At 58.9% G+C, this 55,381-nt stretch carries 59 protein-coding genes and 1 pseudogene (2 of these 60 only partly in view); 31 read left to right on the forward strand and 29 right to left on the reverse strand.

What is annotated here, in order from left to right:
* Together AABM55_RS13665 and AABM55_RS13670 are read right to left on the reverse strand one after the other, a co-directional pair.
* Window positions 1-861: the 5' portion of a chromate resistance protein ChrB domain-containing protein gene (locus AABM55_RS13665; protein WP_347929869.1), read on the reverse strand. It extends 81 nt beyond the left edge of the window; 861 of the gene's 942 nt are visible here — the first part of the coding sequence; the start codon lies at window positions 859-861; its stop codon lies off the left edge, out of view.
* A 297-nt stretch (window positions 862-1,158) separates the two neighbouring features.
* The gene (locus tag AABM55_RS13670; protein WP_054597086.1) at window positions 1,159-2,199 is read right to left on the reverse strand and encodes a DMT family transporter; all 1,041 of its coding nucleotides are present in this window, start codon (window positions 2,197-2,199) and stop codon (window positions 1,159-1,161) included.
* 17 nt (window positions 2,200-2,216) lie between these two features.
* Here AABM55_RS13670 and AABM55_RS13675 point away from each other — a divergent pair, with 17 nt between their 5' ends.
* On the forward strand, window positions 2,217-2,441 hold the full coding sequence (locus tag AABM55_RS13675; RefSeq protein WP_347929870.1) for a hypothetical protein: 225 nt from the start codon (window positions 2,217-2,219) through the stop codon (window positions 2,439-2,441).
* Between the two features lie 18 nt (window positions 2,442-2,459).
* Window positions 2,460-2,942, forward strand: coding sequence for an ATP-binding protein (locus AABM55_RS13680; RefSeq protein ID WP_347929871.1), 483 nt, complete (start codon window positions 2,460-2,462; stop codon window positions 2,940-2,942).
* Here AABM55_RS13680 and AABM55_RS13685 read toward each other — a convergent pair.
* A complete protein-coding gene (locus AABM55_RS13685) occupies window positions 2,939-3,364 on the reverse strand; it encodes a DUF3592 domain-containing protein (RefSeq protein WP_347930026.1) in 426 nt (141 codons plus the stop codon). The genes AABM55_RS13680 and AABM55_RS13685 overlap by 4 nt on opposite strands.
* Window positions 3,365-3,657: 293 nt before the next feature.
* Here AABM55_RS13685 and AABM55_RS13690 point away from each other — a divergent pair, with 293 nt between their 5' ends.
* Window positions 3,658-3,993, forward strand: coding sequence for a hypothetical protein (locus AABM55_RS13690; protein ID WP_054597088.1), 336 nt, complete (start codon window positions 3,658-3,660; stop codon window positions 3,991-3,993).
* Between the two features lie 366 nt (window positions 3,994-4,359).
* Here AABM55_RS13690 and AABM55_RS13695 read toward each other — a convergent pair whose 3' ends face one another.
* Entirely contained in the window at window positions 4,360-4,719 is a 360-nt protein-coding gene (locus AABM55_RS13695; RefSeq protein ID WP_347929872.1) for a YciI family protein, read from the reverse strand.
* A gap of 298 nt (window positions 4,720-5,017) precedes the next feature.
* On the opposite strand from AABM55_RS13695, the gene AABM55_RS13700 reads away from it, so the two are divergent.
* The 4 genes from AABM55_RS13700 (at window position 5,018) to AABM55_RS13715 (ending at window position 8,856) form a co-directional block, all read left to right on the forward strand.
* A complete protein-coding gene (locus AABM55_RS13700) occupies window positions 5,018-6,394 on the forward strand; it encodes a cystathionine beta-synthase (protein WP_054597090.1) in 1,377 nt (458 codons plus the stop codon).
* A complete protein-coding gene (locus AABM55_RS13705) occupies window positions 6,391-7,569 on the forward strand; it encodes a cystathionine gamma-synthase (RefSeq protein ID WP_103314423.1) in 1,179 nt (392 codons plus the stop codon). The genes AABM55_RS13700 and AABM55_RS13705 overlap by 4 nt, the downstream gene beginning before the upstream one ends.
* Before the next feature lie 183 nt (window positions 7,570-7,752).
* Window positions 7,753-8,415 (forward strand): dihydrofolate reductase family protein, encoded by a 663-nt coding sequence (locus AABM55_RS13710; protein WP_347929873.1) that lies wholly within the window; start codon window positions 7,753-7,755, stop codon window positions 8,413-8,415.
* 150 nt (window positions 8,416-8,565) lie between these two features.
* Window positions 8,566-8,856: a hypothetical protein gene (locus tag AABM55_RS13715; protein ID WP_103314425.1), complete on the forward strand. Its 291-nt coding sequence runs from the start codon at window positions 8,566-8,568 to the stop codon at window positions 8,854-8,856.
* Between the two features lie 457 nt (window positions 8,857-9,313).
* On the opposite strand, the gene AABM55_RS13720 is transcribed toward AABM55_RS13715, so the two are convergent.
* Window positions 9,314-10,321 carry an acyltransferase gene (locus AABM55_RS13720; protein ID WP_347929874.1) on the reverse strand — a complete coding sequence of 336 codons (1,008 nt, stop codon included), beginning with the start codon at window positions 10,319-10,321 and terminating at the stop codon, window positions 9,314-9,316.
* A gap of 569 nt (window positions 10,322-10,890) precedes the next feature.
* Entirely contained in the window at window positions 10,891-11,253 is a 363-nt protein-coding gene (locus tag AABM55_RS13725) for a helix-turn-helix domain-containing protein (RefSeq protein WP_347929875.1), read from the reverse strand.
* Between the two features lie 112 nt (window positions 11,254-11,365).
* On the opposite strand from AABM55_RS13725, the gene AABM55_RS13730 reads away from it, so the two are divergent.
* From AABM55_RS13730 to AABM55_RS13745, 4 genes are all read left to right on the forward strand, one after another.
* A complete protein-coding gene (locus AABM55_RS13730; protein WP_347929876.1) occupies window positions 11,366-12,100 on the forward strand; it encodes an SDR family oxidoreductase in 735 nt (244 codons plus the stop codon).
* 71 nt (window positions 12,101-12,171) lie between these two features.
* Complete coding sequence (locus AABM55_RS13735) at window positions 12,172-12,771, forward strand: NADPH-dependent F420 reductase (protein WP_347929877.1); 600 nt, start codon at window positions 12,172-12,174, stop codon at window positions 12,769-12,771.
* 153 nt (window positions 12,772-12,924) lie between these two features.
* Entirely contained in the window at window positions 12,925-13,302 is a 378-nt protein-coding gene (locus AABM55_RS13740; RefSeq protein WP_347929878.1) for an ester cyclase, read from the forward strand.
* Between the two features lie 98 nt (window positions 13,303-13,400).
* A complete protein-coding gene (locus tag AABM55_RS13745; protein ID WP_347929879.1) occupies window positions 13,401-13,817 on the forward strand; it encodes a nuclear transport factor 2 family protein in 417 nt (138 codons plus the stop codon).
* Here AABM55_RS13745 and AABM55_RS13750 read toward each other — a convergent pair.
* Window positions 13,769-15,019 carry an IS256 family transposase gene (locus AABM55_RS13750; RefSeq protein ID WP_347927428.1) on the reverse strand — a complete coding sequence of 417 codons (1,251 nt, stop codon included), beginning with the start codon at window positions 15,017-15,019 and terminating at the stop codon, window positions 13,769-13,771. The two genes, AABM55_RS13745 and AABM55_RS13750, sit on opposite strands and share 49 nt — an antisense overlap.
* A gap of 439 nt (window positions 15,020-15,458) precedes the next feature.
* Here AABM55_RS13750 and AABM55_RS13755 point away from each other — a divergent pair, with 439 nt between their 5' ends.
* Entirely contained in the window at window positions 15,459-16,817 is a 1,359-nt protein-coding gene (locus AABM55_RS13755; RefSeq protein WP_347929880.1) for an MATE family efflux transporter, read from the forward strand.
* Between the two features lie 74 nt (window positions 16,818-16,891).
* Here AABM55_RS13755 and AABM55_RS13760 read toward each other — a convergent pair whose 3' ends face one another.
* Both AABM55_RS13760 and AABM55_RS13765 read right to left on the reverse strand, forming a co-directional pair.
* A complete protein-coding gene (locus AABM55_RS13760) occupies window positions 16,892-18,655 on the reverse strand; it encodes an L-lactate permease (RefSeq protein ID WP_054597098.1) in 1,764 nt (587 codons plus the stop codon).
* A gap of 142 nt (window positions 18,656-18,797) precedes the next feature.
* Window positions 18,798-19,715, reverse strand: a complete 918-nt coding sequence (locus AABM55_RS13765; protein ID WP_347930027.1) for a LysR substrate-binding domain-containing protein — start codon at window positions 19,713-19,715, stop codon at window positions 18,798-18,800.
* 229 nt (window positions 19,716-19,944) lie between these two features.
* Here AABM55_RS13765 and AABM55_RS13770 point away from each other — a divergent pair, with 229 nt between their 5' ends.
* Entirely contained in the window at window positions 19,945-21,240 is a 1,296-nt protein-coding gene (locus tag AABM55_RS13770; protein ID WP_347929881.1) for a dicarboxylate/amino acid:cation symporter, read from the forward strand.
* 8 nt (window positions 21,241-21,248) lie between these two features.
* Window positions 21,249-22,715 (forward strand): amino acid racemase, encoded by a 1,467-nt coding sequence (locus tag AABM55_RS13775; protein WP_347930028.1) that lies wholly within the window; start codon window positions 21,249-21,251, stop codon window positions 22,713-22,715.
* Window positions 22,716-22,872: 157 nt separating this feature from the next.
* Here the strand turns inward: AABM55_RS13775 and AABM55_RS13780 are convergent, their stop codons facing one another.
* A complete protein-coding gene (locus tag AABM55_RS13780) occupies window positions 22,873-23,208 on the reverse strand; it encodes a DUF2388 domain-containing protein (RefSeq protein ID WP_347929882.1) in 336 nt (111 codons plus the stop codon).
* 178 nt (window positions 23,209-23,386) lie between these two features.
* A complete protein-coding gene (locus AABM55_RS13785; protein WP_054597100.1) occupies window positions 23,387-23,704 on the reverse strand; it encodes a DUF2388 domain-containing protein in 318 nt (105 codons plus the stop codon).
* A 238-nt stretch (window positions 23,705-23,942) separates the two neighbouring features.
* Between AABM55_RS13785 and AABM55_RS13790 the strand changes: the two genes are divergently transcribed.
* The 6 genes and pseudogenes from AABM55_RS13790 (at window position 23,943) to AABM55_RS13815 (ending at window position 27,683) form a co-directional block, all read left to right on the forward strand.
* Window positions 23,943-24,563: a cell wall hydrolase gene (locus tag AABM55_RS13790; RefSeq protein ID WP_347929883.1), complete on the forward strand. Its 621-nt coding sequence runs from the start codon at window positions 23,943-23,945 to the stop codon at window positions 24,561-24,563.
* 99 nt (window positions 24,564-24,662) lie between these two features.
* Entirely contained in the window at window positions 24,663-25,433 is a 771-nt protein-coding gene (locus AABM55_RS13795; protein ID WP_347929884.1) for a phytanoyl-CoA dioxygenase family protein, read from the forward strand.
* Between the two features lie 22 nt (window positions 25,434-25,455).
* Window positions 25,456-25,611, forward strand: a pseudogene (locus tag AABM55_RS13800) (acyl-CoA thioesterase); the annotation flags it as partial.
* A 172-nt stretch (window positions 25,612-25,783) separates the two neighbouring features.
* A complete protein-coding gene (locus AABM55_RS13805) occupies window positions 25,784-26,782 on the forward strand; it encodes a LacI family DNA-binding transcriptional regulator (RefSeq protein WP_054597103.1) in 999 nt (332 codons plus the stop codon).
* A gap of 64 nt (window positions 26,783-26,846) precedes the next feature.
* Window positions 26,847-27,236, forward strand: a complete 390-nt coding sequence (locus AABM55_RS13810; RefSeq protein WP_347929885.1) for a cytochrome c family protein — start codon at window positions 26,847-26,849, stop codon at window positions 27,234-27,236.
* 111 nt (window positions 27,237-27,347) lie between these two features.
* Entirely contained in the window at window positions 27,348-27,683 is a 336-nt protein-coding gene (locus AABM55_RS13815; RefSeq protein ID WP_102667264.1) for a hypothetical protein, read from the forward strand.
* Between the two features lie 14 nt (window positions 27,684-27,697).
* Here AABM55_RS13815 and AABM55_RS13820 read toward each other — a convergent pair whose 3' ends face one another.
* Window positions 27,698-29,065, reverse strand: a complete 1,368-nt coding sequence (locus AABM55_RS13820) for a hypothetical protein (RefSeq protein WP_347929886.1) — start codon at window positions 29,063-29,065, stop codon at window positions 27,698-27,700.
* Window positions 29,066-29,346: 281 nt separating this feature from the next.
* Between AABM55_RS13820 and fabV the strand changes: the two genes are divergently transcribed.
* A complete protein-coding gene (gene fabV, locus AABM55_RS13825; protein ID WP_054597105.1) occupies window positions 29,347-30,543 on the forward strand; it encodes an enoyl-ACP reductase FabV in 1,197 nt (398 codons plus the stop codon).
* Window positions 30,544-30,602: 59 nt separating this feature from the next.
* Here the strand turns inward: fabV and AABM55_RS13830 are convergent, their stop codons facing one another.
* The 3 genes from AABM55_RS13830 to AABM55_RS13840 form a co-directional block, all read right to left on the reverse strand.
* A complete protein-coding gene (locus AABM55_RS13830) occupies window positions 30,603-31,268 on the reverse strand; it encodes an HTH domain-containing protein (RefSeq protein WP_347929887.1) in 666 nt (221 codons plus the stop codon).
* Between the two features lie 19 nt (window positions 31,269-31,287).
* Complete coding sequence (locus AABM55_RS13835) at window positions 31,288-31,917, reverse strand: hypothetical protein (RefSeq protein WP_054597107.1); 630 nt, start codon at window positions 31,915-31,917, stop codon at window positions 31,288-31,290.
* A 143-nt stretch (window positions 31,918-32,060) separates the two neighbouring features.
* Entirely contained in the window at window positions 32,061-32,390 is a 330-nt protein-coding gene (locus tag AABM55_RS13840; protein WP_103314450.1) for a DHCW motif cupin fold protein, read from the reverse strand.
* A 194-nt stretch (window positions 32,391-32,584) separates the two neighbouring features.
* Here AABM55_RS13840 and AABM55_RS13845 point away from each other — a divergent pair, with 194 nt between their 5' ends.
* Window positions 32,585-32,785, forward strand: a complete 201-nt coding sequence (locus tag AABM55_RS13845; protein WP_347929888.1) for a hypothetical protein — start codon at window positions 32,585-32,587, stop codon at window positions 32,783-32,785.
* 69 nt (window positions 32,786-32,854) lie between these two features.
* On the opposite strand, the gene AABM55_RS13850 is transcribed toward AABM55_RS13845, so the two are convergent.
* The gene (locus tag AABM55_RS13850; protein WP_054597110.1) at window positions 32,855-33,139 is read right to left on the reverse strand and encodes a hypothetical protein; all 285 of its coding nucleotides are present in this window, start codon (window positions 33,137-33,139) and stop codon (window positions 32,855-32,857) included.
* A 276-nt stretch (window positions 33,140-33,415) separates the two neighbouring features.
* On the opposite strand from AABM55_RS13850, the gene AABM55_RS13855 reads away from it, so the two are divergent.
* Window positions 33,416-34,003 carry a LysE family translocator gene (locus AABM55_RS13855; protein WP_054597111.1) on the forward strand — a complete coding sequence of 196 codons (588 nt, stop codon included), beginning with the start codon at window positions 33,416-33,418 and terminating at the stop codon, window positions 34,001-34,003.
* A 10-nt stretch (window positions 34,004-34,013) separates the two neighbouring features.
* On the opposite strand, the gene AABM55_RS13860 is transcribed toward AABM55_RS13855, so the two are convergent.
* The gene (locus AABM55_RS13860; RefSeq protein WP_347929889.1) at window positions 34,014-34,847 is read right to left on the reverse strand and encodes an AraC family transcriptional regulator; all 834 of its coding nucleotides are present in this window, start codon (window positions 34,845-34,847) and stop codon (window positions 34,014-34,016) included.
* Between the two features lie 37 nt (window positions 34,848-34,884).
* Window positions 34,885-35,388: a VOC family protein gene (locus AABM55_RS13865; RefSeq protein WP_347929890.1), complete on the reverse strand. Its 504-nt coding sequence runs from the start codon at window positions 35,386-35,388 to the stop codon at window positions 34,885-34,887.
* Window positions 35,389-35,669: 281 nt separating this feature from the next.
* On the opposite strand from AABM55_RS13865, the gene AABM55_RS13870 reads away from it, so the two are divergent.
* Genes AABM55_RS13870 through AABM55_RS13880 form a run of 3 tightly spaced genes read left to right on the forward strand, consistent with a single transcriptional unit; the run spans window position 35,670 to window position 38,882 of the window.
* The gene (locus AABM55_RS13870) at window positions 35,670-36,131 is read left to right on the forward strand and encodes a (2Fe-2S)-binding protein (protein ID WP_054598315.1); all 462 of its coding nucleotides are present in this window, start codon (window positions 35,670-35,672) and stop codon (window positions 36,129-36,131) included.
* A 2-nt stretch (window positions 36,132-36,133) separates the two neighbouring features.
* Complete coding sequence (locus AABM55_RS13875) at window positions 36,134-38,302, forward strand: xanthine dehydrogenase family protein molybdopterin-binding subunit (RefSeq protein ID WP_347929891.1); 2,169 nt, start codon at window positions 36,134-36,136, stop codon at window positions 38,300-38,302.
* Window position 38,303: 1 nt separating this feature from the next.
* Window positions 38,304-38,882 (forward strand): hypothetical protein, encoded by a 579-nt coding sequence (locus AABM55_RS13880; protein ID WP_347929892.1) that lies wholly within the window; start codon window positions 38,304-38,306, stop codon window positions 38,880-38,882.
* Window positions 38,883-38,918: 36 nt separating this feature from the next.
* Here AABM55_RS13880 and AABM55_RS13885 read toward each other — a convergent pair whose 3' ends face one another.
* Window positions 38,919-39,344, reverse strand: a complete 426-nt coding sequence (locus AABM55_RS13885) for a VOC family protein (protein WP_103314458.1) — start codon at window positions 39,342-39,344, stop codon at window positions 38,919-38,921.
* A 114-nt stretch (window positions 39,345-39,458) separates the two neighbouring features.
* Between AABM55_RS13885 and AABM55_RS13890 the strand changes: the two genes are divergently transcribed.
* Window positions 39,459-40,325 (forward strand): LysR family transcriptional regulator, encoded by an 867-nt coding sequence (locus AABM55_RS13890; RefSeq protein ID WP_347929893.1) that lies wholly within the window; start codon window positions 39,459-39,461, stop codon window positions 40,323-40,325.
* A 259-nt stretch (window positions 40,326-40,584) separates the two neighbouring features.
* Here the strand turns inward: AABM55_RS13890 and fabI are convergent, their stop codons facing one another.
* The 8 genes from fabI to gloB form a co-directional block, all read right to left on the reverse strand.
* The gene (gene fabI, locus AABM55_RS13895; RefSeq protein ID WP_054597118.1) at window positions 40,585-41,379 is read right to left on the reverse strand and encodes an enoyl-ACP reductase FabI; all 795 of its coding nucleotides are present in this window, start codon (window positions 41,377-41,379) and stop codon (window positions 40,585-40,587) included.
* A gap of 19 nt (window positions 41,380-41,398) precedes the next feature.
* Entirely contained in the window at window positions 41,399-43,009 is a 1,611-nt protein-coding gene (locus tag AABM55_RS13900; RefSeq protein ID WP_054597119.1) for an ABC transporter ATP-binding protein, read from the reverse strand.
* A 1-nt stretch (window position 43,010) separates the two neighbouring features.
* On the reverse strand, window positions 43,011-44,030 hold the full coding sequence (locus tag AABM55_RS13905) for an ABC transporter permease (protein ID WP_054597120.1): 1,020 nt from the start codon (window positions 44,028-44,030) through the stop codon (window positions 43,011-43,013).
* 1 nt (window position 44,031) lies between these two features.
* Window positions 44,032-45,105 (reverse strand): microcin C ABC transporter permease YejB, encoded by a 1,074-nt coding sequence (locus AABM55_RS13910; RefSeq protein WP_347929894.1) that lies wholly within the window; start codon window positions 45,103-45,105, stop codon window positions 44,032-44,034.
* A 1-nt stretch (window position 45,106) separates the two neighbouring features.
* The gene (locus AABM55_RS13915) at window positions 45,107-46,948 is read right to left on the reverse strand and encodes an extracellular solute-binding protein (RefSeq protein ID WP_347929895.1); all 1,842 of its coding nucleotides are present in this window, start codon (window positions 46,946-46,948) and stop codon (window positions 45,107-45,109) included.
* A complete protein-coding gene (locus AABM55_RS13920; RefSeq protein ID WP_347929896.1) occupies window positions 46,945-48,774 on the reverse strand; it encodes an extracellular solute-binding protein in 1,830 nt (609 codons plus the stop codon). Before AABM55_RS13920 ends, AABM55_RS13915 begins: the two co-directional genes overlap by 4 nt.
* A gap of 253 nt (window positions 48,775-49,027) precedes the next feature.
* Complete coding sequence (locus tag AABM55_RS13925) at window positions 49,028-50,461, reverse strand: transglycosylase SLT domain-containing protein (protein ID WP_054597123.1); 1,434 nt, start codon at window positions 50,459-50,461, stop codon at window positions 49,028-49,030.
* A gap of 99 nt (window positions 50,462-50,560) precedes the next feature.
* A complete protein-coding gene (gene gloB / locus AABM55_RS13930) occupies window positions 50,561-51,328 on the reverse strand; it encodes a hydroxyacylglutathione hydrolase (protein WP_347929897.1) in 768 nt (255 codons plus the stop codon).
* 65 nt (window positions 51,329-51,393) lie between these two features.
* Between gloB and AABM55_RS13935 the strand changes: the two genes are divergently transcribed.
* Window positions 51,394-52,152, forward strand: a complete 759-nt coding sequence (locus tag AABM55_RS13935; RefSeq protein ID WP_054597125.1) for a class I SAM-dependent methyltransferase — start codon at window positions 51,394-51,396, stop codon at window positions 52,150-52,152.
* 91 nt (window positions 52,153-52,243) lie between these two features.
* Window positions 52,244-52,696: a ribonuclease HI gene (gene rnhA, locus AABM55_RS13940; RefSeq protein WP_019690633.1), complete on the forward strand. Its 453-nt coding sequence runs from the start codon at window positions 52,244-52,246 to the stop codon at window positions 52,694-52,696.
* 9 nt (window positions 52,697-52,705) lie between these two features.
* Here the strand turns inward: rnhA and AABM55_RS13945 are convergent, their stop codons facing one another.
* Complete coding sequence (locus tag AABM55_RS13945; protein WP_054597126.1) at window positions 52,706-53,020, reverse strand: DUF2388 domain-containing protein; 315 nt, start codon at window positions 53,018-53,020, stop codon at window positions 52,706-52,708.
* A 107-nt stretch (window positions 53,021-53,127) separates the two neighbouring features.
* Window positions 53,128-54,018, reverse strand: a complete 891-nt coding sequence (locus tag AABM55_RS13950) for a LysR family transcriptional regulator (RefSeq protein ID WP_054597127.1) — start codon at window positions 54,016-54,018, stop codon at window positions 53,128-53,130.
* Window positions 54,019-54,145: 127 nt separating this feature from the next.
* Here AABM55_RS13950 and AABM55_RS13955 point away from each other — a divergent pair, with 127 nt between their 5' ends.
* Both AABM55_RS13955 and catC read left to right on the forward strand, forming a co-directional pair.
* A complete protein-coding gene (locus AABM55_RS13955) occupies window positions 54,146-55,294 on the forward strand; it encodes a muconate cycloisomerase family protein (RefSeq protein ID WP_347929898.1) in 1,149 nt (382 codons plus the stop codon).
* Between the two features lie 10 nt (window positions 55,295-55,304).
* A protein-coding gene (gene catC / locus AABM55_RS13960) for a muconolactone Delta-isomerase (protein WP_054597129.1) crosses the window boundary here: on the forward strand, window positions 55,305-55,381 show its 5' portion. 214 nt of this gene lie beyond the right edge of the window; 77 of the gene's 291 nt are visible here — the first part of the coding sequence; the start codon lies at window positions 55,305-55,307; its stop codon lies beyond the right edge, outside the window.

Genomic DNA, 55,381 nt, shown 5'->3' on the forward strand with positions numbered 1-55,381 from the left:
ATCAGTCATGGTTTCGCGTAGTCCGGCCAGCACCCGCTCGAGGCCGGCAGCCTCGACCGGCTGAATGCCGCCGATGTCGAGGTAATGCACGAGGGCTGCAACGCGCTCCAGACCCGGCGCCTGGATTTCAAAGCTGGCTTGCAGGGTTTCGAAGGTCACACGGTTGCCGACATGACTGAAGGTCGCCTCATCGAAATCGAAACCCAGGGCATCGGCGGGGCAGTCCTGCGGGCTGTTCAGCCAGAGGATCCGAGCGTCTGGATCGATGAAGCGTCGAATCAGCCAGGCGCAGGCCAGTCGATCAACCCAGGGCCGCTTGCGCGTTGCCCATACGCGACCCTGAAAGTCCGCAAGACTCAGCGGCACGATTGGCTGGTCGCGGCTATGGGGTTCGTCTGCCGACAATGCGCGACTGACGGCGGTCTCAAGTTCTTGCAAAACCGCGTCGATCTGCTGCTTCGGCTTGCCAGGAAAATAATCGATAGTGGTCAGTTGTTCGTAGGCTTTGCGCAGCTTGCGAATCTGCTTGGTGGTGGCCAGTGCATTCTCGGTATTGAGCTGTGCACGGCAGGCGTCGATCTCGGCGCCGAGCTTGCTGTACTCATCGCTACGGTCGAACAACGCTACGAAGCGTTCGCCATTTGGGTCGACGACAGGCAGGACATAGGCGGTGCCATTGATGGCCAGAATATCGCGTTCGACCGAGGACAGTGCTTCACGACAGGCGACCGTGTCCGGCAGCAGATAGGCGCCATCGCGTAACACCGCCGCTCCAGAGGCTTTCAGGGCGCGCCAGGCTCGCATGCGCTCGGTGGCATTGGCGGTCGGTAGGCCAAGGATTAATGCGAGCCAGTTTTTCATTTTATGTAGAGATACATTCAAAAAAAGTTTGTGTCTCTACAGTATGCGTCTTTAGGCTGATTGAAAAGCCCCCGGCAATAATGCTGTTCACTTAAGCAATTTCAGTCGCGAGGCATTCTTTGTAGCAGCTGCCGAAGGCTGCGTTCGGCTGCGAAGCAGTCGTAAAATCAGCAATTGCGGTGTGTCAGGTACACCACGGCAGCCGGACTCACGACTGCTACGCCCGAACGCGGACCGAGCCGAACGCAGCCTTCGGCAGCTGCTACAGATTGCATTACGGCTTAAATGAACAGCCCATCAATGCTTGTGCCGGTGATGAATGTCGGGGTAATGCGGGTGGCTGTGGCGGATCGCCTGATGCTGGTGAACGTGACTGTGAGGTTCGCTGCCATCCCATTCAAAGTCATGCTCATGCTGATGGTGTTCATCGTGAACATGCCGGTGACCATGGATGAGCGGCTCGTGCTGGTGGTCGTGCGCGTGGCTTTCAGTGAGGTGAATCCAGACGCCAATGCCCATCAGCAGGGCGGCGATCCAGAACGTCAGTGAAGCAGGTTCGCCGAGGATCAGAATCGCTATCGCCGCCCCCAGAAACGGCGCGGTCGAAAAGTACGCGCCAGTACGTGCCGTGCCGAGGCCGCGAAGGGCGAGCACGAACAGCACCAGGCTAATGCCGTAACCGAGAAAGCCGACCAGGAGTATCGGCGCGAGCGTGGCAATGTTCGGTAGTTTGGCCCCCAACGATAACGCCAGCGTACAGTTGACCGCCCCCGCGACCAGCCCCTTGATACCGGCAATGAACAGGGCATCGGACGCTGAGATCTTGCGGGTCAGGTTGTTATCGATGGCCCAGCAGGCACAGGCCAGCGCGACGGCCAGCGGGCCGATCCAGCCTTGTGCGTGTGTCGAGTCTTGCGGCCAGGCCAGGAACACTCCGCCAGCGACGATGGCCAACATCCCCGCAACGATTCGCCGATCAGCATTCTCCTTGAACACCAGCCAGGCCAGCAGCGCCGTCAGTACCGATTCCAGATTGAGCATCAGCGAGGCCGTCGCCCCTGACGTCAGGGTCAAGCCGAACATCAATGCCACCGGCCCAAGCACACCGCCGAAGGCGATGGCACCGATCAACCACGGCCACTCGCCGGCCGTCAGACCGGTTGCCTGCCAGCCGCGATCGCGGATAAACCTGACCAGGGTCAAGCCGAGGCCGCTGCCCAGGTACAGCAGCCCCGCCAATAAAATCGGCGAGACCTCCACACCTAGCAGTTTGGCCAGCGGGGTGCTGGCGCCAAACAGTGCGGCCGCGCTCAAGGCGTAGAAAATACTCAGGTTCATGGGGGCTCAGTGCCTTAATGTTCAAGGAGATTCAGGCCCTGCGGGCCATCAGAAATGCCAATACTGCCAATGATATCGCGCTACTTGAGCTTGATGCCCGGTTGGCGTTCATTTCAGGTACAAAAACCACGCCCCAGCGCGTGAAAGCAGCGGCGTCCTGGCCAATGAACGTCTGCTATTCGACGTGGACTCACCCGGTCGATTGTCCCGGCAGCAAGCATTGGGCATTATCCTTTGCCTGATATGAAGGAACGTATCCCATGACTACTACACCTACGTTGCATTTGATGTGCGGCAAGATCGCGTCTGGTAAATCAACGTTGGCAAAGGTACTTGCCGACAACCACGCGGCCATCCTACTCAGCGAAGACCATTGGCTTTCGATGCTTTACCCCGGAGAGATCCGTTCGGTGGGCGATTATGTGCAGTGTGCACATCGCATTCGTGGGGTATTGGGGCCGTTGGTCACCAACATGCTTGCGGCAGGTGTTTGCGTGGTATTGGATTTTCCTGCAAACACCGTCTCTGATCGCGAGTGGTTGCGCACCCTGGCAGATCATGCGAGGGCGCAGCATTGCCTGCATTATCTGGACGTTGACGAAGAGACTTGCCGCGCCAGATTGCACGCACGGAACGCCGAGGGCGCACATGATTTCGCAGCCACAGACGCCGAGTTTGATCTGATCACACGCTACTTCAGCATTCCGGGCGAGGAGGAGGGGCTGGTTGTCGTTGTACATTAGCAACGATCAACTTTGCGCTGGGCGACCACGTGGTAGCCGCCCCCTGCAGTGAACACGATTGCGAACAGGCCCGCCAGCAGGCTCGCGCCCCATAGCGCGCCATGGTCTTCGATGATCGCGGTGCTGGAGGGTGCATCGGCGCGGTAGAGCACTGTCACTGAGTCGCCCACCGCGTAGCCGAATATAAACCCGTTCTCGGGGTAGCTGACTGCCTTGCCCGTGGCGTCGGTGAAGTCAATTTGTGGGTGGCTGCCACCCGCGTTCAGGGCGCTGACATGCCCTTCGGCGCGTTGCGCCTGGGCCAGAAAGCCAAGCCGGTCTTCGACCAGCCATAGGGTGAGGTAGAGCAGGCACAGGCCCAGCGGGATGAAAATCAGCGCGCGAGGCAGATCGCCCCGGCCAGAAGATGGCGTCTTGGTCATGGCAGGTCCCTTGCATCGTCCGTAAACGCCGGTCATTACGAAGAACCGGCGGGAATCTGTCAATCGGATGGGGAAGAACTGCGCCTGGTGCTGTCCGGCGTTCATATCGGTGCCATTGCGTTTACTGACTTCGTCATGATCCATGGCAGCCTCCAAAAGCGGGACCGGTATTTTTATCACCGGTGTCGGGCGGTTTAACGGGTTTCGCGAGCGATACCATTTTGATATCTCATCCATTAAAGTATGCGCCGCTCGAGAGATGGATCCCGGGCTTTTTCTCATGGAGTAATTCAGTGAAGCACCTCAGCAAAGTTGTTGCCGTTGTACTGTTCGGCCTGGTTCTGGCGGGTTGCACCGGCACCTCGATGAAAACCCAGCACTATGACAGCACCCAATACACCGTTCTGGGTCACAGTGAAGCGAGTGCCACAGGCCTCATGCTGTTTGGCTGCATCCCGATCCAGCAGAACAGCCGTTTTGTTCGTGCTCAGGACGCGGCGATCAAGGCCAAGGGCGGCGATGCAATGATCAACACCCAGGTGCAGGAAAAATGGTTCTGGGCTTGGGTCCTGACCGGTTACACCACCAAGATCTCTGGTGATGTGATCAAGTTGAAAAACGTTCAGTAAGCGCGGTACCGATCCTGCGGGCAAGTACGCTCGGACGTGAAAAAAGCCCGGTTTAGCCGCAATGCTGTTCACTTAAGCCGATGTTTCAGGCACAACCGCAGTTGTGGCGAGGGAGCTTGCTCCCGCTGGGGCGCGAAGCGGCCCTGAATTGGGCCTGCTACGCAGTCCAGCGGGAGCAAGCTCCCTCGCCACAGATACTTCTCAGGCCTCCAGACCTCCTTAAGTGAAAGCATTGCGGTTTAGCCGGGCTTTTTCGTCTGTGCTCGTTGCGCGAAATGGCGGCGTATTTAATGTTGTGGGAGGGCCAGCGAGAGGGCCGCTGCGCCATCGCCGGGATCACCTTCGGCAAGCATCTGCATCAGACTTTCAGCGTAAATCAGCCATCTCGTACAGCGGTCGGATCTCAATCTCGCTCGGTCCCGGCATGGGGTTGGGGCAACGCTTCACCCAGGCGACTGCTTCGTCCATGTCCTTGACTTCCCAGAGCCAGAAGCCGGCGACCAGCTCGCGGGTTTCGGAAAAAGGTCCGTCGATGACCGTACGGCCGGGACCATCGAACGCAATACGCTTGCCTTGCGAGGAGGGCTTGAGGCCGTCGGCGGCAAGCATGATGCCGGCGTTGACCAGTTCCTCGTTATATCGGCGCATCGCCTCGAACATCGCGGTCGTGGGCAGAATGCCCTTTTCACTGTCGTCGGTAGCCTTCACGAACACAATGACACGCATCGTCTTCTCCTTGTTTGAGCCGGTCTCATCGGCCTGGCATTGGAATGACGAACGGGGTTCCGGAAGTCGATATCGTACTGCAAAATTTTTCGACGATTGGGGCGCAGGTGCGAATGGTTACTTCAAGGTCATGACGACCTTGCCGTTCCGACGGCGACGCTACCAATTGGCTGCGCAAAGTTGCGGGCGACACGATCCCGGCCTATGGTCCAAGCGAGACATTTCCTGTGATGGGCGCACGTTGACTCACCGTCGGTTGCAGCCCATCCAATGTGATAGTCCGCAAGGAGGTGAAGACATGCCGAACAACTCTCGCCCGGCTGTGCTCGGGCTGATCGGCAATACGCCGCTGGTGCGCGTCAGCCGCTTTGATACTGGCCCGTGCACATTGTTCCTCAAGCTTGAATCGCAGAACCCCGGTGGGTCGATCAAGGACCGCATCGGCCTGGCGATGATCGACGCCGCCGAGCGCGATGGTCGCCTGCAACCTGGCGGCACCATCGTCGAAGCCACCGCCGGCAACACCGGCCTCGGCCTGGCGCTGGTCGGTCGCGCCAAGGGATACCGGGTGGTGCTGGTGGTGCCGGACAAGATGTCCACCGAGAAAGTCTTGCACCTCAAGGCGATGGGCGCCGAGGTGCACATCACTCGATCCGATGTGGGCAAGGGCCATCCCGAGTACTACCAGGACGTTGCCGCGCGGCTGGCGCAGGAGATTCCCGACGCGTTCTTCGCCGATCAGTTCAACAACCCGGCCAACCCGCTGGCCCATGAGTGCAGCACCGCTCCGGAGATCTGGGCGCAGGCCGAGCATGATCTGGATGCCATCGTCGTCGGCGTCGGTTCGGCCGGCACACTGACCGGGCTGACCCGTTTCTTTCGCCGTGTGCAGCCTGACCTGGAAATGGTGCTGGCCGACCCGGTCGGCTCGGTGATGGCCGAATACAGCCGCAGCGGCACCCTTGGCACACCCGGTTCGTGGGCGGTGGAAGGCATCGGTGAAGATTTCATTCCGTCGATTGCCGACCTGTCCAGCGTGCGCCAGGCCTATTCGATCAGCGACGAGGAAAGCTTTGATCACGCCCGCCAACTGCTGCGCGCCGAAGGCATTCTTGGCGGTTCTTCGACCGGTACATTACTGGCGGCCGCATTGCGCTACTGCCGCGAGCAAACCGAGCCGAAGCGGGTGGTCAGCTTCGTCTGCGATACCGGCACCCGTTACCTGTCGAAGATCTACAACGACCAGTGGATGACCGACCAGGGCCTGCTTGCGCGCAAGCGCTACGGCGACCTGCGCGACTTGATTGCGCGGCGTTTCGAGGATGGCCGGGTGATCAGCGTCGGCCCGGACGACACATTGCTGACCGCCTTCCAGCGCATGCGCCTGGCGGATGTGTCGCAACTGCCGGTGCTGGTGGGCGGAAAGCGGCTGGTGGGGGTGATCGACGAGTCGGATATTCTGCTGGGCGTGCACAAAGACGCTTCGCACTTTCGTATGACCGTGGCCAGCGCGATGACCGACAAGGTCGAAACCCTGCCTCCCGGCGCCAGCCTGGCTGAACTGCAGGCGGAACTCGACCGTGGGCTGGTGGCGGTCATTGCCGACGCCTCGGGCTTCCACGGCCTGATCACTCGCGTCGACATGCTCAATCACTTGCGGAGATCCCTTACATGAGTCAACACGATGAAAACGCCACGCCACGGGCCTTCGCCACTCGTGTGATCCATGCCGGCCAGACGCCGGACCCTACCACCGGGGCGTTGATGCCGCCGATTTATGCGAACTCCACCTACTTGCAGCAGAGCCCCGGCGTACACAAGGGCTTCGACTATGGGCGCTCGCACAACCCGACGCGCTTTGCGCTGGAGCGCTGTGTGGCAGACCTCGAGGGCGGCACCCAGGCATTTGCCTTCGCCTCCGGGCTGGCGGCGATCTCCACCGTGCTCGAACTGCTCGATACCGGTTCGCATATCGTCTCTGGCAACGACCTGTATGGCGGCACTTTCAGGCTGTTCGACAAGGTGCGTCGGCGCAGTGCCGGGCATCGCTTCAGTTTCGTCGATCTGACTGACCTGACGGCCTTCGAAGCGGCGCTGCAGGACGACACGCGAATGGTTTGGGTCGAGACGCCGAGCAATCCCTTGCTGCGCATCACCGACCTTGCCGCGGTCGCGCGTACCTGCCGCGAGCGGGGCATCATCTGTGTGGCTGATAACACCTTTGCCAGCCCACGGATACAGCGGCCGCTGGAGCTGGGCTTCGATATCGTGCTGCACTCGACGACCAAGTACCTGAACGGCCACTCCGACGTGATCGGTGGCATTGCCGTGGTCGGGCAGAATGCAGAGCTGCGCGAGCGACTGGGCTTTCTGCAGAACGCGGTGGGGGCTATCGCCGGGCCGTTTGATGCTTTTCTCACCCTTCGCGGGGTGAAGACCCTGGCGCTGCGCATGGAGCGCCACTGCAGCAACGCGCTGGAACTGGCACGCTGGCTTTCGCATCAGCCACAGGTGGCGCGCGTCTATTATCCGGGCCTGCCGTCGCACCCGCAGCACGAACTGGCGCAACGGCAGATGCACGGTTTCGGCGGGATGATTTCCCTCGACCTGGACAGCGACCTGGCGGGTGCCAAGCGTTTCCTCGAGAGTGTGCAGATCTTCGCCCTGGCCGAGAGCCTGGGCGGGGTCGAAAGCCTGATCGAGCACCCGGCGATCATGACGCACGCCAGCATCCCCGCCGAAACCCGTGCAGAGCTTGGCATCGGCGATGCATTGATACGGTTGTCAGTGGGGATCGAAGATGTCGAAGACCTGCGCGCCGACCTGGCCCAGGCGCTGGCGCAAATCTGAGCAGCGCACACCCTGTAGCAGCTGGCTTCGCCAGCTGCTACAGGGGTAGGGCGCAACATAGCTCGGAAAGGCCCCGCCGTGAAAACAAAAGCTTACGCATGACACGACCTGTCCCTACTGATAAGCATGACCGAACGCCGGCATCCGCTGATTACTTGCCAGGCGTCTAAACGGAGGCAAACGATGACACGGGTTCGCGTTGAGGGTTTTACCATCTCGCTCGATGGATACGGAGCAGGTCCGAATCAAGACATCAACAATCCGCTCGGTGTTGGTGGGACGGAACTGCACCAGTGGCTGGTACCAACACGCACGTTCCAGCGGGCCTTGTTCGGCAAGGACGGCGGTACGACCGGGGTTGACGATGATTTCGCCGCCCGTGGCTTTCAGAATGTTGGGGCCTGGATTCTTGGGAGGAACATGTTCGGACCCATTCGTGGGGACTGGCCGGACACAAACTGGAAAGGCTGGTGGGGAGATAATCCACCGTATCACGCTCCAGTCTTCGTCTTGACCCATCACGCTCGTCCCCCCATCGAGATGGAAGGCGATACGACGTTCCACTTCATAACAGGAGGCATTCGCGAGGCGCTAGACCGTGCACGCGAGGCTGCTGCCGGAATGGACGTGCGAATCGGCGGTGGGCCGGACACAATCCGGCAGTATCTTCGTGAGGGCCTCATCGATGAACTGCACATTGCTATCGCACCGGTCCTGCTCGGCCGGGGAGAATCGCTGTTCGAAGGGATTGACTTGCGGGCTCTGGGATACGAATGCGTTGAACATGTAGCGTCGGAGAAGGCCACGCATGTCGTCCTACGGCGCCAAGGACACACGGACGACTAACCACTCGCTGAAGGCCGGTAGTCGTTGCATCTCGTTTGTCACCAGCGTTTGGCTAAACTTAAAAAGTCGGGAGTGAACTGAAACCAGAGTGATAGCGGCGATTATCGGATCTGGCTTGGCATCAAGACGGTACTCCCAAAGGAGACGACTATGTATGCGGTGATAAGAACCTACCTGGGTACGGGAGCAAAGCAGCTTTTCAAACTTTTAGAAGAGCGCAAGGCCGATGTCGAAGCTGCCCTGCGGACAGTGCCTGGCCTCGTCAGCTACACGCTGCTGAATACGGGTGATGGTGTTACGGCGGTGACTGTTTGCACGGACAAGGCCGGCAGCGATGCGAGTTTGAAAGTCGCGCGCGAGTGGATTCAGAAAAATGCCTCGCATATCCATGCGAGCCCGCCGATCGTTACGGAAGGTCCGGTCATTGTGCAGATCAAATAGCGCGCTGTTTCGGTTGATGTCACGACACTATCGCTTCCCGGCACGCAAAGCGGGCGCCTTTAAGGCGCCCGTTTTCATTCACTTCGACGCCTGCCATGGGTGGAGCTCCGAATCAGATTTAAAGGGCTGATCCGATCAGCAGGTCGCCAAACCTGGTCGCCATATGGGCGACGGGGGGACTATAAGCTTCATCCAATCAGGGGGAAAGGTGAGGGATTCCGAGGCTGCTGTAGGATCTGTATCGATGTGGCCCTGGACCAGAACGAAAACGCCTTCCTGCGCAAATTTCCAGTCCGGCTGATCAACCCATTACTGGTAAATTTTACGTAGTGACGCAAACTTCAAAACACTGCCTGCGTTTTCACACAGCCTGAGCCCAAAGTAGCCAGACCTGACGGGTAGAAAACGGCCAAAAGCCGCCGCTCACTGAGGACTGCTTGCGACCCTCTGCGGACGTTTAGCTGGTAACCGATTGGCTAGCTACTTTCTTGGAAAACGTCTTACCAAAAGCAATCCACCTTTTTTCATAATAGAAGGTCGAGATATGCGCAGTGAGAAAAACTGCGGCGAACAACAAAGGGCGCTTCAAATATTTTATGACGGTCTCTCCGCTACCCAGCCAAGTCTGTTCCAGCAGCGGATGAACAACATAGAGAGCGTACGAGATGGTAGCTATATAAAATAGAACGCGACTATTCAGGATTTGGGTCACTCGTGCCCGGCTATTGAGTAACGTGCTCCCCACCAAGGCTGCGGCAAGATAGGGGCGGAAGTAGTTCATGAAGCCCGCATCGGGATGACAGGACAAGGCAAACAGGAGGAGTAAAAGTATTTGTGCGACCCCCGGTTGGGTCGGAAGTTTCGCAAGGGTGTTGCCCAGTCTATTGCTGTGTATCAGTGCAAGTATGCATCCAGCAAGTATTTCATCAATGCGGTAATACGTGTTGATTGCGACATGGACATCATTCACGACTCGGTACATTGTGACGGCAATGCAGAGAAAAGGGATTAGCACTACCCACTTGTTTCTCATCAGAACTACCAACAACGCTATGGCGACATAAAATTGGACCTCTACGCACAAACTCCATAGGTGGCCATTTGCATTGCCAAGCCACATTGGCGGCCAGTTGGCAATGAACAGAAAGTTTGCGCTGTAAAAATCCGAAGTGCTGTTCATGACAAATAAAGCAATCGCCATATACAACCAGGCGAGAGGCACAATCCGAAAGATTCTGCGGATTAAAAAATCAACGACGCTGCTGTTGCTGAGCAGAAAATTTGTTATCAGGAAACCCGATAGCGTAAAAAAAATAGCCATTCCCATAACGCCTGCGGCAAAATTCAATTGCCAATGCTTTGGACCAAGTGGTAGCAGGTGGCACGCCAAGACAAGCAAGATGCTGATGCCGCGCCATCCATCAAGCATGCTTAATCGGGAGTCTGCTACGGAATGACCATTCATGTTTGCATTCGCTCGTTGGAATGTGTGTCTCAATCAGCAGTCAGCTGAAGGTTCCGCTCCCTCGCATTTTTTTCCAGAAATCATAATTCTCTATCAATACCAAGCCCGCTCTTGGGTCGATAGAGGATATTCGATAAAGGCAGTGCTGCGTCTGAAGACTGTCTTTAGTTCATATAAAAACCCAGTGGTCGCGGCGGTGAAAATTTCATGAAATCAGACCCTTTAAAGTTTTCAGTCTAGGACAGCTTTTGCACTTTACGCTTCACACCATGAAAAAATTCTAGGCGCGAGGGATTCGCTAAATGACTGGGCTTTTGACGTTGCTTGGCAGCATGGCTCCAAGTGAATCGCCCACTTTTTGGTAGATTCCCGTGACCGGCGGCTTTTGGCTGTGGATTCAACCGGTCGACGCAACAGATTGGCCAGAAGCGGACCTCCGGCGTTCGCCTGAAAACAAAAATGGGCCAGGGCGCCCAAACCGCGTCCTGACAGTCTGGTCGGAAGAGTTCGACCTGCCACCCTCCCTCGAGTGCGGAGGGCGTCCGATTCAGCGTTTCTTCAGCATCCTGCTAGGGCAACGTGTCGCGCTTGGCGAAGATGCTTGCCATTTCCGCCGCGTTCTCGGTTCCCCAGTTGCACAGCGGCACGATCGCCTCAGCCAGGCTGCGGCCGAGCGGGGTCAGCGTGTAGTCCACGCGCGGGGGCACTTCTTTGTAGTCGGTCCGCGCCAGCACGTGGTCGGCTTCCAGATCCTTCAATTGCTGGATCAGCACCTTGTCGCTAACGCCCGGGATCAAACGTTTGAGCTCGCCGTAGCGCTTCGGGCCGTCGCGCAGGAAAAACAAGACCAGCGGTTTCCACTTGCCCGAGATGATACGCAGCGTGGCGTTGAGCCCGCATCCGGTACCGCAGATTTCAGAAGTCGTCGTCATTTTTTGATACTTACCAAAAGGTGCATACTTGTCCTTAGGTTATCAGGGCTGCATCCTCGTCCTCAAGCAAGCAATTCCTGCTTGGGTACAACTCCAACGAAGGATGCACGACATGACCAGACTGAATGGAAAGACCGCCGTGATTACCGGCGGCGCTACCGGCATCGGCCGCGCCGCGGCAAAGCGCTTCATCGAGGAGGGCGCCTTCGTCTTCATCTTTGGCCGTCGACAGGAAGCACTCGACGCCGCTGTGGCCGAGCTCGGGCCCAATGCTCGCGCGGTGAAGGGCTCGGTCTCCGATCTGGCTGACCTCGACCGACTCTACGCGGCGGTGAAGGCCGAGCGCGGAACCCTCGACATCGTCTTCGCCAATGCCGGGGCGGGAAGCCAACTTGCGCTCGGCAAGATCACCGCCGAGCATATTGACGAAATCTTCGAGACCAACGTGAAGGGTTTGATCTTCACGGTCCAGAAGGCGCTACCTCTGATGGGGCAGGGCGGTTCGATAATCCTGACCGGGTCGAGCGCCGGCACCACGGGCGCCCCGGCATTCAGTGTCTACAGCGCAAGCAAGGCAGCAGTGCGCAACCTCGCGCGGAGCTGGGCGGAGGATCTGAAGGGTACCGGCATCCGGGTAAACGTGCTGTCGCCCGGGCCGACTGCGACCGAACTTGCGAAGGCAGCGTTAGGTGAGGAAGGCATGAAGGTCTTCGCCTCGATGAATCCGCTCCAGCGCATGGCCGATCCGGCGGAGATCGGAGCGGCGGCCGCGTTTCTCGCATCGCAGGACAGCAGCTTCATGACCGCAAGTGAGGTCGCCGTTGACGGCGGCCTGGCGCAAATCTGACTCGCCGCGCCCGGCCGGTCACTCCATTCGATAGTTGGAGCGGCTGGGCGTGGAAAACCTGAGGAGAATATATGAGCTACGCAATTATCGGCTTCGGCAATATCGGTCAGGCCTTGGCCAAGGCGTTTGCCCGCAACGGCATCGAAGTATCCGTTGCAACCACGCGCGACCCGGAAAGCTTTGCATCCGCCGCAGCAGCGATCGGACCTCAGATCATTCCCAAAACACTGGCGGAAGCCGTCAAGGCGGACATCGTCTTTTTGGCGGTCCGTTTCGAGTCGCACCGGGATGTCGCAAAGGCACTGCCCACTTGGAAGGGCAAGACCATCATCGATGTGACCAATGCCTACGGCGTGTCCCCCGAGGAACTGGGAGGACAGCCTTCTTCCAAGGTCGTCGCGCAGGCCTTCACTGGTGCAAGACTGGTTAAGGGCTTCAATCATTTAGGCGCTGCCGTCCTTGCTCAAGATCCGGCCGTGCAGGGCGGCAGGAGAGTCGTATTCCTGGCAAGCGACGATGACGACGCCGCAACGGAGGTTGGTGCGCTCGCGGAAAATCTCGGTTTCTCGCCGATCAAACTGGGCGGGCTTTCGGAAGGTGGACTACTTGTGCAGGCGCGCGGAAATAGCTGGGGTCACCTGATCTTTAAGGACTTGGTCAAGTTTGACTGATGAATCGTGATCGTCATTTTTGATGCAATCTCCCTCGTGGAAAAGGGCGGCCACAGTCTGATTAAAGTGAGGGCGACGCCGGCTTCAGGTCCTCACTGATAGGTCCACAACTTATACGATTGGATAAGTGCTCAATAATGAAGAAGAGGATCGATGATGCTTAATAATGAAGGAATAATCAGAGAACTCTGCGCCGCCGCGGAAGGCCAAGGAACGGATATCGAGAAGTTTGTCTCCATGTTCTCTGAGGAAGGATACATGTGGGATATGGCATCCGGCATGAAGTTTCGCGGCAAGGCCATTGGTGAGTCTATCGCGGGTATGGTCAGTGCGTTCCCCGATGTCCACCGTGAGATATTCAACATCCATGTCGCGGGAGACGTCGTCGTTGTCGAACTCGCGATTCGGGGAACGCACAAGGGTGATCTGCCTCTTGCTTCAGGGACGCTAGCTCCCACGGGCAAGAAGATAGATGTCCCGTCATGCGATGTTTTCCGCCTCGAGGAAGGGAAGATCGTATCTTTCCATTGATATAACGAGGCTTCCGCAATGCAGCAGCAACTTGGCCTCGTCCCCGGCTGAATGGCCGACACTACGCGATCCGATGTCAGAGCAGTGGAGAGGTCTTTATGAGCATTCAAGAGAATATCCAGATAGTGAAAGACTTTTTTGCAGCAATGGGCGCTGGCGATAGGCACGGTCTGCTGGCGTTGTCTGCCGAAGATATCGAGTGGATCATTCCGGGAGAGGGCTGGCCGCTGGCCGGCACGTACCACGGGCACGCGGGATTGGCAGACGTGCTTCAGAAGGCTTCCGCAGAGATGGAAATTTCATCCCAGGAGCCCCCCGAGTTCGTAGCGCAGGGAGACCGGGTTCTGGTAGTCGGCTTTGCTACGGGTAAAGTCAAAGCCACGAACAGGACGTTTGAGGACCACTGGGACTGTCAGATATTTTGTGTGCGGGCCGGTAACGGCCTGCCGTCAGGCAGGCCGTGCTTTTACCAGGTCGGCCTGATAAATCGATCTCCGTACAGAATCGCAAATTGATTCATCGCGCTTTTCCAGTCATGTGCCGCTGAGCCCCAGTTTGCGGTGATATTGCGTAGCCCAAGCCAGATCAGTTTCGTTGCCGCATCGTCGGTCGGGAAGTGGCCGCGGGTCTTGATGATCTTGCGCAGCTGAGCGTTGATGCTCTCAATGGCGTTAGTCGTGTAGATCACTTTTCGGATCGCCGGCGGGAACACGAAAAATGGAATCACACGATCCCAAGCGCGGCGCCAAGCCGCCACTACCGTCGGATACTGCTTGCCCCATGGCCCGTTTTCAAACGCATCCAGCGCCTGCTCAGCCGCTTCGGCGGTGACTGCCTGATAGATCGGTTTGAGCGCCTTGGCCAGTTCGCGGCGTTTATCCCAGGCTGCGTAATCAAGACTGTTGCGGATCAGATGGACAACGCATGTTTGCAGTGTCGTGTCTGGAAATACGGCGTTGAGCGCTTCTGGCATGCCTTTAAGGCCATCGGTCACAGCAATCAACACGTCTTCGACGCCGCGTGTCTTGAGGTCGTTGAACACCTTCATCCAGAATTTGGCGCCCTCGGTATTTTCTATCCAAATGCCGAGAATATCGCGTGTTCCGTCAGGCAAAACACCTAGGGCCAAGTAGATCGCCTTGTTGCGAACCAGCCCCTCTTCGCGGATTTTGACCCGTAGAGCATCGAAAAAAATCACCGGGTACATCGGCTCCAAAGGCCGCTGTTGCCATGCACCGATCTCTGCCATGACCTCGTCGGTTACCGAGCTGATGAAGTCGGGAGAAACGTCAGTACCGTACTGCTCTGAAAGAAACGCACGGATCTCTCTGACAGTCATTCCACGGGCATACATGGCGATGATCTTGTCATCGAACCCGGTGTAGCGGCGCTCGTGTTTGGGAATCAGGATAGGGGAAAAACTGCCGTCCCGGTCGCGAGGAATATCCAGTCGGAGCGGGCCGTCGCCGGTTAGAACCGTCTTGCCGCTTTTGCCGTTGCGCTGATTGGTTTCATCCTCTGGACGCTGCGCGCCCGGCGGATAGCCCAAGTGATGCCCGAGCTCAGCACTCAGGGCTCGCTCGATCAAAGCCTTCTTGAACGCCGCAGACGCGTCCTCGATGGCTTCAGCGGTCATCGGTCCATCGGTGAATTGCTCGAGCAGCTCTTTCGGGATTTTCGGCAGCTCTCGCAACGCAGGTTTCTTTTTGGTTGGCATACATGCACCTCTTGCTCATGTTATGCCCGAACACAAAATTTCTGACACCCCCGGACCACTTTGTCTTCGCCATCACTGTTCGCAATGGCAAGCTGACGAACATCCGGGAGTACGTCGACACGCAAGCACTAGCGCGGGCCTCAAAGATGGTCGCGAGCTCCAGGCCCTGACTCATCGAGATCGATAACACACGAAACTATTAACAAAGTCAGCGAACAGCTAACGCCCCCGCACTGTCGCTCGATGCGCTGTGTGCCGGCGAAGGGTTGAGCATGGGCATGAGGCAACGCATGCAGGCTCCCGTGAATGGCGAGTCATCAACTCGGTCAGCCACCGATTCCGAGTACCTGATCGATCCCGATTATTTGTGTTCATTACTCATTCCACCCTCCGTAGAATCCCGTCACGGCATCCCCACCCGAGACGGAACCTCTCACCCATGCAAACCCCCTCCATCCAGCGCCCCCTCTGGCAAACCTACCTCCTGTTCCTGGCCCCCATGGTCCTGTCCAACTTCCTGCAGTCCATGTCAGGCACGATCAACAGCATCTACATCGGCCAAATGCTCGGCACTCAAGCCCTGGCGGCGGTGTCCGGGATGTTCCCGATCGTGTTTTTCTTTATCGCGCTGGTCATTGGCCTCGGTGCGGGGGCGGGGGTGTTGATTGGTCAGGCGTGGGGCGCGCGGGAGCCGCAGATGGTCAAGGCGATTGCCGGGACGACGTTGCTGTTGGGGGCGATGATCGGCTTGGTGGCGGCGGTGGTGGGGAGTGTGTTTGCGCGGCCGGCGTTGCAGGGGTTGGGGACGCCGGCGGATGTGCTGGACGATGCGGTGGCGTATGCGCATGTGATGATGTGGACCCTGCCGTCGCTGTTGGTTTATGTGCTGTTTACCCAGTTGTTGCGTGGGGTCAGCGATACGTTGTCGCCACTGGTGGCGCTGGTGGTGTCGACGTGTATCGGGCTGGCGCTGACGCCGGCGTTGATTCGCGGCTGGTTCGGTTTGCCGCAGATGGGCATTCAGAGTGCGGCGTTTGCCGGGTTGGCGGGCAACCTGTCGGCGATGGGTTGGCTGGCTTGGCGGTTGATTCGCAAGGGGCATCCGTTGGCGCCGGATCGGGCGTTTTTTGCGGCGATGCGGCTGGACCTGGGGATCCTCGGCAAAGTGCTGCGCATCGGCCTGCCCACCGGGTTGCAGATGGTCGTGCTGTCGCTGTCGGAGCTGGTGATTCTGGCGCTGGTCAACCAGCACGGTTCCCAGGCGACGGCGGCGTACGGGGCGGTGACGCAGATCGTCAATTACGTGCAGTTCCCGGCGCTGTCGATTGCGATCACGGCGTCGATCCTCGGGGCTCAGGCCATCGGGGCAGGGCGTATCGAGCGGATCGGGCTGATCCTGCGCACCGGGTTGTTGATCAATGTGTGGCTGACCGGTGGCCTGGTGGTGCTGGGTTATTTGCTGTCGCACTGGTTGCTGGGGTTGTTCCTCACCGATCCGTCCACCCAGGCCATGGCCGAACACCTGTTGCACATCATGCTCTGGAGCCTGCTGGTGTTCGGTTTCCAGGCGGTTATCGGCGGCATCATGCGCGCCAGCGGCACGGTGATGGTGCCGGTGGCGATTGCGATCGTGTGTGTGGTCGGGGTGCAGTTGCCGATGGCGTATGTGCTGGATGCGCAGTTCGGATTGCAAGGCGTGTGGATGGCGTTTCCGCTGGCTTACCTGGGGATGCTGATGTTGCAGACGGCGTATTACACCATCGTCTGGCAGCATCAGAAGATCGAGCGGCTGGTGTAGGTGGCTGACACGCTCCACGCCCGGGCGAAGATCCCGGGCATGGAGCTAAAGGGAAACAACCCGCCTGATGTCGATCAATGTCCGCCGACCACCAAATGGCTGAACGGCACCACATACGCCTGCAACGTGACCAGCCCGCCCACCAGTATCGCCAGCACGATGGAGTGGAAAAACACATAACGCAGGATTTCCCCTTCATGCCCATACCAGCGGGTGGCGGTGGAGGCCACCACGATCGACTGGGCGTCGACCATCTTGCCCATGACCCCGCCGGAACTGTTGGCCGCGGCCATCAAGATCGGGCTGATGCCCAGTTGTTCCGAGGTTACTCGTTGCAAGCCGCCGAACAGCACGTTGGACGCCGTGTCCGAGCCGGTCAAGGCGACGCCGAGCCAGCCGAGCAGGGTGCCGAACATCGGGTAGAAGATTCCGGTGGCGGCGAAGGCCAGGCCCATGGTTGCGTCCAGACCGGAATAGCGGGTGATGAAACCGAGGGCGAGCATCGCCGCGATGGTGGTCAGCGAATAGCGCACCACCCACAGCGTTCGCAGGTATTGGCTCACCAGTTGCGGGATGGAATAGCCCATCAGCAGCCCACCGAAGATCGCCGCCAGCAAGATCCCGCTACCCGTGCTGGTGAGCCAGGTGAATTTATAGATAGCTTCCTCAGGTTTCGGTTGCGGCACCACGGGCGGAACTTTTTCGACCTGCAAGTGCAGGGTAGTGAAGGTCAGGGCCGGCGCGAAGATCGGGTTCGCCTCGCTCACTGGCTTACCCTGGGGATCGAGCTTGGCCGAGTGGGTTTGCGGGTCCATGGCTGGACGGATGTCGAACATGTTTTTGAAGCCTTGAGTGCCCCACGCAAAGACGAAAACCGTGAGGATGATCCAGGGCATCCACGCACGCATTACGGTGGGTCGGGCATCGCTGGCAAAGGTTGCACTGGCCGCCGTTTTTTCGTCTGGCGATTCCTCAACTTTTGAGTCGTCGACTCGCCCCGACAAGGCGGCAGAGGTGTGTACGCGGGCGGGTTTCCAGACCTTGAGAAAACCGGTCAGGCAAGCCATGGAAATCAGTGCGGCAATCACGTCCACCAACATCGGCCCATGGTAGTTGGACACGAAGAACTGCGGCACCGCGAAGCTGACTCCGGCCACCAGAATCGCCGGCCAGATTTCCAGCATTTTGCGCCAACCGGCGAAGGCCCAGATCAACCAGAACGGCACGAGCACCGAGAAGAACGGCAACTGCCGGCCGACCATCATCGACAGTTGCATTTCATCCAGCCCGGTGACTTTCGCCAAGGTGATGATGGGTGTGCCCAAGGCACCGAACGCCACCGGCGCGGTGTTGGCGATCAACGCCAGGCCGGACGCGGCCAGGGGCGAGAAGCCCAGGCCGATCAGGATGGCCCCGGTCACCGCCACCGGCGTGCCAAACCCCGCCGCGCCTTCGAAGAACGCGCCGAAGCAAAAGGCGATCAGCAGCAATTGCAGGCGGCGATCGTCGGTAATGCGCGCCAGGGAATCCTGCAGGACTTTGAACGAGCCGTTCTCGGTGGTCAGCCGATGCAGATAGATGATGTTGAGCACGATCCAGCCAATCGGAACCAGACCCGTCGCGGCACCCAGGAGAGCGGCGGAACCGGCCATATTCGCCGGCATACCGAAGGCGAAGATGGCGATCAGCAAGGCCGTGCTCAGCGCCAGCAAGGCTGCGATATGCGCCTTGAGATGGAAAAACGCCAGGGACGTGAGCATCACCACCACCGGTAACGCCGCCATGAGGGTCGAGACCAGCGGGTTACCGAAGGGATCGTAGACTTGCTGCCAGACCATGTTCCACCTCTGCGTCTATTGTTGGCAGTGCAGGCCCCGAAAGGGGGAGGTGAAATTGAGTATAGGTGGCATTGCGCGGCGGGCCGGCCGGCCTGCGTTTGGCGGCATGCGCTCGAATGAACGGCGTCACAGCCCGTTGATGCTAGACAGAGATACGGTGTGAAGCTGTCTCCAGTGTTTTCCACAGTTCCAGCATGGTCGGATTCTGATTGGCTTTCGAACAGTACGAGCGGATTTCCAGCTGAGCGCTCCACTCGTTGCCACCGGCCCGGACGAGTTGCCCGCGTTCCAGTGCTTCCGTCACGGCACTTTCGGGCAACCACGCCACGCCGTAGCCCTCGATTGCCATCCGCATGAGCAGCATCGCCATATCGGCTTCATAGCAACGGGAAAGCACGCAGGGAACAGGGGCGTTCTTGATGACGATATCGGCAACGCGCCCCAAAAAAGTCGTGGTGGTATAGGCCAGGTGCGGGACGGGTTTTCCGGTTTTCCCAGGCAGCCGGTGCAGCGGTTCACCCCGACGATTCGGAGCGCAGAGAGGGATGAACGAGTCGTGCCCCAAGGTCAGGCTGACGAATTTTTCGACATCCAGCAGGATCGGCGCTTGAGGGTGATGGTAGACGATCATCAGATCGCAGTTTCCCTCGGCCAGTGCGATGACCGCGTCATGGATATTGGCCGCCACCACACGTGCATTGAAATGCGCGTTGTGCTGTTGAAAGCGGGTCAGCCATTTGGGCAGGAAGGTCATCGACAGGCTGTGCCCGGCAGTGACCTGAATGGAACGCCCAGGCATGCGTTCCTCTTGCCTGAGCGCTGAACGCAATTCAAGCAATGCAGCCAGGGCTTCGCGTCCTTGTTCGCAAAAGGTTCGGCCTGCCAGCGTCAATTGAATCGGGTAGGTGCCCCGATCGACCAGTTCGACACCCACCCAATCCTCCAATGAGCGAATCCGTCTCGACAACGCTGATTGGGTCACACATCGAATCTCGGCCGCCCGGGAGAAATTCTTGCACTCGGCGATTGCCAATAGATCGTCCAACCACTTGATTTGCATGACGCCGCCTCCAGCTGTGCTGCGCAAAATTCTACGCCCCTGATACCGGGTATTCGCGACATTTCACAAACTATTCCAAAACCGCATCGGGATATGGCGATTACTCATCATCTGCCTATCGCGCTCTTCATAGAATCGATCATGCCGCCCGCAGCAACAGAGCACCCGGGCATTTCGATCCTTTCTCCTGCCAAGCAAAAAACCAATAACACGACTTGAGGAAAACACCGTGAAGAACAACAGACTCCCTCGGCATATCGCCTACGGCATCGCATTGGGCGTGCTCGTTGGCTGGCTTTGCCACCATTTCGCAGCAGACGCCAAGTCTGCGAAAGAAATCGCTACCTACTTCTCGATGGTCACCGACATCTTTCTTCGCATGATCAAAATGATCATCGCGCCACTGGTGTTTGCGACGCTGGTTGGCGGTATCGCCAGCATGGGCAGTTCGAGATCCGTGGGGCGCATCGGCACCAGGGCGATGGCCTGGTTCATCAGCGCGTCGGTGGTTTCACTGTTCATTGGCATGCTACTGGTGAACGTGTTCCAGCCGGGTGCCGGGCTCGATCTGCACGTCAGTCAGGCGGGCGCCACGCCGTTGGCGGTGAACACCGGTGATTTCAGTCTCAAGGTGTTTATCAGTCATGTTTTCCCGCGCAGCATTGCCGAGGCGATGGCCAACAACGAGATCTTGCAGATTGTCGTGTTCTCGCTGTTTTTCGGTTTTGCCCTGGCCGCCGTGAAAAAAGCGGGTTTCACCCAGATCACCAAGGGTGTGGATGAGCTGGCCAAGGTGATGTTCAAGATCACCGACTATGTCATGGCCTTTGCGCCCATCGGCGTGTTCGCCGCTATTGCGTCCGCGATCACCACCGAAGGGCTTGGCTTGTTGCTGGACTACAGCAAGCTGATCGCCGAGTTCTACCTGGGTATCGCTATCCTCTGGGCGGTGCTGTTCGGCGCAGGTTATCTGTTTCTCGGTCGTTCGGTTTTTACCTTGGGGAAGCTGATCAAGGAGCCGATCCTGTTGGCGTTTTCCACGGCGAGTAGCGAATCTGCCTACCCGAAAACCATGGAGGCTCTGGAGAAGTTCGGCGCTCCGAAACGGGTGTCCAGCTTTGTGCTGCCGTTGGGGTATTCGTTCAACCTCGACGGTTCGATGATGTACCAGGCGTTTGCAATCATGTTCATCGCCCAGGCCTATAACGTTGAACTGAGCTTTACCCAGCAACTGCTGATATTGCTGACCTTGATGGTGACGAGCAAAGGCATGGCCGGTGTCGCAAGAGCTTCGGTTGTGGTGGTGGCAGCAACGTTGCCGATGTTCAACCTTCCTGAAGCGGGCATTTTGTTGATTCTCGGTATCGACCAATTCCTTGATATGGCCAGGACCGCGACCAATGTCGTCGGTAACAGCATCGCCACGGCTGTCGTCGCGAAATCGGAACCCGCCGAAGAGGCTGATGAAGCAGCGCCGGTTGTCCAGGCGTCAACAGCCCCCAGCGCTTCCTCGGTAGCAGTGTGAACATCATGATGAAAGCCCAATCCCAACGAACAAACACGCCAGCCCTGACCCGAAAGCTGGGTATCGTCGGCGGCCTTGGCTCCCTGGCGGGAGGCGACCTTTTCTTCAAACTGGTCAAGTCCAGAGCCGTGCTGGCTGATCAAGGTCGATACCACTTCCTCTTCGAGCAACATCCCTTCAAGGACATTCTGTTGCCACTGGACAGGGTCGCGAGCATGACCTCCAGAAAGTTCTATGTCTTTCAAGTCTGCCAATCGTTTGAGGCGAGCGGGGTGGACGCGATCATGTTGCCTTGTTTCGCGAGCCACACCTTCCGGGAGGAGATCCAGGAGGAGTTGGGCATTCCCATCCTGGACATGATGGCGGCCCTGAGCGAGAACATCCGTCATGTTGCAGACCCGGGCAGCACGCTGGGGGTTCTGGCCTCGGACTACGTTCGTCACTCAGGGTTATTTGAGCGCTACCTTGGGGCTGACTTCCAATTGGTCTATCCGACTGAGCAGGATCAATCGGCGATGATGGAGGCGATGTACGGTGTCGACGGTATCAAGGACGGACAGCTTGAGGGTGTCCCGTTGGAGCGTGTGCATCAGGCCTGCCTGTCGCTGCAATACCAGGGGGCGAGCCTGATCGTCCCAGGGATGACAGAGCTCTCGCTGGTGTGTGCCGACCTGCAACGTCGCGGGGTGAAGCTGCTCGATGTGAATGAAATATACGCTGCGGCGGCGACCCTTCCAGAGAACCAAACGGCTCGTCCACCGTTCAAGCTTGGCATCGTGGGCGGCGTAGGCCCTGCGGCGACGGTGGACTTCATGGCCAAGGTGGTCAGGCATACGCCGGCTGGCCGGGATCAGGAACACATCAAGATGGTCGTCGAACAGAATCCGCAGATTCCGGACCGAACCGCGAACCTGTTGTTCAATCAAGCCGATCCAACCATGGCCATGTATGCCGCCTGCAAACGGCTTGAGAGTTATGGTGCAAATGCCATAGCGATCCCGTGCAATACAGCGCACGCGTTCGTCGAGCGTATCCAGGCTTACCTTCGGGTTCCCATTATCAATATGCTCAACGAAACCATAGGCGCTATCGCCGAGCGATACGGTTCAGGCAAGACAATTGGACTGCTGGCCACCTCCGGCACGATCCAGAGCCGGGTCTATCATGACGCTGCACGGCTCGCCGGTTTGCAACTGATCACTCCAGGCTTCGATTATCAGGGGCTGGTGATGGATGCGATTTATGGTGAGCGTGGGATCAAGGCAGGTTTTGTCGACGGGCATTGCAAGGATCAGCTACTGCTTGCCGCAGAGCATCTGTGCGAATTGGGGGCGGATGTGCTGATTCTGGGATGCACGGAACTGCCGCTGGTCTTGAGCCATTGCGACGATTTCAAAATACGCGAACACACTGTCGCGTTGGTGGATCCGACCACTATTCTGGCGATCAAATGTGTTCAATGGGCTTCGCAGTGATGATGTTGGACTGTTTGCGAGTGCAACGACGGTGCCGACTCACGGTCGTGCCGTCGAACCCTTGCAGGAGGGATCGACTCGAGCGTCCACCGTTGCCAGGTACACGCAACGTTCGTTGCACCCAACGGGGCCTGTCACTGACCTGCGTCGTCCATCTCTAGTGATCCGCAGGTACCCCGGATTGAACGAGCAGCGCCTGGGCCAACTCTTCGTCACTGGCCTGGAGGCCAGGATGATCGTGTCGAGCCTGCATCAACATCGACTCCAGATTGGCGTCGCGAATGGCGCCGCCGCTCGCGACGAAGCTGGAGAGGTCTTCGCGGGCTGGCGTGACGATTTTGTCGTCTCTGAATGTCGAGTACAGCGACACGGAGAGCCCTGCCGACGTTGCAACTTCGCGCGCATCAATATCGGGCATATGGCGCCTGTGGGCCATGGCCGAACCGAAGGGCAAGCAAAGCACCAGCAATGGAATGAGGAATATACGTCGCATGGCGAGTCCTCCGAAAACATGAGACCTGAATGACTGGTCTTATGTTTTTTGATCCGCGCTGTCGGACAGGAGTTCCTGGTCGGTGGTGCATGTCAGCACAGAGGCCGAGGACCGGGACGTTAGGCCAACGTCATCATCCCGGTGAACCTCGAAGTTTGTCACTGACGTGCGTATGCCTCTAGTGATCGGCAGGTGCCTCGGCTTGAATGAGGATTGCTTGGGCCAGATCTTCGTCGCTGGCCTTGAGGCCTGGGTGTTCAAGTCGAATCCGTTTCAACTCCGACTCCAGATAGGCACCGCGAATGGCACCTCCACTCGCCACGAAGCTGGAAGCGTCATCGCGGGCGGAAACGACCAGTTTGTGGTCCTTGAACGTTGAGTAAAGGGATGCGGAAACACCTGCCGAGGTGGCGACATCGCGTGCATCTACACGGGCAAAGGCCGAACCAAAGGGCAGACAAAGGATTAGCGAAGAGATGACAAGTGTGCGACGCATGACGGCGTCCTCCGAATGGATGAAGCAACGGATGTGCTACTTAAATTTGGAGGTGTGGCGGCAGTCAGGAGTTCCCCTGCGTCGGCATATCTACACGCAAAGCAGAAGGGGGAGCGGCCGGTCGGGTGATACGCAGCGGCAATAGTTGCCAGCTGTCAGTCTGTTGGAATGATTGGGCCGCTACGGTGTCGACCGCAATAAGCGGAGTCGCCAACATGACTTGGTCAGCAGGTTCGTCATGCGTCTGATCTGGATTGCTACTTGTCTCTCAATAACCCTTCTCGGGGGGCAGGTGAGCGCGGCTGACCAAGCGCAAAACAAGGAGGTGGCGGTGGACAAGGCGCAAGTCCTGGAACAGAAGACTGCAGAGAAGGGCAGTTTGGCACCGGTGCCCAAAGCCGAGGCGATTACCCCCTCTGAAGCGCAGGCGGTCGATCCGGCAGGCAAAGCACCCTTGAAGGATGCAATAACTTGCCTTTCACGCACTATTTTCTGGGAGGCCAAAGGTGGGGAATTGGCCGACATGGAAGCGGTTGCCAATGTGGTGTTGAACCGGCTAGGCCATGAAGGTTTTCCAGGTACGGTGTGCGAGGTGGTCAAGCAAGGTTCGCAAAAGCATGCTTGCCAGTTTTCGTGGTGGTGTGATCGACGATCGGATCATACCGACGAAGACGCTCCCTATGCGGCTGCTACGGAAATAGCGCGAAAAGCGCTCAATCACCAACTCACTGATCGAACCCATGGCGCCATGTATTTCCATAGTAAACACGTGAAACCCGAATGGGCCAGGGAATACATCAAGACCGCCGAGACCCGAAAATTTGTCTTCTATAAGCCTCACGACGGTACCGCACGATAGACGCGTTTGCTCAGACTCCGTCAGGATGCAAACGTGGCGAAGCCCCCCGCGCAGTGCCAGTATGAATAGGAGTTATCGGCATTTCTCCGGGTGCGCAACATGGACACCACCGAGCGCTTGTCATCACTGACTGCCAGCCGCCTTCAAGCCTTGCACCGGGACGGTTTTGTGGTGCTGCCCGGCGTGCTGGATAGCGCCCAAATCAGTGCGCTGCGCCATGCAATAGATGGCCTGAAACCTCAGCACTGGGACTACAGTGGCTCGCTTGACCATTACAAGTGCGTGTTCAACCGTGACCCGTTTTGGCTGCCGTTTCTCGATCTGGACGGGGTCATCGAACTGGCCGAAGCAGCCTTGGGAGACGATTGTCACATCATTGGCCAGACCGCCTGGCGCTGCCATCCCGGCTTCATCGGTGCTCCATTGCACCTGGATTACCTGGTGATGGAACTGCCGCGAAGCTTGCTGGCCGACCCAGCCTTTGAATTGCCGATGCAGATCTGTACCGCGCAATTCTACCTCGACGATATCGATGCCGACCTCAGTCCCACTCGGGTGATCCCCGGTAGCCACCGAGCAGGGCGGCCGCCAGCTCGTGGTGAAAACCAGTGGCACGGCAGTATGGCGAAACCAGTGCTGTGTCAGGCCGGGGACGCTCTGATGTTTCGCAGTGAGCTGTGGCACGCCGGTAGCGACAACCGAACCACCGACCGCGTGCGCTACCTGTTGCAGGTACACTACGGCCGGCGAATGGTGGCGCAGAAGTTCTCGCCTTACCTGCACTGGCGCTTCAACCCCGACGTGCTGGCCGCCGCGACACCGCGTCAACGGCGCCTGCTGGGGGAGCATCGGGAAGCGGAATATGACTGACATTTCAAGGAAGAACAGACTGATGCCTAAAGCGGTTTTCGTCAGCAGAACCATTCTATTTGGAGATTGCGACCCGGCAGGTGTGGTTTACACCCCGCGATTTTCATATTTTGCAGTGGAAGCCATTTATACGGCGCTTGATAGATGGCTGGGAGCGCCCGGACTCAGAACGCTGATTTGCAGTCAACGGGGCAGGGGGGGGCGGGGAGATTTCTGTCTGGAACCTGGCCGATCTCAAGCTCTGAGCACCCCTGGCAGGCCATTCGTGCCGCCTACTGCCGGGCATCGTGTTGTCATGCTTTTGCCAAGCATGACATGATGCCCGGCCAGACAAGCAATGGCACCCGCGAATGGCTTCAGTTAAAGATGTCGCACGGCTGGCGGGGGTTTCCCTCATGACCGTATCCAGGGCGCTCAACACCCCGGAAAAGCTCAACCAGGAAACGCTGGCGAAAGTTCGTCAAGCGGTCGAGGCCCTGGGATACGTCCCCAGTCTTTCTGCGCGCAAGATCCGTGGCGGTCACTCCAGTGGCAAGACTATTGGCGTCTTCGCGCTGGATACCGCGACAACCCCCTTCGCTGTAGAAATGCTGCTTTCAATGGAGCGCACGGCACGAGAAAACGGCTGGAACGTCTTTATTCTCAACGTGTTCGAGGCTCCGCCGAGTCAGCAAACCATCGACCTGATGCTGTCGCATCAGCCCGACGGGATCATCTTCAGCGCCATGCAGCTTCGTACCGTCGAGATTCCCCAGGTGCTCCGCAGCCTGCCGCTGGTACTCAGCAACTGCATGAGTTCAGAGCCAGGCGTGGCCTGTTACGTCCCCGATGACGAAGACGGTCAGTACCAGGCCGTGCGGCAAGCATTGAAGCGTGGCTACCGGCATCCGTTGTGCATCAACCTGCCGCAAAGCAGCCTCGCTTGGGAGTTGCGCCAGCAGGGATTGGTTCGCGCCCTGGCAGAAGGCGGTGTGTCCCTGGACAGTGTTCCCCAATACAACCTGTCGACCGATGACGCCTATGAGGAAACGGTTGTAGCGCTGGAGCAGCAATTGCGTGAGTCGGATGGAAAGCCGACCTTCGATCTGCTTATTTGTGGCAACGACCGCATTGCGTTGGTCGCTTATCAATACCTGCTCAGTCGTGGCCTGCGTATTCCCGCCGAGGTGGCCGTACTTGGCTACGACAATATGATCGGCGTTGCCGAGTTGTTCTATCCACCGCTGAGCACCGTGCAACTCCCGTATTACGAAATGGGCCGGCGTGCCGCTCAGCACTTGATTGAAAGCAGGAATGAGCCTTCTATTCATAGGGTTTCATGTCCCCTCGTGGAGCGTAAATCCTGGTGATCGCTGTCACAGAGCACGCTGTAGATCTTCAAAGCGGTAAGTAACACCTGATGAGGAGCAGAACTTGAAGAAAGCCGCAGTACTAACCGTCGCCTTGATGCTCAATGCAGGCGTATTCAGCACACCAGCAGACGCGGCCGGCGATGCTGAAGCGGGAGGGAAGCTCTTTAACCGAATATGCGGCGGTTGCCATCAAGTGGGTGATTCAGCCCGAGGTTCTTTTGGTCCGCAACTCAATGGCATTTTTGGGCGCCATGCCGGCAGCACGACGGACTACCAGTACTCTACCGCGATGAAATCGTCAGACGTGGTCTGGACCCGCGAAACGCTGGCCGCCTACATCGAAGCGCCAAAAAAAGTAGTCCCCGGGACGCGCATGATTTTCTGGGGTATCAGCGATCCGGAAAAGATCGAAAACCTGTTGGCCTACCTTCAGACATTTCAGCCGCAATAAACCGAAGCTCGGCAAACGTCATCCTCGTAAAGCCGGACAGAAGGCATTTTGCTGGCCCCGAAGCCTCAAAATTACCGCCAAAATCGCTTCATTTTCAGGTGGTTAGGCGGAATGCAAATGCGCAATGTGTTGATCGTGCCGATCTCGCTGGTACTGGCGAGCATTGCGGTCTCTGTCCAGGCAAGAGAGTTGATGCCCAATGATCGGTTTATGTGCAGCTGGGGCGCGGGTACAGCGGCAAGGGCCCAGGAGCTCAAGCTGTCCGGGGTCTCGCTGTATGCCGCTCGCCAGAAGATCCAGGCATACAAGTTCAGTAAGGGCTGGATGCGGATGATGGCCATGGGCATTACCGAGCAAACCTACGACAGTCAATCGAAGTTCAAGCCCGAGGCTGTCCGGCAGAGTTTCTATAATGAGTGCGTCAAGTATAAGTTGGCGCGTAAATGACCTTCGCCCTGTAGTTACAACCCGGTATCAGGCGGCGTTATCCGTGCCAGCATCACCGTATATTCTTCGGCCGCAATTTGCCGGAATTTCATTCGGGTGATGGCCTGGCGTTGCAGGTCATTGTCATCGGGGAAAAGGCGGACGGCCGCGTTCTGGACGACCGCATCGGGTGTCTCGATACGCGGAAACGGTCCGTCGTACTTGTTGGGGGAATCCCCAGTGGGCACCGGCGGGGTATCGAGTGCCCGCACCAGCAGGAAAACCGGGACGACATCAGCCAGCCCCACCGGAAGTAGCCTGGCCGCGTTTTCCCCCAGATGGCGCCGCACGATAGCCTGGGAACCCAGGCGCAAGGTGAACCGGAAGGGGAATCCGGTGCGGATTGAAAGCAATACCGGGTCCGCCGCAGCGACCTGCTCGATCGAGTTGATGCCCTCCGATTCCAGCGTCGCAACCACGGGCAGGGTCACGCCTTCCAGGACCAGCAACTTGTCTGAGCTGCCGTCCCTCTTGTCCTGATCGGTGAGTTGGGGAAAGCCCAGTCTTCGCACGATCTTCATCAGCGGATCGATCGGCAAGGTACCCAAGGCAAAGGCTGTGACGATATGCGGGCCATCTCCAGCGCCGGCATTCATGATCACCATTGCCAGCGGAATGGCCAGAAACAGGCGCAGGGAGTACCAATACACATCGGAAATGTTCAGTGACTTGCGGCGGATACTGAGGACGGAGTCGCTCACGATAAACATGAAAGCCCCCGCCAGCGAGCTGACCAGCAGTGGAATCCCGAGCTTGTACACGCACGCCACTTTAAGCGTGTTGTCGCAGTTGGGGATGACATAGTTGGAGGCGACCAAGGCTGCCGCGGCATAAGCCACCAACAAGAGAATGATGAAAGGCACAATGAACGGCACCAATCCATATTGCTCATGGTAGATACGTGCAAACAAACGCTCGCACAGTTCCGGGTTCTTGTCGGAGCAGGTTCGCCAATCATCGACGGAACCGGTCTGACCCAGCTTTCCTTCGTCCTGGAGTGAATGGATGAGGCTGGTCGACCAGAAGCGTTGCAGATAGGCCGCTAGGGCGCCGCCTTTCAAACTGTTCTGGAATTCGCTGTAGCGGGTAAACCAGCCCATGCTCAGGAACATGATGAGTGGGGCACCACAGATCACCGTGGCGAAGGCAGTGAGGATCACCACCAACTGGAGGATTGCGCCATCCAGTCCGACCACGTCCACCATGAACAATCGACCGACACCGTTGATGAGCAACAGAATCAGTGCAAGGAGCAGGGCCCGTTGCCGTGGTCTCAGGTGCGATTCCTTGAACAGATAGGTCCTGCGCCTACCGCCATAAGGCTCTTCCATGGGCTTGTTCACCGGACTGCTCCTGACGACCTGAGGTGTTTCTACGGATAACGCTAGCAATGGAAACGGGTTCGTCCAGAATGTCATCACCGCGTGTTAGGTTGTTTTTGAATAACGCCACTCTCGGACTGGAAACAGCGGCTCAAATCATCGAGGGTATGCGCTGGATTTGCGACAGGCCCGGACAGTGAGGTCAATGAATCGGCCCGCCACCGTGACGCTTCCGTTTTCCCAGCGTCTATGACTTTTATAGCCAGTATTGGCTCTCGGCATCTTGGAAGAGGGAGATATTTATGATCGTTAAACCGCGCGTTCGTGGTTTTGTTTGTGTGACTACCCACCCCACTGGCTGCAAAGCCAACGTCAAGAATCAGATCGACTACGTCCGTGCGCAAGGACAGATCACCGATGGGCCAAAGAATGTCCTGGTGCTCGGCGCATCGACCGGTTACGGACTTGCTGCGCGCATCACCGCGGCCTTTGGTTGCGGCGCCAAGACGCTGGGTGTGTTCTTCGAACGTGAAAGCGTCGAGGGCAAGCTCGGCACAGCCGGCTGGTACAACACTGCGGCCTTCCACACGTTCGCCGAAGCGGAAGGTCTCTACGCCAAGAGCATCAACGGTGATGCGTTCTCCGATGAAGTCAAGCGCCTGACCATCGAGACCATCAAGCGCGACCTGGGCAAGATCGACCTGGTGGTCTACAGCCTCGCCGCACCGCGTCGTACCGATCCGAAAACCGGTGAAGTCTACAGCTCGACGCTCAAGCCGGTCGGCAAGTCGGTTACCCAGCGCGGCCTGAACACCGACAAGGAAGAGGTCAACGTGACCACCTTGGCCGAAGCGACCCAGGAAGAAATCGACGGTACCGTCAAGGTCATGGGTGGCGAAGACTGGCAGATGTGGATCGACGCCCTGCACGAAGCCGGCGTTCTGGCCGAGGGGGCGAAAACCACGGCATTCACGTACCTGGGCGAAAAGCTGACCCATGACATTTACTGGAATGGCTCCATCGGCGCGGCGAAGAAAGACCTGGACCAGAAAGTCCTGAGCATTCGCGAGCGACTGGCGGACCTGGGCGGCGATGCACGGGTTTCGGTATTGAAAGCGGTAGTGACCCAGGCCAGCTCGGCGATCCCGATCATGCCGCTGTACCTGTCCTTGCTGTTCAAGGTCATGAAAGAGCAGGGCACACACGAAGGCTGCATCGAGCAGGTCTACGCGCTCTACAAGGACAGCTTGTTCGGCCATCCTCCGGTCATGGACGAAGAAGGGCGTCTGCGCGCGGATTACAAGGAGCTGGCGCCTGAAGTCCAGGAGCGCGTCAAGCTACTCTGGGATCAGGTCAGCAATGAAAACCTTTACGAACTCACCGACTTTGCCGGTTACAAGGCAGAGTTCCTGCGCCTGTTCGGCTTCGGGATCGAAGGGGTGGACTACGAGGCTGACGTCGATCCGGACGTCAAGATCGCCAACCTGGTCCAGGCTTAAGTCTCAAGGGTAAACAGCTGCCTCGACGTCGTGAACGCGAGGCAGCTGCTGTTTGCCGATCATCGAGCCGTTGCTGGATCGGGTGGTGCATCCTTTCCAGCCTCGGCTTGATGCTCGATCGGCCGAAGCTTGAATCGGCAGACATTACCGCCCCGTACCATGCACTCCGTATGGTCGACTTCGGCTCCCCCCAACGTCCCGATCAACGCCAGATCCAGCTCACACACCACCGGATAGGCCGCGGCCAAGCGGTGGAAGACGCAGTTGTGCGCGACGATTTCCTTGTCGTCGGATGAGCGAAAGAACACCTGCGCTTCGTATCCCGCCTGGTTCATGTGTTGCACGATTTTTGTTTCGTCAACCACCTGACGTTCACGGTCCAAGGCCATTTTGCGGCCCATACGGCGCATCAGCGAAGCCAGTTCGACGGGGCCGATGATGTCGGCCACTTCTTCAATCAGCACACTGGCCAGTAACTGATAGTGGCGAGGGAACTGCTCCCGCGCATGGTCGGTGAGCTGATACAGCTGCTCCGGTCGCCGGCCTGTCGGACGGGTTTCGCCGCGCAGCACCAGTCCGTCACGCTCCAGAGCCGCCAGATGCTGGCGAATCGCGGTGCGTGTGACAGCCAGTTGCTCAGCCAACTCGTCAATGCTCATACCGCCCGCGTGGTGCAGCAGTGCATTGAGCAGGTCCTGCTGCGTACGACCCAATCCTTCAAGCATGGTCTGCGCTCGCTCGGTATCAGAACTTGTCCGGGAACTGTTTGACCAGTGCCGCCGTCAGCGTGTCAGCCAGCGCCAGTATATGGACGCGCATCATCTGCCAGGTCTTCGCTTCAGCGGCATAGTCGTGCGCGGCGAGCTGGTCGATCTGGGCGACGTGGTGGCCGCCGTGAGCTGCCAACATCGTCACCAGCGTGCTTTCAGGCAAGTTAGGGTTGGCGCTGGCGAGAAATGCCGCAATGGCCTTGGCATTGCTCGTCAGTTCTGCGACAGCGGCCTGCTGGCCCTTCTTGTCTTTGGCGACCGTGGCGTCGCTGTAATGTTTCACCGCGCCCCAGTGACCGGCAAGTAGCTTGAGCAGTTGATCGGCAGCGGGCTGGCCATACAGCGGAGCAAGGCTGTTGGCGATGCGGGTTGCGTTGTCTACCACCTGAGCGGCGGCGACCTGGGCTTGTTGATGGTTAGCACTCTGGTTGGCTATCGCGTAATTTCTGGTCCAGAAAATATGCTCGATCCAAAGGCCGCGCAACGACAGGCGCGTGGTGAGCGCGGCGCTCTCGGCTGGTGCAGGCGAGGCGGGGGGAGTTTGACTCCAGACGGGCTGGGCGCAGAGCGCCAGCAGCAGTAAAGCCAAGGTTTTGATATTCATGACGGCACCCTCTTGTCGTGGGATTGTCCAACAATATCAATTGAAGCATATAAATATGTTTTTATTGGATGTGGGCCGGATTTGCAGATCAATGGTCGTCTTGTGCGTCGTTACCCCTGCGTTTACGGCCCAGCGAGGCGAGGTCAATCAACCACAAACAGCTTCGCCCCCGTCTCCGTCGACGACCGGTGAGACTCCGCATTATCCGCCACTTGATAGCTCATGCCGGGTTTCAGCACGAACTGGCGCCCATCTTCGAGTTCAGTGTGCAGTTCGCCTTCAAGGCACAGCAGGATGTGGCCCTTCAAGCACCAGTGGTCTGCCAGGTAATCGGCGGTGTATTCGATCATTCGCACGCGAATTGCGCCGAACTGCTGGGTGCGCCAATAGGCGCTGCCGCGTTCGCCGGCGTGGACGGTGGGTTCGACGGTCGACCAGTCGGTGGTGCCGAACGGGATGGCTGCTATATCCATGGCGAGCTCTTGAAGTCGGGAGAGAGTACCGATTTACGCAGCTGGTGGCAGGTTGTCAATTGATGGGATATCTCCAGAAGCTGAACCCAGACTGTCAGCCTGCAATGTTTCATTATGTTTCAGCTAATCTGGCGGCGTAGGATGCTTGACTCGGATCGTGCATCGCCTCGTTTCCAGCCAAGGGGAACTGAACAATGAAGTTGAACCTCGTCAAAGTCTTTTTGATCACCGGCACGTTGTTGTTGAGCGCGTGCTCTGGCGTGACGACCAGCAGCTGTTTTTCAGACGATTGCCATCAATTCGACGGCCGTAGTGCCAACAAGATGAGTTTTGGTGGAAGCCCGATCGGCAACAGCTTCAATCAATACAGTTCGGGGCTGTTGCAGCACGACTGATTCGGCCATTTGCAAACCGCATACGCCGATGGCAATCATCGGCGTACTGATCTCTGTGTTCCCACAATCCTAAACGTACGGCTGGCCGCTGAATCCCCGTGGGAGTCGTTGCTGGCCCGGCATCTCGCTGAGTCTTTTGATCCAGGACGCGCGCCAGTCAATCGAGGCGTGGGCGACTTTGGCTCTACGCGCCGCTCGACGTGCGGCGTTGCGAGCGTCTTTTCGGGCGTCCTTGAACGCGTCGGTATTGCGGCAGCTGCGGCATTTGACGCGGGCAAATTCAGTCGTAGACGGAAGATTGCTGCCATGGCGGCCGCAAGCCAGGTGCCCGGCAGTTTTATAGTGAGTCACCATCGGAGGATCTCCTTTGCAATGATTTCGGCGTAGCGCAAGGGTCACTTGCCACATCCCTGTCGGTGACTCTGCTCTTCTGTCTGGACTCGCTGCCCGTTCAACGGTGTGAGGGGGCAGAGACCGCGATCCCATTACTATTAATGACACCTGGGTGACCGACGCGTTCGATCTGAAATGTCGAGGACTGCACGGGGGTGTTTTTCTTCAATACAGGCCTATCAGCGTTCTCCTACTTTGAGCGCCGGGATGTCCCGAAGTTATTGAAGAAGGTGCGCAATGAGTCTGATCATTTCCATGGCCGCGTTTGCGCTGGCGTCGTCGATCACCCCTGGGCCGGTGAACATCGTTGCACTGAGCTCCGGCGCGCAGTACGGCTTTCGCGCCAGCCAACGGCATGTAGCGGGTGCAACGCTGGGGTTTGTGCTGTTACTGGTGTTGATGGGGTTGGGCCTGCATGAACTGCTAAAACTCTGGCCATCGCTGACACGGGCGGTGCAGTTGTTCGGGGTGGCGTTCCTGTTGTTCATGGCCTGGAAGCTCGCCACTGACGATGGTCGGCTCAGTGCAGGTGATTCAGGACAAGCGCCGACGATGTTCTACGGCGCGCTGATGCAATGGCTAAACCCGAAAGCCTGGCTGGCCTGTGTCGCGGGGATGGGGGCTTTTGTTGCCGACGGCGAAGCGCAGCTGGTCTGGCAGTTTGCCGCGGTGTATCTGGTGGTCTGCTACCTGTCGGTGGCCTGCTGGGCTTATGCCGGGACCTTTCTGCGACAGTACCTGAGCAATGCCGGCGGCATGCGGTTGTTTAATCGGTTCATGGCGTCGTTGCTGGCGGTGAGTGCGGGTTACTTGCTGTTGCCATAAATCTCGGGCTTTAACCGCGATACTGCCCCGGCGTCGCGGCCAAATGCTGTTTGAACGCTCGCTGAAAATGCGCCTGATCAGAGAACCCGGCTTCCAGCGCCACGTCGGCAATCAACTTGCCTCGACGCAGTTGGCTGCGGGCGAACTGGATGCGATGGTTGACCAGAAACGCGTGGGGTGTCATGCCGTAATGCTGCTTGAAAGCACGGATCAGGTACGATGCAGACAGATCTTCCGCCTCGCAGATGTCTTCGAGTTTCAGCGACAGGGTGCAGTTGTCGCGGATGTACTCGGCCGCTCGCTCCAGCTTGAGGTTGGGTTCGCGAACGCTCAATTCAGCCGGATTGAGCGTTTGCTGCACTTGAGTAAAAAACGCTACGGCGGCACTGTGTTTTTGCAGCGTCTCCAGCTGCTCGTCGAGCAATATGTCATACAGCTGATTGAGCCCGCTAAACAGCCCGGCGTCGTTGCAGTGGGTGGTTGAAAAGCGCCGAAAGTCCAGCTCTTTGCTGAACCCCAGTTGATGCTGAAGGTCGTTCAACCACGGCGTATCGACATACAGCATGCGATAAGACCAGGGCTGATTGTCGATCGGGTTACAGGCATGGACATCGCCGGGGTTCATCAGCACCACGGTGCCGCTGCCGACTTCAAACGCGGCGTGTTCATGGAGATAGGTGCTGCGCCCGGCGGTGATCGCACCGATGGAAAAAAACTCGTGGGAATGTCGGGCGTAACAGACTTCGCGGCCATCAGCGATGGAGCGCGCTTCGATGAAGGGCAGTGCGTCATCGCGCCAGAAGCGAGGGGCTTTGTCGGCATTTTTGGCGATGGCGTGTTTCATCCGCGAGCGTCCTTTGGCAGTTCAGTTGGGGAGTGTATTAGCTCTCGCCATTAAAGGCTCGCTCGAGTGTGGCGATGTCGAGTTTCTTCATCTGCAACATTGCCTGCATGACGCGCTGGGATTTGGCGGTGTCCCTGTCGGTCATCATTTCCATCATCACCACCGGCACGATTTGCCAGGACAGGCCGAACTTGTCCTTGAGCCAGCCGCATTGCTGGGCCTTTTTGTCACCACCGGCAGACAGCGCATTCCAGAAGTGGTCGATTTCATACTGGGTATGGCAGTTGACCTGGAACGAGACGGCCTCGTTAAAGCGAAACACCGGGCCGCCATTGAGTGCGGTAAAGGTCTGGCCATCGAGCATGAAGCTGACAGTCATCACTGAACCCTCGGGCCGGCCATGGAGCTCGAAACCGACCTTGCCATAATGAGTGATGGCGGTAATGGTCGAGTGCTCGAACACCGAACAGTAGAACTGTGCAGCGGCTTCGGCCTGATCGTCGAACCACAGGCAGGGCGTGAGCTTCTGAATGCGCGACATGAAGGTTCTCCTCCAGGAATGATCAGGCTGGACTATTAGCGTAGTCAGCCGGTGATCGTCAGGCGTAACCGTCAATCGACAAGCTGCGGGTGTAGGTCGGTTGATGCTTTGAAACACAGGGCTGCTTCCTGGGAAGTGACCCTTTTTTGTGACCGGTGGTCGCGCAAACCAAGGCTTCGGGAAAATTGCGCTTAGCTCAATGGATAAACCGAGGCGCGCGTAGGCAGTCGTTGCCACAGTGACGCCATGAAAGGACATCGTGAGTGACTGAGGAGACCGCCGTGCTGACGCTCAATATCAATGGCAAAGACCAATCCCTGGACGTGCCCGGCGACATGCCGCTGTTGTGGGTATTGCGCGATGTCGCGCACTTGACCGGCACCAAGTTCGGCTGCGGCATGGCCCAGTGCGGCGCCTGCACGGTGCATGTCGACGGCGCGCCGTTGCGCTCCTGCATCACTCCGGCGGCAGCCGTCGCCAACGGGCAAAAAATCCTCACCATCGAAGGCTTGTCGAGCGACGGTTCGCACCCGGTGCAACGCGCCTGGGCCGAGATCGACGTGGTGCAATGTGGTTATTGTCAGTCGGGGCAGATCATGTCGGCGGCGGCTTTATTGGCGAAAATCCCGTCGCCGAGCGACAGCGATATCGATCAGGCGCTGTCGGGCAATATCTGTCGGTGCGGGACCTACCCGCGCATTCGTGCGGCGGTCAAACGTGCTGCGCAAATCGGGGAGGCATAACGATGAATGCGAAGATCGAGACTTCTCGACGGGATTTTTTGAAAAGCACTGCCGTGCTCGGTGCAGGGCTGGTGGTGGCGTTTGTCATTCCGGGAGCCAATCGCTTTGCCCAGGCGGCATCGACGCCGGACGCGGTGTTCGCCCCCAATGCCTTTTTGCGCATCGCGCCCGATGGCAGCGTGACCATTCTGTTGGGGCACTCCGAAATGGGGCAGGGGATCTGGACGGGCCTGACCATGTTGATCGCCGAAGAGCTGGATGCCGACTGGACGAAAATCCGCGTCGAGCATGCACCGGCATCGGCAGCCGATTATGGTTTGCCGGCCTTTGGCGGCATGCAGATCACCGGTGGCTCGACCTCGACCTGGATGGAATTCGACCGCTACCGTCAGGCTGGCGCTGCCGCACGCTTGATGTTGATCGAGGCCGCCGCCAAGCGCTTCAACGTCGCACCCTCAAAGGTCCGAACCGAACCGGGCGTGGTGATTGCCGGCGATCAGCGCGCCACTTACGGTGAGTTGGCCAATGACGCCGGCCAACTGCCGGTGCCCGATCCGGCGTCGATCAAGCTCAAGGACGCCAAGGACTGGAAGATCATCGGCAAACCGACCAAGCGCCTGGATACCCCGGAAAAAATCACCGGCCAGGCGAAATTCGGCATGGATGTGCAGTTCGATGGATTGCTGACGGCCGTGGTTGCACGCCCGCCGGTGTTTGGTGGCAGTGTCAAATCATTCGATGGCGCGGCGGCATTGGCGCTGCCGGGCGTGCATAAAGTCGTGCAGGTGCCAACAGGCATTGCGGTGGTGGCCGATCATTATTGGGCCGCCAAACTCGGTCGCGATGCGTTGAAAATCGACTGGGACCTGGGACCCAATGCCGGGCTCGACAGTGATGCCTTGCTGCAAAATTTCCGCAAGCTCGCCGCGATCCCCGGCACTCCGGCCAGCCAGGCGGGCGACATCAGCGCCGCGCTGAGCAAGGCGGTGAAGACGATTGATGTTGAATACAGCGTTCCCTATCTGGCTCATGCACCGATGGAGCCGCTCAACTGCACGGTGAAAATCACCCCGGACAAATGCGAGATCTGGACCGGCACCCAATTCCAGACGCTGGACCAAATGATTGCGGGGAAAATCACCGGGCTCAAACCCGAGCAGGTCGAGATTCATACCGAATTCCTCGGGGGTGGTTTTGGCCGTCGAGCCAATCCGACCTCGGACTTTGTCAGCGAGGCGGTGCAAGTCGCGAAGGCGGCCGTTGCGCCAGTGAAAACCGTCTGGTCGCGGGAGGATGACATACGCGGTGGTTACTACCGCTCGGCGTTCCTCCATCACGCGCGCATTGGCCTGGATGCCAAGGGCATGCCCCAGGCCTGGCAGCACGTACTGGTCGGGCAGTCGATCATGGACGGCACCCCATTCGAGGCGACGATGGTCAAGAATGGCGTCGATGCGACCTCGGTCGAAGGCGTGGCCGACAGTCCGTATATCAAGGGCCTGGCCAACCACCTGGTCGATCTGCATTCGCCGAAAACCGGCATCAGCGTGTTGTGGATGCGTTCTGTGGGGCACACGCACACCGCATTTGTCGTCGAGTCACTGATCGATGAACTGGCCACGGCGGCCGGCAAGGATCCAGTGGAATATCGACGGGCCTTGCTCAAGGAGCATCCGCGCCATCTCGGGGTGCTGAACCTGGCGGTGGAGAAGGCCAACTGGAAGGCGCCGCTGCCTGCGGGGCACGCGTTGGGCGTGGCGGTGCATGAGTCTTTTGGCAGTTACGTCGCGCAGGTGGCCGAGGTGTCCCAGGACAACCTGAAGATTCGTGTGCACCGCGTGGTCTGTGCGGTCGATTGCGGTGTCGTGGTGAACCCGGCGAGCATCGCTGCGCAGATGGAGTCGGGCATCACCTTTGGCCTGGGGTTCACCTTGCACAGCAAGCTGACCTTCAAGGACGGGAAAGTGGTGCAGTCCAATTACCATGACTTTCAGGTGTTGCGCCTGAATGAAATGCCCGTGGTCGAGGTGCACATCGTCCCCAGCACAGAAAAACCGGGCGGTATCGGCGAGACCGGGGTACCACCGACGGCGCCGGCGGTGGCCAATGCAGTGTTTGCCCTGACCGGGCAACGCTTGCGTGAACTGCCCTTGCAACTGGCGGGGGTGTGAAATGAGACGGCATCTGTTTCTGGGCGCGCTGCTGTTGCTCGGGGGCGGTGGTTACACCTCTGAGCTGTTTGCCGACGATCAAGCCGCACTGGCGGCGTTTGCCACGGTGCAGAAGGTGTTCCAGAGCCCGCGTTGCCAGAACTGCCATATCCCCGGTGACTCGCCCTTGCAGTTCGACGCCGGGAAACCGCATGCCATGAACGTGGTTCGCGGCACTGACGGCAAGGGGGCGGCGGGCCTGCCCTGTGCAACCTGCCACGCCGACACCAACCCGCCCGCCAGTTATGGCCCCCACGCACCACCCGGTGCACCGCATTGGGGGCTGCCATCAGCTGCACACAAAATGGCCTGGATCGGCTTGCCGGCTGATCGGCTGTGCCAGATGATCAAGGACCGTTCGAGCAACGGCGACCGTGATTTTGCCGCGCTGATCACCCATGTCAGTGACGACAAACTGGTGCTCTGGGGCTGGAATCCTGGTGGCAACAGGACACCGGTGCCGGTGCCTCACGATATTTTTGTCACCCAATTCAAGCTGTGGGCAGACGCGGGTGGGCCATGTCCGGTGGCGGGGAGCTAGACGGGATCCGCTCGCAGGCCGGCATGATGCTGAAGGTTACTTGGCGAACAACTGGTCGATGTCCTTGAACGCCTTGAACTCCAGCGCGTTGCCGCACGGATCGAACAGAAACATCGTCGCCTGTTCGCCCACCAGTCCTTTGAAGCGAATGCCGGGCTCGATCACGAAACGCGTGCCCAACGATGTGAGCCGTTCGGCCAGGGACTCCCATTCCTCCATCGACAGCACCACGCCGAAATGCGGGACCGGCACGTCGTGACCGTCCACGGCATTGGTGTGGGCGGATTCCTGGGTGGCGGTTTTCGGGTGTTCGTGGATGACCAATTGGTGGCCGAAAAAGTTGAAGTCCACCCAGTGCTCGCTGGAGCGTCCTTCCTCCAGGCCGAACACCTGGCCATAGAAAAGCCGCGCGGCGGCAAGGTCATACACCGGAATGGCCAGATGAAAAGGGGAGAGACGCATGGTGTTCAAGCCTCGATGACAGGAGAGTTGAGCTGATTCTAGTCTTGTGATTTTTGATTAAAAGACGATAATTTTTGCCTCCAGCTCAAATAAAATCGATCAATCGAGGCGCTCATGCTGCGTGAACTGAAAACCTTCATCGCCGTGACTCGCTATGGCACGTTCGCCGCAGCCGGCATGCACATTGGCCTCACGCAATCGGCCGTCAGCGCGCAAATGCGCAACCTGGAGCAGGCGTTGGGTATTCGCCTGTTTGACCGCACCGGGCGTCAGGCCATCCTCAACGCGGCCGGGCAGCGAGCGTTGCCGATGGCCCGGGAAATCCTCGAAACTTTTCAGCGCATGGCCGTCAGTGACGACGTCAGCGAGTTTCGCGGCGAATTGAGGGTCGGCGCTGTGGCGACCGCCCAAACCGGTTTGCTGCCCCAGGCATTGCTGCGCTTGCGGCAGCAGGCGCCGTTGCTCGAGCCGAAACTGGTACCTGGCGTGTCACTCAACCTGTTGAGTCAGGTCGACGCTGGCGAACTTGATCTGGCGATCCTGATCAAGCCACCCTTTGAACTGCCCAAGGAGCTGTCGGCCCAGGTGATCCGGCAGGAGCCTTTTGTGTTGATCGTGCCGCCGGACCTTGAAGGCGAGGATCCATTGCAGATACTCAGCACGCATCCACAGGTGCGTTATGACCGCAACTCGTTCGGTGGCCGGCTGGTGACAGGCTTTCTGCGCGAGCAGCATATCGAGGTCAAAGTCGCGCTGGAGCTGGATGAGCTGGAAGCGATTGTGAAAATGGTCGAGTGCGGGCTGGGGGTGGCGTTGATTCCCCGGGCGGGGCTTTGGCTGGACTATGGCGCAAAGGTCAGGATCATCTCGCTGGGCGAACTGACGTTCTATCGGGAGATCGTGCTGTTGCAGCGCTACAGCCAGCGTACACAACCGATCCAGCAGTTGTTTGCGCGATGTTTGTCGAATGTCGAAGGGTAGCCCTCGCAGGGTGTGGGGGTGACCATCTCATTAACCGCCAATCGGCGTAATGCTGTTCACTTAAGCCGATGTTTCAGGCACATCCGTAGTTGTGGCGAGGGAGCTTGCTCCCGCTGGACTGCGTAGCAGGCCCAATTCAGGGCCGCTTCGCGCCCCAGCGGGAGCAAGCTCCCTCGCCACAGATACTTCTCAGGCCTCCAGACTTCCTTAAGTGAACAGCATTGCGCCAATCGGCGGGTTTCTTGTTAACGCGTGAAGATCACTCTTCGATGTTGCCCATGGCGGTGGTGTTGAAGCCGCCGTCCACGTACATGATTTCGCCGCTGATGCCGGACGCCAGGTCCGAGCACAGGAAGGCGCCGGCATTGCCGACTTCGTCGATGGTGACGTTGCGACGCAGCGGTGTTTGCGCTTCGTTGGCGGCCAGCATTTTACGGAAGTTCTTGATGCCGGAAGCGGCGAGGGTGCGGATCGGGCCAGCCGATACGGCGTTGACGCGGGTGCCTTCCGGGCCCAGGGAGCCGGCCAGGTAACGTACGCCAGCTTCCAGCGAAGCCTTGGCCATGCCCATTACGTTGTAGTTCGGCATGGTGCGCTCGGCGCCCAGGTACGACAGGGTCAGCAGGCTGCCATTGCGGCCTTTCATCATCTCGCGGCCCGCTTTGGCCAGGGCCACGAAGCTGTAGGCGCTGATGTCGTGAGCGATGCGGAAACCTTCACGGGTGGTGGCTTCGGTGAAGTCGCCGTCCAGTTGGTCGCCCGGAGCGAAGCCAACGGAGTGCACGATGCAGTCCAGGCCGTCCCATTTTTTGCTCAGTTCTTCAAAAACCCTGGCGATTTCTTCATCGCTGGCCACGTCGCACGGGAAGCACAGCTCAGGGCTCGAACCCCAGCCTTGTGCGAACTCTTCGACACGACCCTTGAGTTTGTCGTTCTGATAAGTGAAGGCAAGCTCAGCGCCCTCGCGATGCATGGCGGCAGCGATGCCGGATGCGATGGACAGCTTGCTGGCGACACCGACGATCAGTACGCGCTTACCGGCGAGAAAACCCATGTGTTGCTCCTCTTTCAGGTTATTGCGCAGTGGCTGGTGCCAGGAAAGCGGCCTCCAGCAACTGCTGTGTATAAGGATGTTGCGGTGCGGCAAAGATACCTTGCGCGTCACCTTGTTCGACCACTTGGCCGTGCTTGATCACCATCAACTGGTGACTCAGCGCTTTAACCACCGCCAGGTCATGGCTGATGAACAGATACGTCAGGTTGTACTTGCTTTGCAGTGAGCGCAGCAGTTCAACCACTTGGCGTTGCACGGTGCGGTCGAGGGCCGAGGTCGGCTCGTCCAGCAAGATCAACGCCGGTTTCAGTACCAGGGCTCGGGCAATGGCGATTCTCTGCCGTTGCCCGCCGGAAAACTCGTGGGGATAGCGGTGCCGGGTTGCCGGGTCCAGACCGACTTCCTTGAGTACCGCGATAATCGCCAGCTCCTGCTCGGTCTCTGTACCGATCCGGTGTATACGCAGGCCTTCGCCGACGATCTGGCTCACGCTCATCCGTGGGCTCAGGCTCCCGAAGGGGTCCTGAAACACCACCTGCATTTCCCGCCGTAGCGGCCTTACCTGTTGTTGCGAAAGGCAATCCAACGACTTGCCTTCAAAACGGATCGCGCCTTTGCTGGCAATCAACCGCAAAATCGCCAGACCCAGCGTGGACTTGCCCGAACCGCTCTCGCCGACAATGCCCAGGGTCTGTCCCTGAGGCAGGCTGAAGTTGATTCCGTCCACGGCTTTGACGTAATCGACGGTGTTGCGCAAAAAGCCTTTTTTGATCGGGAACCAGACTTTCAGGTCCTCGACTTGCAGCAGTGGCGGGCCGATGACATTGGTTGCCGGGTTGCCACGAGGCTCCGCTGCCAGCAGCTCCCGGGTGTAAGGATGCTGCGGCGCGCGGAACAACTCCTCGCACGACGCCTGTTCGACGATGCAACCCTTTTGCATGACACATACGCGATGCGCGACTCTTTGGACCAGGTTCAAGTCGTGGCTGATCAGCAACAGGGCCATGCCCAGACGGGCTTGCAACTCCTTGAGCAGTTCGAGGATTTTCAGCTGAACCGTCACGTCCAGTGCGGTGGTCGGTTCGTCGGCGATCAGCAGTTCCGGTTCGTTGGCCAGGGCCATGGCGATCATCACGCGCTGACGCTGGCCGCCGGACAATTCATGGGGCAGGGCCCTGAGCCGTTTGTGCGGCTCGGGAATTCCCACCAGTTCCAGCAGCTCCAGGGTTCGCTGGGTCGCGACCTTGCCGGTCAGGCCTTTGTGAATGCCCAGCACCTCGTTGATCTGTTTCTCGATCGAGTGCAGCGGGTTCAGCGAGGTCATCGGCTCCTGAAAGATCATCGCAATCCGGTTGCCACGAATGTGCCGGATGGTTTTCTCTTTCAGCGACAGCAGGTCATGCCCGGAGTAGGTGATGGTGCCGGTGGGGTGGCGCGCCAAGGGGTAGGGCAGCAGGCGCAGGATCGAGTGCGCTGTCACCGATTTGCCGGAGCCGCTTTCGCCGACCAGCGCCAGGGTTTCACCGCGCTTGATGTCAAAGCTGACGCCTTCCACCACCCGTTGCACGCTTTCGCCGACCACAAACTCGACAGAGAGGTTGCGCACTTCGATCAGATTGTCCTGATTCATTTCACTTCCTCGGGTCGAAGGCATCGCGAGCGGACTCGCCGATAAACACCAGCAAACTCAACATCAGCGCCAGCACCGCAAAGGCGCTCATGCCCAGCCACGGTGCTTGCAGGTTGGATTTGCCCTGAGCCACCAGTTCACCCAGCGATGCACTGCCTGCCGGCAGGCCGAAGCCGAGGAAGTCCAGCGCGGTCAGGGTGCCGATAGCGCCCGTGAGGATGAACGGCATGAAGGTCATGGTCGAGACCATGGCGTTGGGCAGGATGTGCTGGAACATGATTGCGCCGTTCTGCATCCCCAGCGCGCGGGCGGCGCGTACGTATTCCAGGTTACGCCCACGCAGGAACTCGGCGCGGACCACGTCGACCAGGCTCATCCAGGAAAACAGCAGCATGATCCCCAGCAACCACCAGAAGTTTGGCTGCACGAAACTGGCGAGGATGATCAGCAGGTACAACACCGGTAAACCCGACCAGATCTCCAGGAAGCGCTGCCCGGCCAAATCGACCCAGCCGCCATAGAAACCCTGCAAGGCGCCGGCAATCACGCCGATGATCGAACTGAGAATGGTCAGCGTCAGCGCAAACAGCACCGACACCCGGAAGCCGTAAATCACCCGCGCCAGCACGTCGCGGCCCTGATCGTCGGTACCCAGCAGGTTGTCTGCCGAGGGCGGTGCCGGGGCCGGGACTTTCAGGTCGTAGTTGATGCTTTGGTAACTGAACGGGATCGGCGCCCACAAAGTCCAGGCGTCCTTGGCCTTGAGCAGTTCGCGGATGTACGGGCTCTTGTAGTTGGCTTCCAGCGGGAATTCGCCGCCGAAGGTGGTTTCCGGGTAACGCTTGAGCGCCGGGAAATACCATTGGCCGTCGTAATGCACCGCCAGCGGCTTGTCATTGGCGATCAGCTCGGCACCAAGGCTTGCGCCAAACAGGATCAAAAACAGCCATAGCGACCACCAGCCACGCTTGTTGGCCTTGAACCGTTCGAAACGTCGGCGATTGAGAGGGGACAGGTTCATCTCAATGCTCCCGGTGTTCGAAGTCGATCCGTGGATCGACCAGGGTGTAGGTGAGGTCGCCGATCAGTTTCACCACCAGCCCCAGCAGGGTGAAGATGAACAGGGTGCCGAACACCACCGGGTAGTCGCGGTTGATCGCTGCTTCAAAACTCATCAGGCCCATGCCGTCGAGCGAGAAGATCACTTCCACCAGCAACGAACCAGTGAAGAAAATCCCGATGAAGGCTGAAGGGAAGCCGGCGATCACCAGCAGCATGGCGTTGCGAAACACATGGCCATAGAGCACGCGATGGCGGGTCAGGCCCTTGGCCTTAGCGGTGACGACGTACTGTTTGTTGATCTCGTCGAGGAAGCTGTTTTTGGTCAACAGGGTCATGGTCGCGAAGTTACCGATCACCAGTGCCGTCACCGGCAGCGCGATGTGCCAGAAGTAATCGCGGACCTTGCCCATCCAGCTCAATTCACTGAAGTTGTTCGAGGTCAGGCCGCGCAGGGGAAACCAGTCCAGGTAGCTGCCGCCGGCAAACACCACGATCAGCAGGATCGCAAACAGGAACGCCGGGATCGCGTAGCCGACGATGATCGCCGAACTGGTCCACACGTCGAAGTGGCTGCCGTGCCGGGTGGCCTTGGCGATCCCCAGCGGGATCGACACCAGGTACATGATCAGCGTGCTCCAGAGCCCGAGGGAAATCGACACCGGCATCTTTTCCTTGATCAGGTCGATGACCTTGGCGTCCCGGAAGAAGCTGTCGCCGAAATCCAGGGTGGCGTAGTTCTTGATCATGATCCACAAGCGTTCCGGCGCCGACTTGTCGAAGCCGTACATGTGCTCGATTTCCTTGACCAGCGCCGGGTCCAGGCCCTGCGCGCCGCGATAGCTGGAACCTGCCACCGAGACTTCGGCACCGCCGCCGGCAATGCGGCTGGTAGCGCCTTCGAAGCCTTCGAGCTTGGCGATCATCTGTTCCACCGGGCCGCCGGGCGCGGCCTGGATGATCACGAAGTTGATCAGCAGAATGCCGAACAGGGTTGGAATGATCAGCAACAGTCGCCGAAAAATATACGCCAGCATCTTATTGCTCCATGCCCGCAGGATCGGCTTGTTCTTTGGTCAGCACTTCGATCGCAGGTTTTGCATCGGGTTTGACCCACCAGGTGGAAATGCCCACGTCATTGGTCGGAGGGACTTTTGGGTGGCCAATGTGATTCCAGTACGCAACGCGCCAAGTCTTGATGTGCCAGTTGGGGATCACGTAATAGCCCCATTGCAACACCCTGTCGAGCGCCCGGGCGTGGGCCACCAGGCTTTTGCGCGAGTCAGCGTTGATCAGCTCTTCGACCAGTTCATCGACTACCGGGTCTTTCAGGCCCATATAGTTTCGGCTGCCGGGTTTGTCGGCGCTTTCGGACTTCCAGAATTCGCGCTGTTCGTTACCCGGTGAGCTGGATTGCGGGAAGCTGCCAACCACCATGTCGAAGTCGCGCGAGCGCACGCGGTTGATGTACTGCGACACGTCGACCCGACGAATCACCAGGTCGATCCCCAGGTCGCTCATGTTGCGTTTGAACGGCAACAGCACCCGCTCGAACTCGGTCTGCGCCAGCAGGAATTCGATGCTGACCGGTTTGCCGGTGGTATCGACCATCTTGTCGTCGACGATTCGCCAGCCGGCTTCCTGTAACAGTTGATAGGCCTTGCGCTGCTGGGTGCGGATCATTCCGCTGGCATCGGTCACCGGGTTCTGGAACGCTTCGCTGAAGACCTGCTCGGGGATTTTGCCCCGGAACGGATCGAGGATCGCCAGTTGATCCTGATCCGGCAGGCCGGTGGCGGCCATTTCCGAGTTTTCGAAGTAGCTGCGGGTGCGCGCGTAGGCGCCGTTGAACAGCTGCTTGTTGGTCCATTCAAAATCCAGCAACAGGCTCAGGGCCTGGCGCACGCGCACGTCCTGGAATATCGGGCGGCGCAGGTTGAAGACAAAACCCTGCATGCCGGTGGGGTTACCGTTAGGGATCTGTTCCTTGATCAGGCGACCCTCGGTGACAGCCGGAATGTTGTAGGCGTTGGCCCAGTTTTTCGCGGTCATTTCCAGCCAGTAATCGAACTGTCCGGCCTTCAGTGCTTCCAGCGCGACGGTGTTGTCGCGGTAGTAATCGATGGTCATGTTGTCGAAGTTGTAAAAGCCCCGATTGACCGGCAGGTCCTTGCCCCAGTAGTCCTTGACCCGCTCATAGCGGATCGAGCGCCCGGCCTTGACCTCGCTGACCTTGTACGGGCCGCTGCCCAGCGGAATCTCCAGATTGCCCTTGCTGAAGTCGCGGTGTTCCCACCAGTGCTTGGGTAATACCGAGAGCTGTCCAAGGATCAGCGGCAGCTCGCGGTTGCTGGTGTGCTTGAAGGTGAACAGTACCCGCAACGGGTCCTCGGCGATCACGTTGTCGACGTCGCTGTAGTATTCGCGATACAGCGGCGAGCCGCTTTTCATCAGGGTCTGGAAGCTGAACACCACGTCTTCGGCACGCACCGGATGGCCGTCATTAAAGCGTGCCTCGGGGCGCAGGTAAAAGCGCACCCACGTGTTGTCTGGAGCTTTCTCGATCTTGCCGGCGATCAGGCCGTACTCGGTGACGGGTTCGTCAAGGCTCTGTCTGGCCAGCGTGTCATAGATCAGGTTGATATCGCCGGCGGGTACGCCTTTGCTGATGAACGGGTTGAGGCTGTCGAAGCCGCCGAAGCCGGCCTGGCGGAAGGTCCCGCCCTTGGGCGCGTCCGGGTTCACGTAGTCGAAATGCTTGAAATCGGCCGAGTATTTCGGCGGCTCGTTGTACAGGGTCAAGGCGTGCTGCGGGGCAGCGTGGGCCGTGCAGGCAAGCCCTGCAAAGACCAGACCCAGCAGGGTACGCAAACGCATCATTGGGCTTTCTCCGAAGTCTTCAGCCACCACGCATTCAGCCCCAGGGTGTAGGGCGGCGTGGTGACGAAGGCGAACCGGTTGCGGTACGCCAGGCGATGATAATTGATATACCAGTTGGGGATGCAGTAGTGCTGCCACAGCAGCACCCGGTCCAGCGCTTTGCCGGCCGCCAGTTGCTCGTCACGGGATTTTGCCGCGAGCAGCTGTTCCAGCAAATGATCGACCACCGGGTTGGCAACACCCGCGTAATTCTTGCTGCCCTTGACCGAGGCCTGGCTCGAGTGGAAGTACTGCCACTGCTCAAGTCCGGGGCTGAGGGTCTGGTCAAGGGTCATCAGGATCATGTCGAAATCGAACTGGTCCAGACGCTGTTTGTATTGGGCACGGTCGACGGTGCGCAGGTGCGCGTCAATGCCGATACTGGCGAGGTTCTCGGCGTAGGGTTGGAGAATGCGTTCCAGGTTCGGATTGACCAGCAGGATCTCGAAACGCAGTGGCTGCCCGGCCGCATTCTGCAGGCGCTGGCCATTGAGCTTCCAGCCAGCCTCGGCGAGCAAACCCAGCGCCCGGCGCAGGGTTTCCCGGGGGATGCCGCGGCCGTCGGTCTGCGGCAGGCTGAAGGGCTCGGTGAACAGCTTGGCGGGGAGCTGATCGCGGTAGGGCGAGAGCATCAGCCATTCATGGCCGACCGGAACGCCTGTGGCTGTGAACTCGCTGTTGGGGTAATAACTCATGGCCCGTTTGTAGGCACCGCTGAACAGAGCGCGATTGGTCCATTCGAAGTCGAACATCAAGCCGAGGGCTTCACGCACCTTGTCGTCGGCGAACGTACTGCGCCGGGTGTTCATGAACAGGCCCTGGGTCTGGGTTGGAATCTGGTGGTCGATCTGCGCCTTGATCACCTCGCCACGCCGCACGGCCGGGAAGCTGTAGCCATTGGCCCAGTTCTTGGCCTGGTGCTCGATGTAGATATCGAACTCGCCGGCCTTGAATGCCTCGAACGCCACGTCGCTGTCTCGATAAAACTCGACCTCGACGCGATCATAGTTGTACTTGCCGCGGTTGACCGGCAGGTCCTTGCCCCAGTAATCCTTGACCCGCTCGAACACCAGTTGCCGCCCCGGCTGAACCTCGGTGATGCGGTAAGGGCCACTGCCCAGCGGCGGTTCGAAGGTGGTCGCCTTGAAGTCGCGACCTTCCCAGTAATGCTGCGGCAACACCGGCAACTCGCCCAGGCGCTGGATCAGCAACGGATTACCGGTACGCTTGAACACGAAACGGATGCGCTGTGGGTTGAGGATGTCGACCCGCTGCACTTCCTGAAGATTGGTGCGGTATTGCGGATGACCTTCCTTGAGCAACAAGCGATAGGAAAACGCGACGTCGTAGGCGGTGATCGGTGTGCCGTCGTGAAAGCGTGCTTGCGGGCGCAGGTTGAACACGACCCAGCTGCGGTCTTCGCTGTATTCGACAGACTGGGCGATCAACCCGTAACTGGAGGCGGGTTCATCGCCGGACGGCGCGTACTGCCCCGTACCGACCATCAACGGTTCGTTCAGCTCGTTGATGCCGTACTGCAGAAAGTTCGGGGTCGCGACCGGGCTGGTGCCCTTGAAGGTGTAGGGGTTGAGCGTATCGAAGGTGCCAAATGCCATGACCCGCAATGTACCGCCCTTGGGCGCTTGCGGATTGACCCAGTCGAAGTGGGTGAATTTGGCCGGGTACTTGAGTGTGCCGAACTGCGCATAACCATGGCTTTCGCTGATCGTTGCGCTTGCGGGGAAGCTCAAGGCCAGACTGATTAGGAGCAGGAGGGGACGTATCAAGGCAGAGATCCGGTCCAGGCGGCTTGGGCTTTGTGGACCGTACAGTAACAGCTTGTATCGACAGGAAAAAGGTAGGGGCTAAGGTAGGGCTTTTTGTGGCGAGGGAGCTTGCTCCCGCTCGCCTGCGCAGCAGGCGTGAACCCCGTGTATGTGATGTGCCTGAAAGAACCGGATGACACGTTTTGGGGCCGCTTCGCAGCCCAGCGGGAGCAAGCTCCCTCGCCACAAAAAGCCCCAATGCCTGGGGCGCGACTTAACGCGGGGAAGAAACCGTCAGCACCTGTCCAGGCTTGAGGGCCTGGCCAACACGTGGATTCCAGCGCTTGAGGTGTTGCATCTCGACGTTGAAGCGCTTGGCGACGATGTACAGCGAGTCGCCTTGCTTGACCTTGTATTGGGTCTGCTTCTTGCTGTTGGCTGCAACCACCGTGCTGATGCGTCCACCGCTGCGCTTGCTCTTGCTGGTGTCTCGCATCACCAGGGTCTGGCCAACCTTGAGGTCCTTGCCGTTCAGCTTGTTCCAGTGTTGCAGGTCCTTGACCTCGACTTTGTTGGCCTTGGCGATCTGCGTCAGGTTGTCGCCGCGTTTGACCCGGTAGCTGCGCTTGAGCGTTGCCAGCTCGCGGTCGTCTGCACCTTCGAAAACCGGTTTGAGCGGACGCTGGCTGATCAGCTCTTCGGGTTTCATGGTCGACAGGCTGGCGGTCAGCAACTGCGCCTTGGACGTCGGCACCAGCAGGTGCTGGGGACCGTCGATGGTGGTGCGTTGCTTGAAGGCCGGGTTGAGCTGGAACAGTTCGTCTTCGTCGATATTGGCCACCGCGGCAACCTTGGACAGGTCCATGCGCTGGTTGATTTCGACGACTTCAAAATAGGGCTGGTTGGCGATCGGGTTGAGGTTCACGCCATAGGCTTCTGGCGACAGCACGACTTGTGACAAGGCCAGTAGCTTGGGCACATAGGCCTGGGTTTCCGCCGGCAGTGGCAGGTTCCAGTAGTCGGTTGGCAGGCCGAGCTTTTCGTTGCGCTCGATGGCCCGGCTGACCGTGCCTTCACCGGCGTTGTAGGCCGCCAGGGCCAGCAGCCAGTCACCGTTGAACATGTCGTGCAGGCGGGTCAGGTAGTCCATCGCCGCGATGGTCGACGCGGTAATGTCGCGGCGACCGTCATAGAAGCGGGTTTGACGCAGGTTGAAGTAACGCCCGGTGGACGGGATGAACTGCCACAGGCCGACCGCATCGGCGCGCGAATAGGCCATCGGGTTGTAGGCGCTTTCAATCACCGGTAACAGCGCCAGTTCCAGCGGCATGTTGCGTTCTTCAAGGCGTTCGACGATGTAGTGGATGTACAGGCTGCCACGTTCGCTGGCGCCTTGCAGAAACGATGGATTGCTGGCGAACCACAGGCGCTGTTGCTCGATGCGCGGGTTGACGCCCAGCCCGTCCTGCAACTGGAAGCCCTGGCGCATGCGCTCCCAGACGTCCTGCGCGGCTTGGGGGCTTGGCTTCTCGTTGATCCAGATAGGTTTTTGTTTGGTCCGGGTAGAAAGCGTATGTGCCACGTCGGTTTGTGGCACCTGACTGGTGCTTTGGCAGCCCGCCAGGGTGGCGGACACAGCCACCGCGATGGCTTGAGCCAAGCGGGTCAATGCGTCTGAATTGATGGATTTACGAATAGATGACGACATTGGCTGGAAGTTAGTTCCGGGCAAAAATGTCGGGCGATTCTAGAAAGCGTACGGGGTGCGGTCAACCATTCAGAATTTTTGTACCAATAGTGGCCCTCTCTAGAACGTATCTTTCCAAGCCCGAAGAGCCGCAAAAACCTCACTCGGAGCCCGGTTATCCTGGCCATTCCGTTCGTCTACTTTTTCTTTAACAGATGTTTCGCCAGTACGTAGAAAAGGGTTGGTGAGCTTCTCCAGCGCCAGGGTCGACGGTAGCGACATGCCACCCGACTCGCGTAATTGGGAGACTTTCTCGAGACGCTCGGCAATGTCCGGGTTGTTCGGCTCGACAGCCGCGGCGAAGCGCAGATTGCTCAGGGTGTACTCGTGGGTGCAGTACACCAGCGTGTCTTCGGGCAACGCGGCCAGGCGGCTGAGGGAGTGGTGCATTTGTGCCGGCGTACCTTCGAACAGGCGTCCGCAACCGGCGGCGAACAGGGTGTCGCCACAGAACAGCAGCCCCTGATGGTAGTAAGCGATATGACCCAGTGTGTGGCCTGGCACCGCATACACGTCGAACTCCCGGCCGAGTACGTTGACGCGATCATTATCGTTCAGGGCGATGTCGCGTCCGGGGATATTTTCGCTGGCCGGGCCGTAGACCGTGGCGCCCGTCGCTTTTTTGAGTTGCTCGACGCCACCGACGTGATCATGGTGGTGATGGGTGACCAGGATGTCGCTGAGCTGCCATCCCGGATGCATGGCCAACCAGGCCTGCACGGGGGCGGCATCACCCGGATCGACCACGGCGCAGCGCTGGCTGCGGTGATCCTGTAACAACCAGATGTAGTTGTCGGTGAAGGCGGGAAGGGCACTGATCTGTATCATCGCAGGATTCGCCAAGCGGAAAACAATGGTGCATCTTAGAGCTTCTTGGCGAGTTGGAGAATGCAATGACCGATAAAGCGTTCGCTCAGGCTGATCCTGACTGGCTGGCATTGATCAGTGCCGCTCGCGAGTGGCTGTCAGGTCCCATCGGCCAATTTTTGTTGAATGAAGAACGCCGGATGCTCGAAGACGAACTGGGGCGTTTCTTTGGCGGCTACCTGGTGCATTACGGTCCTTCGGCCGAAACACCACCGGCAGCGAAGCAGGTGCAGCGCAATGTCCGTCTGGGAGCGCCGCTGCCGGGGGTGGAAATAGTCTGCGAAGAACAGGCCTGGCCGATCAGTGAGCACGCCGCCGACGTGGTGGTGATGCAGCACGGGCTGGATTTCTGCCTGTCGCCGCATGGCCTGCTGCGCGAGGCCGCCAGCGCGGTGCGTCCCGGCGGGCACCTGCTGATTGTCGGGATCAACCCCTGGAGCAGTTGGGGGTTGCGCCACATGTTTGCGAGCGACGCCATGCGCAAGGCGCGCTGCATTTCGCCGTCGCGGGTCGCCGACTGGCTCAACCTGCTGGGGTTCGCGCTGGAGAAACGCCGCTTCGGGTGCTATCGTCCGCCGCTTGCGTCCCCGGCGTGGCAAGCCCGCTTGGCCGGTTGGGAACGCAAGGCCGGTGACTGGCAGCTGTCCGGTGGCGGTTTCTATTTATTGGTGGCGCGCAAGATCGTCGTCGGCTTGCGACCGGTCCGCCAGGTGCGCCGCGAGCCTATGGGCAAGTTGATCCCGCTGCCGATGGCCAAGGTCAATCGACGCCACAGCGAGCCGTAATAAACATTTTATTTTCCCGGCCGGGCTTGCCCGGCCTTGGGCGTTGTCGATCATAGATCGGCAGCCACAGACATTTTCTGGATAGGTTGGCATGAGCGATAGCGTAGAACTCTTCACCGACGGCGCCTGCAAGGGCAATCCTGGCCCCGGCGGCTGGGGCGCACTGCTGGTGTGCAAGGGCGTTGAAAAGGAACTCTGGGGCGGCGAAGCCAATACCACCAATAACCGTATGGAACTGATGGGCGCCATTCGTGGCCTTGAAGAGCTCAAGCGTTCTTGCGACGTATTGCTGGTCACCGACTCGCAATACGTGATGAAAGGCATCAACGAATGGATGGTCAACTGGAAGAAGCGCGGCTGGAAAACTGCGGCGAAAGAGCCAGTGAAGAACGCTGATCTGTGGAAGCAGCTCGACGAGCAGGTCAACCGCCACAACGTTACCTGGAAGTGGGTGCGTGGCCACGTCGGGCATCCCGGTAACGAACGCGCCGACCAGTTGGCCAACCGTGGTGTCGACGACGTCCGGGGTTACAAGCAGGACTGACGCCTCAAATCACAGCACCAGAATCGCCGCGGCCAGTTGCTCATCCGAGTAGACCTGACCGGCGAGCATGCTACGGATCCGTTCAAAAGCTGCCTCCAGCTGAACGCCGCGAATGTCGCCACGACTGGCGACAAACGCCGCCGCATCGGATTTTGCAGCCAGCACGATCTTGTCATCCTTGAATGAGCTGCTGGTACCTTTGGTGGGACTCATGCTCATGCTCAGGGTGATATCGGTGCTCATCACAAAACTGGTGGCTCGCACCGCTGTGCTGAACAGGCTGCCGACAATCAGCAGGGTTATAAGGGTGGAGGTTGTCGTCATGACGTGCGCGATTCCTGTGGGAAATACTCGGGGCGCACGCTAACAGGGGGGCCGCTCAGCCATCTTTATGAGCTTTGCGAATGATTGTTAAAAACTGCGCAAGGCCGTTACACCGGCTTGCGCAGTCGCAACGCTTCGATCATTTTCAGGCAATGATTCAATCCCGGTGAGACATCGCCGACGCGTCGGCTCAGGATGATCGGCGAGGTGGCATTGGTTTCCAGTACCGGCGTGAAACCAATGTCGTCGCGATGCAGCAACTGTACCGAGGCCGGCACCAGCGTGACGCCGATACCGGCGCCCACCAGGCCAATGGCGGTTTGCAGCTCGTTGGTCCATTGCGCGACCTTGATGCTCACCCCGTAGGACTCGAACAGTGCGATCACATGGTCGGCATAGCTGGGGCGGGGATTACCGGGATACAGCACAAACGGTTCATTGGCCAACTCGGTGAGACTGATGGGGCCGGCCAGGAGTGGATGACCAGCGGGCAGGGCAGCCACCAGACGGTCTTCATTCAATACGGTTTGAATGATTGCCGGGTCATCGATACGAATCCGCCCGAAGCCAACGTCGATACGTCCGGCCTTGAGCGCTTGCACCTGTTGCAGCGTGGTCATTTCCGACAGGCCGAGCTCCAGTTCCAGCGACTCGTTGCTGCGCAGTCGACGAATCAGTTCGGGCAACACGCCATACAGGGTCGACGGGGCAAAGCCGATACCCAGCCAGGTCTTTTCGCCCAGGCCGATACGTCGGGTGTTGTCGCAGACCTTGCTCAATTGCTCAAGCAGGGCGCTGGAGTGCTCAAGGAAAAAACGCCCGGCTTCGGTCAGACGCAATGGCCTGCCGCGTTCCAGCAACACCACCCCAAGTTCATCTTCCAGTTGCTGGATTTGCCGGCTCAACGGTGGCTGGGCGATGTGCAGGCGTTCGGCGGCGCGGGTGAAATTCAGGGTTTGACCCAGCACCTGGAAGTAACGCAGATGACGCAGCTCCATGAGCCCTCCACAGTCGGCGATGGTGAATACCTTTAAGGTATCGATCCAGACCAATTCTATATTGGAACCTTGAAAAAAGCCGTACGAGAATCCGTCACAGAACTTCAAGAACCTGACGGGTATCGACATGCTTTCTTCTGCCATTGAATCGATCGAGACGATCATCGTCGATCTGCCGACTATCCGCCCGCACAAGCTGGCGATGCACACCATGCAGAATCAGACGCTGGTGATCATCCGCGTACGTTGCGCCGACGGTATCGAAGGCATCGGCGAATCGACCACCATCGGTGGCCTGGCCTACGGTAATGAAAGCCCGGACAGCATCAAGACCAACATCGACCAGCACTTTGCGCCGCTGCTGCTGGGGCAGGATGCTTGTAACATCAATGCGGCGATGTTGCGCCTGGAGCGCAGTATTCGCGGCAATACCTTTGCTAAATCCGGCATCGAAACTGCTTTGCTTGATGCTCACGGTAAACGCCTTGGGCTGCCGGTCAGTGAGTTGCTCGGTGGCCGTGTTCGCGACTCGCTGCCAGTGGCCTGGACGCTGGCCAGCGGTGATACCGCCAAGGACATCGCCGAAGCCGAGCAGATGCTCGATCTGCGTCGCCACCGGATCTTCAAGTTGAAGATCGGTGCCGGCGAAGTCGACCGCGACCTGGCTCACGTCATTGCGATCAAAAAAGCCTTGGGTGACCGCGCCAGCGTGCGCGTTGACGTTAATCAGGCGTGGGATGAAGCGGTCGCACTGCGGGCTTGCAGGATTCTCGGCGGCAACGGCATCGACCTGATCGAACAGCCGATTTCGCGCAACAACCGTGCTGGCATGGTGCGCCTGAACGCCATGAGCCCGGCGCCGATCATGGCGGACGAGTCGATCGAGTGCGTGGAAGATGCGTTCAACCTGGCACGCGAAGGCGCGGCCTCGGTGTTCGCACTGAAAATCGCCAAGAACGGCGGCCCCCGTGCAGTGCTGCGCACCGCGGCGATTGCCGAAGCGGCAGGTATCGGCCTGTACGGCGGCACCATGCTTGAGGGCGGGATCGGCACGCTGGCCTCGGCCCATGCCTTCCTCACGTTGAACGAGCTGAGTTGGGACACCGAGCTGTTCGGCCCGCTGTTGCTGACCGAAGACATCCTCAGCGAGCCGCCGGTTTACCGCGATTTCCATTTGCATGTTTCGCAGGCACCCGGCCTTGGCCTGAGCCTGGACGAAGAGCGGCTGGCGTTTTTCCGCCGCGACAAAACCTCCACTGCCATTCATTCCGCCTGAGGAGAACAGCATGTTGTTTCACGTAAAGATGACCGTGAACCTGCCGGTCGATATGGACCCGGAGCGCGCCGCTCGGCTCAAGTCCGA

Origin of the sequence: Pseudomonas helvetica (assembly GCF_039908645.1) — a bacterium.
GTDB lineage: Bacteria > Pseudomonadota > Gammaproteobacteria > Pseudomonadales > Pseudomonadaceae > Aquipseudomonas > Aquipseudomonas helvetica.

Coding starts and splice junctions, on each gene's coding strand:
- AABM55_RS13720 (WP_347929874.1), bottom strand. CDS start 10,321: ATGAATGGTCATTCCGTAGCAGACTCCCGATTAAGCATGCTTGATGGA.
- AABM55_RS13785 (WP_054597100.1), bottom strand. CDS start 23,704: ATGCGTCGCACACTTGTCATCTCTTCGCTAATCCTTTGTCTGCCCTTT.
- AABM55_RS13935 (WP_054597125.1), top strand. CDS start 51,394: ATGACCGATAAAGCGTTCGCTCAGGCTGATCCTGACTGGCTGGCATTG.
- AABM55_RS13760 (WP_054597098.1), bottom strand. CDS start 18,655: ATGGTCTGGCAGCAAGTCTACGATCCCTTCGGTAACCCGCTGGTCTCG.
- AABM55_RS13875 (WP_347929891.1), top strand. CDS start 36,134: ATGAATGCGAAGATCGAGACTTCTCGACGGGATTTTTTGAAAAGCACT.
- AABM55_RS13885 (WP_103314458.1), bottom strand. CDS start 39,344: ATGCGTCTCTCCCCTTTTCATCTGGCCATTCCGGTGTATGACCTTGCC.
- AABM55_RS13955 (WP_347929898.1), top strand. CDS start 54,146: ATGCTTTCTTCTGCCATTGAATCGATCGAGACGATCATCGTCGATCTG.
- fabI (WP_054597118.1), bottom strand. CDS start 41,379: ATGGGTTTTCTCGCCGGTAAGCGCGTACTGATCGTCGGTGTCGCCAGC.
- AABM55_RS13790 (WP_347929883.1), top strand. CDS start 23,943: ATGCGTCTGATCTGGATTGCTACTTGTCTCTCAATAACCCTTCTCGGG.
- AABM55_RS13910 (WP_347929894.1), bottom strand. CDS start 45,105: ATGCTGGCGTATATTTTTCGGCGACTGTTGCTGATCATTCCAACCCTG.
- AABM55_RS13840 (WP_103314450.1), bottom strand. CDS start 32,390: ATGGATATAGCAGCCATCCCGTTCGGCACCACCGACTGGTCGACCGTC.
- AABM55_RS13865 (WP_347929890.1), bottom strand. CDS start 35,388: ATGTCGCGCATTCAGAAGCTCACGCCCTGCCTGTGGTTCGACGATCAG.
- AABM55_RS13890 (WP_347929893.1), top strand. CDS start 39,459: ATGCTGCGTGAACTGAAAACCTTCATCGCCGTGACTCGCTATGGCACG.
- gloB (WP_347929897.1), bottom strand. CDS start 51,328: ATGATACAGATCAGTGCCCTTCCCGCCTTCACCGACAACTACATCTGG.
- AABM55_RS13710 (WP_347929873.1), top strand. CDS start 7,753: ATGACACGGGTTCGCGTTGAGGGTTTTACCATCTCGCTCGATGGATAC.
- AABM55_RS13845 (WP_347929888.1), top strand. CDS start 32,585: ATGAAGTTGAACCTCGTCAAAGTCTTTTTGATCACCGGCACGTTGTTG.
- AABM55_RS13830 (WP_347929887.1), bottom strand. CDS start 31,268: ATGCTTGAAGGATTGGGTCGTACGCAGCAGGACCTGCTCAATGCACTG.
- AABM55_RS13945 (WP_054597126.1), bottom strand. CDS start 53,020: ATGACGACAACCTCCACCCTTATAACCCTGCTGATTGTCGGCAGCCTG.
- AABM55_RS13715 (WP_103314425.1), top strand. CDS start 8,566: ATGTATGCGGTGATAAGAACCTACCTGGGTACGGGAGCAAAGCAGCTT.
- AABM55_RS13860 (WP_347929889.1), bottom strand. CDS start 34,847: ATGAAACACGCCATCGCCAAAAATGCCGACAAAGCCCCTCGCTTCTGG.
- AABM55_RS13725 (WP_347929875.1), bottom strand. CDS start 11,253: ATGACGACGACTTCTGAAATCTGCGGTACCGGATGCGGGCTCAACGCC.
- AABM55_RS13880 (WP_347929892.1), top strand. CDS start 38,304: ATGAGACGGCATCTGTTTCTGGGCGCGCTGCTGTTGCTCGGGGGCGGT.
- AABM55_RS13755 (WP_347929880.1), top strand. CDS start 15,459: ATGCAAACCCCCTCCATCCAGCGCCCCCTCTGGCAAACCTACCTCCTG.
- AABM55_RS13750 (WP_347927428.1), bottom strand. CDS start 15,019: ATGCCAACCAAAAAGAAACCTGCGTTGCGAGAGCTGCCGAAAATCCCG.
- AABM55_RS13775 (WP_347930028.1), top strand. CDS start 21,249: ATGAAAGCCCAATCCCAACGAACAAACACGCCAGCCCTGACCCGAAAG.
- AABM55_RS13765 (WP_347930027.1), bottom strand. CDS start 19,715: ATGCAAATCAAGTGGTTGGACGATCTATTGGCAATCGCCGAGTGCAAG.
- AABM55_RS13950 (WP_054597127.1), bottom strand. CDS start 54,018: ATGGAGCTGCGTCATCTGCGTTACTTCCAGGTGCTGGGTCAAACCCTG.
- AABM55_RS13675 (WP_347929870.1), top strand. CDS start 2,217: ATGTTCAAGGAGATTCAGGCCCTGCGGGCCATCAGAAATGCCAATACT.
- AABM55_RS13705 (WP_103314423.1), top strand. CDS start 6,391: ATGAGTCAACACGATGAAAACGCCACGCCACGGGCCTTCGCCACTCGT.
- AABM55_RS13695 (WP_347929872.1), bottom strand. CDS start 4,719: ATGCGTGTCATTGTGTTCGTGAAGGCTACCGACGACAGTGAAAAGGGC.
- AABM55_RS13680 (WP_347929871.1), top strand. CDS start 2,460: ATGACTACTACACCTACGTTGCATTTGATGTGCGGCAAGATCGCGTCT.
- rnhA (WP_019690633.1), top strand. CDS start 52,244: ATGAGCGATAGCGTAGAACTCTTCACCGACGGCGCCTGCAAGGGCAAT.
- AABM55_RS13795 (WP_347929884.1), top strand. CDS start 24,663: ATGGACACCACCGAGCGCTTGTCATCACTGACTGCCAGCCGCCTTCAA.
- AABM55_RS13700 (WP_054597090.1), top strand. CDS start 5,018: ATGCCGAACAACTCTCGCCCGGCTGTGCTCGGGCTGATCGGCAATACG.
- AABM55_RS13835 (WP_054597107.1), bottom strand. CDS start 31,917: ATGAATATCAAAACCTTGGCTTTACTGCTGCTGGCGCTCTGCGCCCAG.
- AABM55_RS13685 (WP_347930026.1), bottom strand. CDS start 3,364: ATGACCAAGACGCCATCTTCTGGCCGGGGCGATCTGCCTCGCGCGCTG.
- AABM55_RS13730 (WP_347929876.1), top strand. CDS start 11,366: ATGACCAGACTGAATGGAAAGACCGCCGTGATTACCGGCGGCGCTACC.
- AABM55_RS13915 (WP_347929895.1), bottom strand. CDS start 46,948: ATGATGCGTTTGCGTACCCTGCTGGGTCTGGTCTTTGCAGGGCTTGCC.
- AABM55_RS13805 (WP_054597103.1), top strand. CDS start 25,784: ATGGCTTCAGTTAAAGATGTCGCACGGCTGGCGGGGGTTTCCCTCATG.
- AABM55_RS13780 (WP_347929882.1), bottom strand. CDS start 23,208: ATGCGACGTATATTCCTCATTCCATTGCTGGTGCTTTGCTTGCCCTTC.
- AABM55_RS13925 (WP_054597123.1), bottom strand. CDS start 50,461: ATGTCGTCATCTATTCGTAAATCCATCAATTCAGACGCATTGACCCGC.
- AABM55_RS13850 (WP_054597110.1), bottom strand. CDS start 33,139: ATGGTGACTCACTATAAAACTGCCGGGCACCTGGCTTGCGGCCGCCAT.
- AABM55_RS13900 (WP_054597119.1), bottom strand. CDS start 43,009: ATGAATCAGGACAATCTGATCGAAGTGCGCAACCTCTCTGTCGAGTTT.
- AABM55_RS13740 (WP_347929878.1), top strand. CDS start 12,925: ATGATGCTTAATAATGAAGGAATAATCAGAGAACTCTGCGCCGCCGCG.
- fabV (WP_054597105.1), top strand. CDS start 29,347: ATGATCGTTAAACCGCGCGTTCGTGGTTTTGTTTGTGTGACTACCCAC.
- AABM55_RS13815 (WP_102667264.1), top strand. CDS start 27,348: ATGCAAATGCGCAATGTGTTGATCGTGCCGATCTCGCTGGTACTGGCG.
- AABM55_RS13735 (WP_347929877.1), top strand. CDS start 12,172: ATGAGCTACGCAATTATCGGCTTCGGCAATATCGGTCAGGCCTTGGCC.
- AABM55_RS13905 (WP_054597120.1), bottom strand. CDS start 44,030: ATGAACCTGTCCCCTCTCAATCGCCGACGTTTCGAACGGTTCAAGGCC.
- AABM55_RS13670 (WP_054597086.1), bottom strand. CDS start 2,199: ATGAACCTGAGTATTTTCTACGCCTTGAGCGCGGCCGCACTGTTTGGC.
- AABM55_RS13745 (WP_347929879.1), top strand. CDS start 13,401: ATGAGCATTCAAGAGAATATCCAGATAGTGAAAGACTTTTTTGCAGCA.
- AABM55_RS13855 (WP_054597111.1), top strand. CDS start 33,416: ATGAGTCTGATCATTTCCATGGCCGCGTTTGCGCTGGCGTCGTCGATC.